The 56,878-nt window shown below is 72.7% G+C and carries 48 protein-coding genes and 2 pseudogenes (1 of these 50 cut by a window edge); 21 read left to right on the forward strand and 29 right to left on the reverse strand.

The annotated features are described in order from the left end of the window. Positions 1–138: 138 nt before the first annotated feature. The gene (locus ACZ61E_RS00005; RefSeq protein WP_469696143.1) at positions 139–558 is read right to left on the reverse strand and encodes a DUF4190 domain-containing protein; all 420 of its coding nucleotides are present in this window, start codon (positions 556–558) and stop codon (positions 139–141) included. A gap of 330 nt (positions 559–888) precedes the next feature. Between ACZ61E_RS00005 and ACZ61E_RS00010 the strand changes: the two genes are divergently transcribed. Further along, positions 889–1,140 carry a DUF6400 family protein gene (locus ACZ61E_RS00010; RefSeq protein WP_469696145.1) on the forward strand — a complete coding sequence of 84 codons (252 nt, stop codon included), beginning with the start codon at positions 889–891 and terminating at the stop codon, positions 1,138–1,140. After that, positions 1,124–1,369, forward strand: coding sequence for a hypothetical protein (locus ACZ61E_RS00015; protein WP_469696147.1), 246 nt, complete (start codon positions 1,124–1,126; stop codon positions 1,367–1,369). Before ACZ61E_RS00010 ends, ACZ61E_RS00015 begins: the two co-directional genes overlap by 17 nt. 24 nt (positions 1,370–1,393) lie before the next feature. Here the strand turns inward: ACZ61E_RS00015 and ACZ61E_RS00020 are convergent, their stop codons facing one another. Beyond that, positions 1,394–2,719 (reverse strand): aspartate aminotransferase family protein, encoded by a 1,326-nt coding sequence (locus ACZ61E_RS00020; RefSeq protein ID WP_469696148.1) that lies wholly within the window; start codon positions 2,717–2,719, stop codon positions 1,394–1,396. Between the two features lie 90 nt (positions 2,720–2,809). Here ACZ61E_RS00020 and ACZ61E_RS00025 point away from each other — a divergent pair, with 90 nt between their 5' ends. Then, positions 2,810–3,715, forward strand: a complete 906-nt coding sequence (locus ACZ61E_RS00025) for a LysR family transcriptional regulator (RefSeq protein ID WP_469696626.1) — start codon at positions 2,810–2,812, stop codon at positions 3,713–3,715. A gap of 59 nt (positions 3,716–3,774) precedes the next feature. Here the strand turns inward: ACZ61E_RS00025 and manD are convergent, their stop codons facing one another. From manD to ACZ61E_RS00040, 3 genes and pseudogenes are all read right to left on the reverse strand, one after another. Then, positions 3,775–4,998, reverse strand: coding sequence for a D-mannonate dehydratase ManD (gene manD, locus ACZ61E_RS00030; protein ID WP_469696150.1), 1,224 nt, complete (start codon positions 4,996–4,998; stop codon positions 3,775–3,777). A gap of 93 nt (positions 4,999–5,091) precedes the next feature. Beyond that, positions 5,092–5,220, reverse strand: a pseudogene (locus ACZ61E_RS00035) (carbohydrate ABC transporter permease); the annotation flags it as partial. A gap of 162 nt (positions 5,221–5,382) precedes the next feature. After that, positions 5,383–5,514, reverse strand: a pseudogene (locus tag ACZ61E_RS00040) (GntR family transcriptional regulator); the annotation flags it as partial. A gap of 274 nt (positions 5,515–5,788) precedes the next feature. On the opposite strand from ACZ61E_RS00040, the gene ACZ61E_RS00045 reads away from it, so the two are divergent. Together ACZ61E_RS00045 and ACZ61E_RS00050 are read left to right on the forward strand one after the other, a co-directional pair. Then, positions 5,789–5,944: a hypothetical protein gene (locus tag ACZ61E_RS00045; protein ID WP_469696151.1), complete on the forward strand. Its 156-nt coding sequence runs from the start codon at positions 5,789–5,791 to the stop codon at positions 5,942–5,944. Positions 5,945–6,238: 294 nt separating this feature from the next. Continuing rightward, complete coding sequence (locus tag ACZ61E_RS00050) at positions 6,239–6,379, forward strand: hypothetical protein (RefSeq protein ID WP_469696152.1); 141 nt, start codon at positions 6,239–6,241, stop codon at positions 6,377–6,379. 13 nt (positions 6,380–6,392) lie between these two features. Here the strand turns inward: ACZ61E_RS00050 and ACZ61E_RS00055 are convergent, their stop codons facing one another. From ACZ61E_RS00055 to ACZ61E_RS00095, 9 genes are all read right to left on the reverse strand, one after another. After that, positions 6,393–7,196 (reverse strand): LysR substrate-binding domain-containing protein, encoded by an 804-nt coding sequence (locus tag ACZ61E_RS00055; protein WP_469696154.1) that lies wholly within the window; start codon positions 7,194–7,196, stop codon positions 6,393–6,395. Positions 7,197–7,409: 213 nt separating this feature from the next. Continuing rightward, positions 7,410–8,585, reverse strand: a complete 1,176-nt coding sequence (locus ACZ61E_RS00060; RefSeq protein WP_469696156.1) for a glycerate kinase family protein — start codon at positions 8,583–8,585, stop codon at positions 7,410–7,412. Continuing rightward, the gene (locus tag ACZ61E_RS00065) at positions 8,582–10,015 is read right to left on the reverse strand and encodes an SLC13 family permease (RefSeq protein ID WP_469696158.1); all 1,434 of its coding nucleotides are present in this window, start codon (positions 10,013–10,015) and stop codon (positions 8,582–8,584) included. Before ACZ61E_RS00065 ends, ACZ61E_RS00060 begins: the two co-directional genes overlap by 4 nt. A gap of 109 nt (positions 10,016–10,124) precedes the next feature. Beyond that, positions 10,125–10,784, reverse strand: a complete 660-nt coding sequence (locus ACZ61E_RS00070) for a response regulator transcription factor (RefSeq protein WP_469696159.1) — start codon at positions 10,782–10,784, stop codon at positions 10,125–10,127. Further along, on the reverse strand, positions 10,781–12,205 hold the full coding sequence (locus tag ACZ61E_RS00075) for a sensor histidine kinase (RefSeq protein WP_469696160.1): 1,425 nt from the start codon (positions 12,203–12,205) through the stop codon (positions 10,781–10,783). The genes ACZ61E_RS00070 and ACZ61E_RS00075 overlap by 4 nt, the downstream gene beginning before the upstream one ends. Beyond that, a complete protein-coding gene (locus ACZ61E_RS00080) occupies positions 12,195–12,518 on the reverse strand; it encodes a small hydrophilic protein (RefSeq protein ID WP_469696161.1) in 324 nt (107 codons plus the stop codon). Before ACZ61E_RS00080 ends, ACZ61E_RS00075 begins: the two co-directional genes overlap by 11 nt. A 350-nt stretch (positions 12,519–12,868) precedes the next feature. Further along, on the reverse strand, positions 12,869–13,984 hold the full coding sequence (locus ACZ61E_RS00085; protein ID WP_469696163.1) for an LLM class flavin-dependent oxidoreductase: 1,116 nt from the start codon (positions 13,982–13,984) through the stop codon (positions 12,869–12,871). Positions 13,985–14,092: 108 nt separating this feature from the next. After that, positions 14,093–15,118: an aldo/keto reductase gene (locus tag ACZ61E_RS00090; protein WP_469696165.1), complete on the reverse strand. Its 1,026-nt coding sequence runs from the start codon at positions 15,116–15,118 to the stop codon at positions 14,093–14,095. A 242-nt stretch (positions 15,119–15,360) separates the two neighbouring features. Beyond that, entirely contained in the window at positions 15,361–15,435 is a 75-nt protein-coding gene (locus tag ACZ61E_RS00095; protein ID WP_374361958.1) for a putative leader peptide, read from the reverse strand. Positions 15,436–15,626: 191 nt separating this feature from the next. Between ACZ61E_RS00095 and ACZ61E_RS00100 the strand changes: the two genes are divergently transcribed. Both ACZ61E_RS00100 and ACZ61E_RS00105 read left to right on the forward strand, forming a co-directional pair. After that, on the forward strand, positions 15,627–17,483 hold the full coding sequence (locus tag ACZ61E_RS00100) for a serine/threonine protein kinase (protein WP_469696166.1): 1,857 nt from the start codon (positions 15,627–15,629) through the stop codon (positions 17,481–17,483). Between the two features lie 138 nt (positions 17,484–17,621). Continuing rightward, positions 17,622–18,347, forward strand: coding sequence for a YoaK family protein (locus ACZ61E_RS00105; protein WP_469696168.1), 726 nt, complete (start codon positions 17,622–17,624; stop codon positions 18,345–18,347). A gap of 82 nt (positions 18,348–18,429) precedes the next feature. Here the strand turns inward: ACZ61E_RS00105 and ACZ61E_RS00110 are convergent, their stop codons facing one another. Continuing rightward, the gene (locus ACZ61E_RS00110; RefSeq protein ID WP_469696169.1) at positions 18,430–18,663 is read right to left on the reverse strand and encodes a hypothetical protein; all 234 of its coding nucleotides are present in this window, start codon (positions 18,661–18,663) and stop codon (positions 18,430–18,432) included. A 193-nt stretch (positions 18,664–18,856) separates the two neighbouring features. Continuing rightward, positions 18,857–20,314 carry an MFS transporter gene (locus ACZ61E_RS00115; protein ID WP_469696171.1) on the reverse strand — a complete coding sequence of 486 codons (1,458 nt, stop codon included), beginning with the start codon at positions 20,312–20,314 and terminating at the stop codon, positions 18,857–18,859. Between the two features lie 169 nt (positions 20,315–20,483). Here ACZ61E_RS00115 and ACZ61E_RS00120 point away from each other — a divergent pair, with 169 nt between their 5' ends. The 3 genes from ACZ61E_RS00120 (at position 20,484) to ACZ61E_RS00130 (ending at position 22,351) form a co-directional block, all read left to right on the forward strand. Further along, complete coding sequence (locus ACZ61E_RS00120) at positions 20,484–20,939, forward strand: MarR family winged helix-turn-helix transcriptional regulator (RefSeq protein WP_469696173.1); 456 nt, start codon at positions 20,484–20,486, stop codon at positions 20,937–20,939. A gap of 244 nt (positions 20,940–21,183) precedes the next feature. Further along, on the forward strand, positions 21,184–21,561 hold the full coding sequence (locus ACZ61E_RS00125; RefSeq protein ID WP_469696175.1) for a DUF2255 family protein: 378 nt from the start codon (positions 21,184–21,186) through the stop codon (positions 21,559–21,561). 124 nt (positions 21,562–21,685) lie between these two features. Beyond that, positions 21,686–22,351: an SDR family NAD(P)-dependent oxidoreductase gene (locus tag ACZ61E_RS00130; protein ID WP_469696177.1), complete on the forward strand. Its 666-nt coding sequence runs from the start codon at positions 21,686–21,688 to the stop codon at positions 22,349–22,351. A gap of 31 nt (positions 22,352–22,382) precedes the next feature. Here ACZ61E_RS00130 and ACZ61E_RS00135 read toward each other — a convergent pair whose 3' ends face one another. The 4 genes from ACZ61E_RS00135 to ACZ61E_RS00150 all read right to left on the reverse strand — a co-directional run bounded on the left by ACZ61E_RS00135 (position 22,383) and on the right by ACZ61E_RS00150 (position 27,442). Then, positions 22,383–23,333, reverse strand: coding sequence for a dihydrodipicolinate synthase family protein (locus ACZ61E_RS00135; protein WP_469696179.1), 951 nt, complete (start codon positions 23,331–23,333; stop codon positions 22,383–22,385). 628 nt (positions 23,334–23,961) lie between these two features. Beyond that, on the reverse strand, positions 23,962–24,372 hold the full coding sequence (locus ACZ61E_RS00140) for an RNHCP domain-containing protein (protein ID WP_469696181.1): 411 nt from the start codon (positions 24,370–24,372) through the stop codon (positions 23,962–23,964). Between the two features lie 235 nt (positions 24,373–24,607). Beyond that, positions 24,608–26,941, reverse strand: a complete 2,334-nt coding sequence (locus tag ACZ61E_RS00145; RefSeq protein ID WP_469696183.1) for an APC family permease — start codon at positions 26,939–26,941, stop codon at positions 24,608–24,610. Positions 26,942–27,031: 90 nt separating this feature from the next. Next, positions 27,032–27,442, reverse strand: coding sequence for a hypothetical protein (locus tag ACZ61E_RS00150; protein ID WP_469696185.1), 411 nt, complete (start codon positions 27,440–27,442; stop codon positions 27,032–27,034). Positions 27,443–27,885: 443 nt separating this feature from the next. On the opposite strand from ACZ61E_RS00150, the gene ACZ61E_RS00155 reads away from it, so the two are divergent. The 4 genes from ACZ61E_RS00155 (at position 27,886) to ACZ61E_RS00170 (ending at position 32,557) form a co-directional block, all read left to right on the forward strand. Further along, positions 27,886–28,950, forward strand: coding sequence for a hypothetical protein (locus tag ACZ61E_RS00155; protein WP_469696187.1), 1,065 nt, complete (start codon positions 27,886–27,888; stop codon positions 28,948–28,950). Positions 28,951–29,046: 96 nt separating this feature from the next. Next, positions 29,047–30,249, forward strand: a complete 1,203-nt coding sequence (locus ACZ61E_RS00160; protein WP_469696188.1) for a lycopene cyclase family protein — start codon at positions 29,047–29,049, stop codon at positions 30,247–30,249. Further along, a complete protein-coding gene (locus ACZ61E_RS00165; RefSeq protein ID WP_469696189.1) occupies positions 30,246–30,974 on the forward strand; it encodes a methyltransferase domain-containing protein in 729 nt (242 codons plus the stop codon). The genes ACZ61E_RS00160 and ACZ61E_RS00165 overlap by 4 nt, the downstream gene beginning before the upstream one ends. Continuing rightward, positions 30,971–32,557 (forward strand): FAD-dependent oxidoreductase, encoded by a 1,587-nt coding sequence (locus ACZ61E_RS00170; RefSeq protein ID WP_469696190.1) that lies wholly within the window; start codon positions 30,971–30,973, stop codon positions 32,555–32,557. Before ACZ61E_RS00165 ends, ACZ61E_RS00170 begins: the two co-directional genes overlap by 4 nt. Positions 32,558–32,561: 4 nt before the next feature. Here the strand turns inward: ACZ61E_RS00170 and ACZ61E_RS00175 are convergent, their stop codons facing one another. From ACZ61E_RS00175 to crtI, 4 genes are all read right to left on the reverse strand, one after another. Beyond that, positions 32,562–33,020 carry a DUF6234 family protein gene (locus tag ACZ61E_RS00175; protein WP_469696192.1) on the reverse strand — a complete coding sequence of 153 codons (459 nt, stop codon included), beginning with the start codon at positions 33,018–33,020 and terminating at the stop codon, positions 32,562–32,564. 545 nt (positions 33,021–33,565) lie between these two features. Further along, on the reverse strand, positions 33,566–34,627 hold the full coding sequence (locus tag ACZ61E_RS00180) for a DUF5914 domain-containing protein (protein WP_469696193.1): 1,062 nt from the start codon (positions 34,625–34,627) through the stop codon (positions 33,566–33,568). Beyond that, positions 34,624–35,577 carry a phytoene/squalene synthase family protein gene (locus ACZ61E_RS00185; RefSeq protein WP_469696195.1) on the reverse strand — a complete coding sequence of 318 codons (954 nt, stop codon included), beginning with the start codon at positions 35,575–35,577 and terminating at the stop codon, positions 34,624–34,626. Before ACZ61E_RS00185 ends, ACZ61E_RS00180 begins: the two co-directional genes overlap by 4 nt. Further along, complete coding sequence (crtI, locus tag ACZ61E_RS00190; RefSeq protein ID WP_469696197.1) at positions 35,574–37,148, reverse strand: phytoene desaturase family protein; 1,575 nt, start codon at positions 37,146–37,148, stop codon at positions 35,574–35,576. The genes ACZ61E_RS00185 and crtI overlap by 4 nt, the downstream gene beginning before the upstream one ends. Before the next feature lie 357 nt (positions 37,149–37,505). On the opposite strand from crtI, the gene ACZ61E_RS00195 reads away from it, so the two are divergent. Next, positions 37,506–38,879, forward strand: a complete 1,374-nt coding sequence (locus ACZ61E_RS00195) for a cryptochrome/photolyase family protein (RefSeq protein ID WP_469696198.1) — start codon at positions 37,506–37,508, stop codon at positions 38,877–38,879. A gap of 60 nt (positions 38,880–38,939) precedes the next feature. On the opposite strand, the gene ACZ61E_RS00200 is transcribed toward ACZ61E_RS00195, so the two are convergent. Next, positions 38,940–40,451: a hypothetical protein gene (locus ACZ61E_RS00200; protein WP_469696200.1), complete on the reverse strand. Its 1,512-nt coding sequence runs from the start codon at positions 40,449–40,451 to the stop codon at positions 38,940–38,942. 258 nt (positions 40,452–40,709) lie between these two features. Between ACZ61E_RS00200 and ACZ61E_RS00205 the strand changes: the two genes are divergently transcribed. After that, positions 40,710–41,927, forward strand: coding sequence for an MFS transporter (locus ACZ61E_RS00205; RefSeq protein WP_469696202.1), 1,218 nt, complete (start codon positions 40,710–40,712; stop codon positions 41,925–41,927). 74 nt (positions 41,928–42,001) lie between these two features. On the opposite strand, the gene ACZ61E_RS00210 is transcribed toward ACZ61E_RS00205, so the two are convergent. Further along, positions 42,002–42,790 carry an SAM-dependent methyltransferase gene (locus ACZ61E_RS00210; protein WP_469696204.1) on the reverse strand — a complete coding sequence of 263 codons (789 nt, stop codon included), beginning with the start codon at positions 42,788–42,790 and terminating at the stop codon, positions 42,002–42,004. A gap of 202 nt (positions 42,791–42,992) precedes the next feature. Between ACZ61E_RS00210 and ACZ61E_RS00215 the strand changes: the two genes are divergently transcribed. From ACZ61E_RS00215 to ACZ61E_RS00225, 3 genes are all read left to right on the forward strand, one after another. Continuing rightward, positions 42,993–43,613 (forward strand): putative glycolipid-binding domain-containing protein, encoded by a 621-nt coding sequence (locus ACZ61E_RS00215; protein WP_469696206.1) that lies wholly within the window; start codon positions 42,993–42,995, stop codon positions 43,611–43,613. Between the two features lie 111 nt (positions 43,614–43,724). Further along, complete coding sequence (locus tag ACZ61E_RS00220; protein ID WP_469696208.1) at positions 43,725–44,621, forward strand: LysR substrate-binding domain-containing protein; 897 nt, start codon at positions 43,725–43,727, stop codon at positions 44,619–44,621. A gap of 211 nt (positions 44,622–44,832) precedes the next feature. Then, entirely contained in the window at positions 44,833–46,125 is a 1,293-nt protein-coding gene (locus ACZ61E_RS00225) for an enolase C-terminal domain-like protein (protein WP_469696628.1), read from the forward strand. An 85-nt stretch (positions 46,126–46,210) separates the two neighbouring features. Here ACZ61E_RS00225 and ACZ61E_RS00230 read toward each other — a convergent pair whose 3' ends face one another. From ACZ61E_RS00230 to ACZ61E_RS00240, 3 genes are all read right to left on the reverse strand, one after another. Further along, positions 46,211–46,957 carry a S1 family peptidase gene (locus tag ACZ61E_RS00230; RefSeq protein WP_469696209.1) on the reverse strand — a complete coding sequence of 249 codons (747 nt, stop codon included), beginning with the start codon at positions 46,955–46,957 and terminating at the stop codon, positions 46,211–46,213. A gap of 189 nt (positions 46,958–47,146) precedes the next feature. Continuing rightward, positions 47,147–47,782 (reverse strand): methylated-DNA--[protein]-cysteine S-methyltransferase, encoded by a 636-nt coding sequence (locus ACZ61E_RS00235; RefSeq protein ID WP_469696211.1) that lies wholly within the window; start codon positions 47,780–47,782, stop codon positions 47,147–47,149. After that, positions 47,763–48,428 carry an RNA polymerase sigma factor gene (locus ACZ61E_RS00240; protein WP_469696212.1) on the reverse strand — a complete coding sequence of 222 codons (666 nt, stop codon included), beginning with the start codon at positions 48,426–48,428 and terminating at the stop codon, positions 47,763–47,765. Before ACZ61E_RS00240 ends, ACZ61E_RS00235 begins: the two co-directional genes overlap by 20 nt. 626 nt (positions 48,429–49,054) lie before the next feature. On the opposite strand from ACZ61E_RS00240, the gene ACZ61E_RS00245 reads away from it, so the two are divergent. Then, positions 49,055–56,002 (forward strand): SDR family NAD(P)-dependent oxidoreductase, encoded by a 6,948-nt coding sequence (locus ACZ61E_RS00245; protein WP_469696214.1) that lies wholly within the window; start codon positions 49,055–49,057, stop codon positions 56,000–56,002. Between the two features lie 5 nt (positions 56,003–56,007). Further along, positions 56,008–56,878: the 5' end (the start) of a beta-ketoacyl synthase N-terminal-like domain-containing protein gene (locus ACZ61E_RS00250; protein ID WP_469696215.1), read on the forward strand. The gene runs 3,674 nt beyond the window's last position; 871 of the gene's 4,545 nt are visible here — the first part of the coding sequence; the start codon lies at positions 56,008–56,010; its stop codon lies off the right edge, out of view.

Here is a 56,878-nt window from a genome sequence, read left to right on the forward strand (position 1 = left end):
CCCCCCCCCCCCCCCCCCCCCCCCCCCCCCCCCCCCCCCCCCCCCCCCCCCCCCCCCCCCCCCCCCCCCCCCCCCCCCCCCCCCCCCCCCCGCTCCCGTAGTTCAATCACCCGTCACAGGCTCATGTCTGACGGTTCGTCAGCCCTCGACGTCCTTGGAGAAGTCCTCCGCGCACTGGTCCTTCTCGCTCTGGCTGTCGGCGCTGCGCATGCAGTCGTCGAAGTTCTCGAACTCCTCGGAGTTCAGCAGCGAGACGCCGACGATGACGAGCACCGTCGAGACGACGAGCCCCAGCGCGCCCAGCACCGCGCCGACGATCGCCATCGTCCGGTGCGGCGCGCGTCCGCCGCGGGCCCGGCGGACACCCATGATGCCGAGCACCACGGCCAGCAGGCCCAGCACGATTCCGCCGACTATCGTCCAGAAGAGGAGGCAGGCGATGATGCCCAGCACCAGCGCGGCCACCGCCATGCCATTGCTCCGTGCGGGCGCCGGCTCGGGCGCCGTGTACGGCGTCGCGCCGTCGGCGCCCTGGTCGGGGTAGTGAGGCATGGACATCGAGATCACCCTCCGTTTTCGAGCCCGTCCATCGGGTTCACCCTCCGGTTGCCCCCAAACAGCGCGCGGACACAGCACCGACACATCGGGTGACGGGTAGCGGGCTCCACCGGCCGGTCCGCCATGAAGTCCGTCACAGGACGGGTGGCGGACGTGACCGCCGTGAGCGGGCCGTCGCGGTCAACGGCCCACCCCCGGAAGCCGATCCGGCTACGGCCCCCGCCGGGTCCGGTACGCGTGGACTCCGGGGCAACTTAGGTGACCCTTCCCTGACACCGTGGTCGCCTGGTAGAGCTGGAGGTGTTCCGTCAACGCATCGGAAGTCACGCTATGAACCACGACAGCACCGGCGATCTGACCCCCTTCTCGATCGACCTCACCTTCGACGAGGCCCGGCGGCGGGCCGAGGTCGTGACCGCCCTCGGCCCCCACTGGGACCCCCGGGCCGCGCTCCAGGGCGAGGACGAGGCGTACGCGCTCCTGTACTCCGGACTGGACGACGAGCAGCGGCGCGTCTACGACATGCTGGTGGAGGCCGGCGTGCTGCCGGGTGAGGAGCCGGGCCGTGCGGCAGCCCATTGATCCGCAGGCGGACCCCTCCCGCCGCGCCTGGCTGCCGTGCCCCGTCTGCGACAACGCCCGCTCCTGCGGCACCTGCGCCGACCGCCGCAACTGCGATCGGCACTGGCGTTATCTGATCTCCAACAACGGCCCGGTGGTCCACCTCCAGTGCCCGCTGTGCACCCACATGTGGTCCCTGGACACCCGTCCCGGTGTGACGCACCGGGACGACACCACCTCGCACATCTGACCCGCCGCCCCGCCGGGCCACGACCTAGTGGGCGGCGGTCTCGCCGATCGCCCGGTCCAGGATCTCCAGGCCGAGCGAGAGCTCGTCCTCGGTGGCGGTCAGCGGCGGTGCGATCCGGAAGACCCCGCCCATGCCGGGGAGCTGGACGATGTTCATGTGCAGGCCGAGTTCGAGGCAGCGGCGGGTGACGCGTGCGCCGAGTTCGTCCGGGCTGCGCCCCGTCCCGTCGTCGGCGACGAGTTCGAGCCCGGCCAGCAGGCCCCGGCCCCGGATGTCGCCGACGACGGCATGGCGGCCGGCGATGTCCGTCAGGCCCTTGCGGAGGAACTCGCCGAGCGACCGAGCGCGTTCGTCGAGTCCGTCCTCGGTCAGGACGTCCAGGACGGTGTTGCCCACCGCGGCGACCAGCGGGTCGGCGGCATGCGTGGTGAAGAACAGGAACCCGCGTTCGTACGCCTCCTGCTCGATCTCGGCGCTGGTGATCACGGCGGCGAGGGGAAGCCCGGCGCCGAGCGTCTTGGAGAGCGTGAGGATGTCGGGGACGATGCCGTCGCGCTCGAACGCGTACCACGTCCCGGTACGGCACAGGCCGGTCTGCGCCTCGTCGAGGATCAGCAGCATGCCGCGTTCCCGGCACTTGTCCCGCAGCGCCGCGAAGTAGCCGGCCGGCGGTTCGATGACCCCGCCCGAGCTGAGGATCGGTTCGACCAGGCACGCGGCCAGGCTGCCGGTGGACTGGGCGTCGATCAGGTCGAACGCGAAGTCCAGCTGGCGTCGCCAGTCGAGCGATCCGTCGGCCGTGGTGAAGTCGGGCCGGTACGGGTTCGGCACGGGGATGGCGAAGTTGCCGGGGGCGGCCGGACCGTAGCCCTTGCGCCCCGCGCTGTAGGTGGCGGACGCGGCGGCCTGCGTCATGCCGTGCCAGGACCGGGCGAACGAGACGATCTCGTGTCCGCCCGTGACCAGCTTGGCGAGCCGGATCGCGGCCTCGTTCGACTCGGCGCCGGTCGTCAGCAGCAGCGCCTTGTCCAGCGGCGCGGGCAGGGTGCCGGACAGCCGGCGGGCGAGATCGACCACCGGGCGGCTGAGCATGCCGCTGTAGAGGTGGTCGAGGGTCGCGACCTGCCGCTGGACGGTGGCGACGATCGCGGGATGCGAGTGGCCGAGTATCGCGCTCATCTGGCCGGAGGTGAAGTCGAGTATCTTCCGGCCGCCGGCCGTGTGGAGGAAGCTCCCGGCGGCACGGTCGATGATCTCGCGCGTGAACTCGGCCCCGTAGCGGACGAGGTGCCTGTCGGCGTCGGACCAGAAGCTGTCGTCGGACGGCGGGGTGGTGATCGGATCAGCCATGCCTTCGACGGTAGGGGGCGGCCGAGCGTCACGTCCATCTCACGATTCCGGCTTTCCTGTTCGGCAGAACCGCACAACAATGGCGGCGTGATGAATCCCTGGAGGCTGCGCCTGCTGAGCCAGCTCGACACGCTGGGCACCGTCCGCGCGGTCGCGCAGGCCGCGAACCTCAGCCCGTCGAGCGTCTCCCAGCAGCTCTCCGTACTGGAGGCCGAGACGCGCACACGGCTCCTGGAGCGGACCGGGCGCCGGGTGCGGTTGACCCCGGCCGGGCTGATCCTCGCGCGGCGGGCGCGGGCGATCCTCGACCACATGGACACCGTCGAGACGGAGCTTCGCGGGTTCGGCGAGGAACCGGTCGGGCTGGTGCGGCTGGGGGCGTTCCAGAGCGCGATCCACACCATGGCCGTACCGGCGGTGACCCGGCTGGCGGGAGAACACCCGCATCTGGACGTCGAGTTGCTCCAGCTGGAACCGCACGAGAGCCTGCCCGCGCTGCGCGGCGGCGACGCGGACGTCATCATCACGACCACCAACTTCGACGATCTGCCGCTGGGCCCCGACCTCGATCTCGTACCGCTGGCCACGGACCCGGTCCTGCTGGTCGTGCCGCCCGATCACCCCGCCGCCGGGCGCGGCGCGGTGGATCTCGCGGCCTGCGCGGACGAGCCGTGGGCGTTCGACGTACCCCAGTCGTACATGGCGAATCTCGCGCTGCGGCTGTGCCGTCAGTCGCGGTTCGAGCCGCGGGTGGTGTGCCGCTTCAGCAACTACCTGATGACTCTGCAACACGTGGAGGCCGGGCTGTCGATCGCGCTGCTGCCGGGGCTCGCCGTCGACCACCGGTATCAGGTCACCACCAGGGAACTCGCGAGTCCCGTGACGCGCACGATCACGGCGGCGGTCCGCCGCGGTTCACCGCCCCGCGCGGCGGTGCGCGTCGTGCTGGAGGCGCTGCGGCACACTCCGGGCCTGCCGGTACCGGGCCCGGACTGACCCCCGGACCGGTACCGCTTGCCCGTGCGGGGGGGGCGGCCGCCCCGCACGAGCCCGTCTCACCAGTCGTGGACGGTCCCGTCCTGGAGACGGTTGACGGGCAGATAGGCCGCTTCGTACGGATGGGCGGCGGCCAGTTCCTCGTCGAGTTCGACGCCGATGCCGGGGGCCTCGCCCGGGTGCAGATGGCCGTCCGTGAAGGTGTAGGCGTGGCGGAACACCCGGTCGGTGAGCGGGGTGTGGCCCGAGTACTCCTGGATGCCGAAGTTGTGCACCGCGAGGTCGAGGTGGACGGCGGCGGCCATCCCGACCGGGGAGATGTCCTCGGGACCGTGGATGGCGCTCTTGATCTGGTACTGCGCGGCGAAGTCGAAGAGTTTCCGCAGCGGCGAGACCCCGCCGAAGTGGGTGACCGCGGAGCGTACGTAGTCGATCAACTGCTCGGTGACCAGGGTCTGGTAGTCGTACACCGTGTTGAAGACCTCGCCGACCGCGAGCGGGGTCGTGGTGTGCCGGCGTACCAGGCGCAGCGCCTCCTGGTTCTCGGCGGGCGTGCAGTCCTCCAGCCAGAACAGCCGGTACGGCTCCAGGTCCCTGCCGAGCCGGGCCGCCTGGATCGGGGTGAGCCGGTGGTGCGCGTCGTGCAGCAGGGGCAGTTCGGCGCCGAACTCCGACCGTACGGCGTCGAGGACGGTGGGCAGATGGCGCAGGTACGCGGCGGTGTCCCAGTCCTCGACGACCGGACGCGGATGCGCGGGAGCGGCGTCCGCGCCGGCTCCGGCTCCGGCGGCGGAACCGCCCACGCCGTAGACGGTCCTGAGGCCCGGTACGCCGGTCTGGACGCGGATGGCGGGGTAGCCCCGGTCCAGCTTCTCGCGTATCGAGTCGAACAGCTCCGGCAGATCCCGTCCGCTCGCGTGCCCGTAGGTGGCCACCCGCTCCCTGCTCGCGCCGCCGAGGAGCTGGTAGAGGGGCAGCCCGGCGGCCTTCGCCTTGATGTCCCACAGGGCGACGTCGACCGCGGCGATCGCGGCCATGGTGACCGGGCCGCGCCGCCAGTAGGCGCCGCGGTACAGCGACTGCCAGATGTCCTCGATCCTGTGCGGGTCGAGTCCCGTGAGGAGGGGGACGACGTGGTCGCGGAGGTAGCTCACGACCGGGAGCTCCCGGCCGTTGAGCGTCGCGTCGCCGAGTCCGGTGAGCCCGTCGTCCGTCGTGATCTTCAGGGTGACGAAATTCCGGCCGGGGCTGGTGACGACGACCTTCGCGTCGACGATCTTCATGGTGTCCGCTCTTTCCGAGCCGCCCGGGAGACGGCTGTACGAGGACGGGATGGACTGATCGGGGGTCGGAGGGCCTGATCCGAACGACGGGCCTCAGCCCTTCGTGGCGCCGGACGTCAATCCGGCGACCAGGTATTTCTGCCCCAGGACGGCGGCCAGTACGACCGGCACCGTGATGAGGGTCGCCGCCGCCATCAGTCCGCCCCAGTCCGTGCCGGCGTGCTCCTCGCCCGCGTTCACCGCTCCGAAAGCGTCGGTGAAGCTCAGGTTGAGGGTGAAGAACAGCGGAAAGGTGAACATGGCGCCGACGAAGAGCTGCGCGGGCGCGAGCATCGTCCATTTCAGGCAACGGTTGGCCTGTTGGAAGGCGCGGGGCGGGCGGCTTGCGGCCAGCTCCCGCTCGGAGGGCAGCTTCGTACCGACGGCGATGTCCCCGGACCGGATGTCGTGCTCCAGCTGGCGGGCGATGCGCTCGGTGAGGAGGCCACGACGGACCGAAGGGTCAGGTGTCGGCATGGACCGGAGGATATCGCCCTCTCGATATCGGATGAGCAGAGCATGCATTGGTCGCCGATCGCAGGGCACACGATGGTCGAACGACACCGAACCAACACCGAACGAACAGGAACCCACGGCGGCGATCACACAGCCGCCACAGATCTCACCCGGCCCGGACTGACGAGTTCACGGGCCACCCGGCCGGAGCTGACGAGCCCGCGGGCCAGGGGGCGGCGCCGCCGCGCAGGCGAGGTCCGCACGCCATCAAACATCCACCAGTTAAGGAACAGCCATGATTCTCCTCGGTCTCATTCTGCTCGTCATCGGCATGCTCGTCGGCATCTCGCTGCTGACCACGGTCGGCGGGGTACTCATCGTGGCCGGCGCGGTCCTGTGGATCCTCGGCGCGACCGGCCGCGCGGTCGGCGGGCGCAAGCATTACTTCTAGTAACTTCTGGTACGGCGACAGGCGAGGCCGGGGCCGCGGAGAGAAACCTCTCCGCGGCCCCGCCGCTGTGCCCGTCCGGACCTTGCTCGACATTCTGTGACGAACCGTCATTCATCAGTGCGCAAAGGCCGGTTGGAGCGTTAAAAGCATCGATTGGAACGTTCAAAGCCTTGACGGAACTGACGCCGGGAAGCCACGATCTCCTGAACCGCCAAGACGTCGGCGGCCGGAAGATCCGATCCTCCTGTCCGTTCCCACGTCCACGAAGGGCGGTCTGTCCGTGTCCGGTGGGGCATGAACAGCAACGTCATCGTCTTCACCCCGGCCGGTTGCACGGCCACCCCGGGCCACGGCTGCGCCGCCGTGGCCGCCGACCAGACGAAGTGCACGGCCACCACCGGCCCGTCATGGTCAGTTGAGAGCCGGGGCGTCTGACGGACTCCGCCCGTCAGGCGCCCTGCCACACGGCCCTGCCGCCATGATCGCCGTGATCGCCGTGGACGGCCGGTTCGGAGAGTGGCGCGCGGCCCAGATGTCCGGCGAGCGCGGACGTGGCCGCACCCGTCGGTGAGGTGCCCGCCTTCACGCCCCGGGCCAGCAGATGGAGCCGGCGCGACCAGGGCTCCAGCGGCTCACAGACATCGAGTGCCGGGCCGGGCGGGCCGGGGTCGACGGCACGGCGCGGTACGACGGCGAGCCCCACTCCGGGGGCGGCGAGGGCGATGACGGTGTCGAGACCGGCGACCGTGGTCCGGTAGCGCACCACCGGGGCGTGCGGGCCGAGGTTCTTCTCGATCCAGCGCCGCAGTGAGGAGTCGGGGTCGAGCCCGACGAGCGGGTGCTCGGCGACCTCGCTGTACGTCAGCCCGGTGCGTCCGGCGAGGATCCCGCCGGCCCGGCCGATCACGACGAGGGAGTCGTAGCCGAGGGGGCTCATGGTCAGCCCGCTGTCGCGGGCCTCCTCGTCGTCGATGACGATCCCCAGGTCCGCCTCGCCGTCGGCGAGCATCCGCACGGTGCGCGGGGTGCGGCTTTCGAAGTCGCTGACGTCGGCGTCCGGATGCGCACGGAGGAACGAGACGAGCGCCTGCGGCACGAATCCCTGGATGGCGGAGCCACCGCAGTACAGGGTCAGCGGCGCGGCCGGGGGCCGGGTGTAGCTCGCGACCGCGCCTTCGAGCCGCGCCGTCCGGGCGAGCACATCACGCGCGTGGCGAGCCAGGACATGGCCTCTCCGGTCGCGTACTGGCACGCCCCGGACATGAGGCGGAACCCGCCGGGGTGACCGCCGCGGGTGCCACGGCGGCGGAGCCCACGCACGACGTCGGTGGCGACAGCCTGGTGACGACCTTCACCGACCCGGACGGCGATGTCCTCGGGGTGCTTCAGGAAAGCTGACCGCCGGCGCCCGCCGCCGGCACGGTCGGCCGGGGGCCATCCGCACGGGCGGTCGTCCCGGGGCCGCTCACGCCGCCCGGACGGCCAGCCGGGTCCCCAGCGCCACGATCCGCAGGGAGCGTTCCGTGGCGTCGGCGAGGATCTCCCTGCTCCCCTCGATGGCCTCGGGCAGCGACATCGGAGCCGGCAGGATCGCGCTGTACGCGTCGACGCCGATCGCCCGCACCAGGTGCGCGCCCGGTCCGATCGTGCCCGCCAGGACGAACACCGGGACTCCCGCCGCGTGGGCCCTGCCCGCGACTTCGGCGGGGATCTTGCCGCGTACGGTCTGGTGGTCCAGTGCGCCCTCCGCCGTGATGACCAGATCGGCTCGCGCCAGCCGGGCGTCCAGGTCGAGGCGGTCGAGCAGGACCTCGAAGCGGGGCAGGAGCCGCGCCCCCACCGCGGCCAGTCCGGCTCCCAGTCCGCCGGAGGCGCCGGTGCCGGGGGCCGTCCGCAGATCGAGCCGGGGCGACAGATCGCGGGTGAGGACGGCCGCCCAGCGCTCCAGGGCCGCCGAGAGCACCTCGACGTCGGCCGGGCCCGCGCCCTTCTGCGGTCCGAAGACGCGTGCCACGCCCTGCGCGCCGCACAGCACGTTGAAGGGGTTGCAGGCGACGAGGAGTTCCGTGGCGGCGAGGCGCCGGTCGAGCGCCGAGGTGTCGACGCGGACCAGCTCGCCGAGCGCCGCGCCGCCCGGCGCGAGTTCGCGACCGTGGTGGTCCGTCAGCCGGGCACCCAGTGCCTGGAGTGCCCCGGCGCCGCCGTCCGACGTGCCGGAGTCCCCGCAGCCCACGAGCACGCGCCGGGCACCCCGGTCCAGGGCCGCGCGGATCAGCTCGCCCACGCCGTAGGTGGTGGTGCTGCCCGGATCCCGCAGATCGGCGGGTACGAGGGAGAGACCGGCGACCGCGGCCATCTCCACGACGGCGGTGACGGGGCCGGGGCCGTTCTCGCCGAGCAGCGCGAAGTGGGTGGGGACGGGCCGCCCGACCGGTCCTGTCGCGGTGCACGGCACCAGCCGGCCGCCACCGGCGAGGGCGAGGGCCTCCGCCGTGCCCTCCCCACCGTCCACCAGCGGGATCAGGTCGATGTCGGCGTCGGGGATCACCCGCAGGACGCCTTCGGCGATGGACTCGGCCACCTGAGCCGCGGAGAGCGATTCCTTGAACCCACTGGGGGCGATGACGATGCGGTAGCTCATGGCTGGGTCTCCAGGTGGACGGGCACGCCGAGCAGTGGCCAGACGGCGAGGGCGAAGAGCAGCACGAGGGCCGCGGTGAGGGGCGCGAGCAGGGCCGAGAGCCGCAGCAGATCGCGCGGGGTGTACGTGGGTGTGCCCGGCACGTCCGCGAAGAGCGCCACGGGCTTCGCGGAGGCGGGCAGTGTGTGGCAGAAACCGGCGGCCGCGGTGGAGGCGAACGCGGCGGCGACCGGGTTGACGCCGGCGGCGACGGCCGCGGCGACCACCAGCGGGACCAGTACGGAGGACCTGGCGGAGCGGGACTGGAGCGCCAGATGGGCCGCCGTACTGATCACGACCACTCCGGTGAGGAACATCCACGGCGGCACCGCCTCACCGCCGGGCACCCAGCCAACGAGCCAGTCGGCCGCGCCCGATTCGGAGAGCGCAATGCCCATCGCCATGGTGGCGGCCATGAACAGGAGCAGTGGCCAGGGCACCGTCCGCAGGCCGTCCTTGAGGCCGACGGTGCCCAGCGCCGGCGACGCGGCGACCACGGCGCCGATGAGTGCGACCAGCGCGGGCGACACGCCGTGCAGCGGTTCGCTGCACCAGAGCAGGACGACGGTGCCGAGCAGCAGGACACACCGTGCCTCCGGCGGGCTGAGGGGCCCTTCCACCGGGGACCGCGAGTGCTCCTGGATCTGCCCGGCGGTGATCCGGACGGGCCCCTTCCGGTCGGCCCGGCGGGTCGTCGTCAGGAGGACCAGTTCGGCGGCCAGATGGGAGGAGACCACGGCGAGTGGCAGCCCGAGGATCAGCCAGCCGACGAAGCTGATCTCCTCCCCCGTCTGCTCCCACAGCACCCCGACGGTGATCAGATGGGCGCCCGCGCCGATCAGCGTGGCGACGGCGGAGAGCAGGATCACCGTCGGGAAGAGGAGGGCCAGCATCACCACGAGGCGGCTCCGGCCGGCGAGCGCCTTGGCGAGGGCCAGGAAGACCGGCAGGGCGAGTGCGGCGCGCCCGGAGGTCGCGGGCACGGCGAAGGCGGTGACGACCAGCCCGGCGGTGGTCAGATGCACCAACTGCCGTACGGGGCCGGCCCCGCCGACCAGGAACGCGGCGGCGCGGCCGGCGAGTCCGGTCTTGGTGACGGCGGCGGCCAGGACGAACGCGCAGATCAGCAGCCACACCGTCTCGTCACCGAGGGTGGCGAAGAGCGTCTCGCTGCTGATCACCCCGGTGGCCGTCAGCGCGAGCCCGGCGCCCAGCGCGACATAGGTGTCGTCGACGGGGGTGGCGATCCAGGTGTACGTGGCGAGGACGAACACGACGAGCGTGAGCCGCGCGTCGCCGCCGAGATCGAGGAGCCCGCCGGGCAGGACGAGCAGGACGCAGAGACCGAGAACGGCACCGAGGCCGGCGGACTGTCGGAGAGTGAGGGGCACGACGATCAGCCTGCGGCCGGGCCGTGAGGTCCGAATGAGCCGCGCGTGAAGGCCACTTCATCTGCGCCCCACCCCACCCGACCGGCGAACACCGCGAGCCGCGAACCGTTCAGGGCATGCGGTAGCCCATGCCGCGGATCGTTTCCAGCCGCTCGGCGCCCAGTTTCCGGCGCAGGGCGCGGACGTAGACGTCCACGATGTTGGAGCCGGGGTCGAAGTCGTAGCCCCAGACGTGGGAGAGGATCTGTTCGCGTGACAGCACCTGGCCGGGGTGGCGCAGGAACATCTCCAGCAGGACGAACTCACGGGCCGTCAGGTCCACCGTCCGCTCGCCGGCGCGGGCCCGTCGCGTCCGCAGGTCGAGGCTGAGGCTGCCGCTGCGCAGCATGGTGACCTCCGGCGCGCGCGCCGCGGTGCGCAGCCTCAGCCGGACCCTGGCGAGCAGTTCCTCGAAGCGGAAGGGTTTCGTCATCCAGTCGTCGGCGCCGCCTTCGAGTCCGGCGACGGTGTCGCGTACGGAGTCCCTGGCCGTCAGCACGATGACGGGCAGCGTGACGCGTGCCTCGCGCATCTCCCGCAGGACGGTGAATCCGTCGCGGCCCGGCAGCCCGATGTCGAGCAGCACCAGGTCGAATCCGCCGGAGACGGCGTGGTGCAGTGCGCGGTCGCCGTCGTCGGCGATGACGGTGGTGAAGCCGTTGGCCCGGAGTCCCTTCTCCACGAAGGAGGCGATGCGCGCCTCGTCCTCGGCGATCAGAATGCGATTCATGTGCCCGTCTCCAGGATGAGTACGAAGGTGGCGCCGCCGCCGTCGGTGCGGCGCAGTTCGACCCGGCCGTGGTGGCCTTCCGCGATCGCCTTGACGATGGCGAGTCCGAGTCCGGCGCCACTGGTGCGGGCGCCCCGGCGGGCCGTGCCGCGCCGGAATCTCTCGAAGATCACCTCGGCGTCCCGCGGCGGGATTCCGGGCCCGCTGTCGGCGACGTACAGTTCGATCCGGTCTCCGTGCGCCTGTGAGCCGACGCGTATGCGCTGGCCGGGCACGGTGTGCTGGACGGCGTTCTGCGCGAGCTGGACCATCGCCTGGGTGATCCGCTGCGGGTCCAGTGGTGCCTCGCGGTCGGCGACGGTGTCGAGCAGCCACTCCCGCTCCCCCAGCGTCCGCACCTTGACGAAGACGTCCGCGGTCAGCTCCGCGAGCTGGACCGGTTCCGGCCGTACGAAGTCGGGCCGCTCGGCCTTCGCGAGCAGGAGCAGGTCCTCGACGATACGGCTCATCCGGTCGAGTTCGTCCGTGACCAGCCGTATCGTCTCCTCGCGGTCGGCCGGATCGTCACCCATCAGTTCCAGATGGCCGCGCACGATCGTGATGGGGGTGCGCAGTTCGTGTCCGGCGTCGTCCACGAACACGCGCTGCGCGGCGAACGCCTGCTCCAGCCGGTCGAGCATGCCGTTGAACGTCTCGGCGAGCGCCGCGATGTCGTCCCGGCCCGCCACGGGGATCCGGCGGGTGAGATCCCGCTCGGTCAGCTCCGCGGCCGTTTTCCGTACGACGCGCACGGGCGCCAGGATGTGGCCGGCGACGGCCCAGCCGATGCCGCTCACCAGCACCAGCGCCATGCCGGACAGGACGATCAGTGTCCAGAACGTCTGGTCGGCGACGGCCCGTTCACGGTCGGAGTGGAAGGCGACGACGAAGGCGCCGGGGGGAGCGTCACCCAGCGGCCGGATGGTGACCTTGGCCCAGCGCAGTTCTCCCTGGGAGCGGTGCAGTGTGCCCGAGGAGTCCTTGGAGTCGATGATGCGGGACAGTGCCCGGTCGTCGCGCCACAGGGCGATGTGGTCGGGGAAGTCACGGCGCTGCCGGATGACGTCGCGGGCGCTGGTGGAGGAGCGGGGCAGGCCGAGCAGTTCCTCGTCGGGGTCGGCGTACTGCCGTTGCAGGAAGGTCTGGAGCAGTCTGCGCGGGTCGCCGAAGCTCTTGCCGGTGTCCGGGTCGACGCCCTGTTCCACGAAGTTGGCGAACTCGCCGGTCTCCTGTGACAGCAACTGGCTTATGCGGTGTTCCACGTCCCGGTGGAGGATCGAGCGGACGGTGACCGCCACGGCCCCCAGGGCGATGGTCATCACCACGAGCAGCCAGAGCAGGATCCGCACCCGGGCGGAGATCCTCGGAACGTCAACCGTCATCACCGAAGTCGTCGTCATCGTCGTCGTCACCGTCGGCGGCCGACGGACCCGGTACGACGGCGTCGCCGGCTGTCTCGCCGGGCGAGGCGGTGGGCGGGCCCGTCGGAGTGCCGGTGGGCGACGCCGGGGGACCCGTACTCCCTCGGCCGTCCGGGCTGCCGCTCGGGGTGTCGCTCGGTGAGCTGTCGAGCTGTACTCCGGGGGGCACCTTGGGCGCCTCGGGACTGTCGGTCATAGCGTAGCTGGTGGCGGCGATGCCGAGCGGGACGGCGACGACGGCCGCCAGGGCTGCCAGACGGGGTGAGAAGGCCATGGCCCCATCCTGGCGACCGGGCCGGTCACCGGGATGAAGCCGGGATGAGGATTCCTTCATGATCCGCCCCGTGCCACATGACCCTGGCGACGCCGCCCTGCCGACGATCGCGGCGACGGGACCGCGCCGCTCACGCCGTACGAACCCGCTCGCCGCGACGCCGTCCGCTCAGGCTGGGTCGTGTCCTCGAAGTCCCGCCCGGCCCGCGACGCCCGGCGCGGCACCTCGCCGCGTGGTCGGAGTCGGCCGAGTACGCCCGGTACGAGACCGGTCCTCCGCCCTGCGAGGCACCGCACCGGCCGCCGCGGGCCCCGCCCTGCGGGCGGACGGCGCCACTCCGAGGAGACGACCTAGCCCGGCGTGCTCACGGTGTCGCCGGCCCCGGCCGGTACGGCGGGGGCCGGTTCCCGCAGCCGGCTGAGGAGTTGGTCCCCGATCCGGGCGACCTCGGGTCCGTAGGGGGTGTCGGAGAGGACGAAGTGCGTGATGCCGAGTTCGCCGTAAGCGCGCAGCGCGGCGGCCACGTCGTCCGGGGAGCCGACCAGCCAGGTCGTCCCCGCTCCCCCGCCGCCGGCCCGGCCGGGGGCGGTGTAGAGGCAGGAGTCCAGCACCTCGCCGCGCTCGGCGAGGTCGTGGAGCCGTTGCTGGCCGACGGCCAGGCGGCGCTGCTGGGTGAACGTCGAGTCGGCGCGCGAGCCCGCCAGTTCGGCCACCTTCGCCTCGGCGTCGCGCCAGGCTTCCTCGGTCGTGTCACGGACCAGGGTCGTGATGCGCAGGCCGAACTCCAGCGGCGCGTGTGTACGGCCGAGGGACTCGCTGAGGTTCTTCAGGCGGTCGATCCGCTCGGCCACGCCGTCGAGCGGCTCTCCCCAGAAGAGCTGGACGTCGGCCTCGGTCGCCGAGACGGCCTCGGCGGCCGACGACGCACCGCCGAAGTAGAGCCTCGGGGTCCGGCCGTTCTCGGCACCGTACGGTCGCGGGCTCACCGTGGAGTCCTCGACACCGAAGAACTCGCCCCGGAAGTCGACGTTCTCCTCGGTCCAGAGCCGGCGCACGAGCCGGAGGAACTCCCGCGTGCGGTCGTAGCGGCGGGCCGGGTCGCTCTCCCCGTCGCCGTACGCCCCCGCGTTGTCGAGGCCGCTGACGATGTTGACCAGCAGGCGTCCGCCGCTGAGCCGGTCGAGTGTGGCGGCGGCACTGGCGAAGTGCGCGGGCTGCCAGTAGCCGGGCCGTATCGCCACCAGGGGCTGGAAGGTGGTGGTGCGGGCGGCCAGTGCCGTGGCCACGGTGAAGGTGTCCGGCCGGCCCCAGCCGGTGCCGATGAGTGCTCCGCCCCACCCGTGCGCCTCGGCGGCAAGGGCGATCTCGGTGGAGAAGTCGAGTGTGCCCCAGCCGTCGGCCGTGTGGTCGCCGCGGTGGCCGGGCTCGACCGTGTTGGGGATGTACCAGAGGAATTCCTGGCTCATGTGAGGGCTCCGATTCGCTGCCGGACAGGGCGGCCCTGCCCGGTGGGGTGGTCCATGGCTGCCGCGCCCGCCGCGTCGGATGCGACCGGGGGCGTGGCGGGCGGGAGTTCAGGCGCTGCGCGGGGGACGGAGGCCGGTCCCGTGGATGCCGTACTCGTCGATCAGCGCCAACTCCTCGTCCGTCAGCGGCGGGAACTCCGTCGCCCGGACGTTGTGGTCGAGCTGCCAGGTCGAACTCGCCCCGATGAGCGCGCTGGTGACCTCCGGCCGGCGGAGGACCCACTGCAACGCCAGCTGGGCCAGTGACTGGCCGCGCTTGGCGGCGAGGCCGTTCAGGGCGGTGGCCCTTTCGCGGTAGACCTCGCTGATGTCGTCGGGCGAGAGGAAGGCGCTGGTCGCGGCGCGGGCGTCGGCGGGCACGGTGCCGTCCAGGTACTTGTCGGTGAGCAGGCCCTGCGCCAGCGGGGAGTACACGATCAGGCCGGTGCCGTCCTCGGCGGCGATGTCGAGCAGGCCCTCGGTCTCGGGCCGCCGGTCGAAGATGGAGTAGCGCGGCTGGTGCGTCAGCAGCGGGACGTTCGCGCGGCGCAGCAGCTCGGCCGCCTCGTGGGCCTGGTCGCGCGAGTGGTTGGAGATACCGACGTAGAGTGCCTTGCCCTGCTCGACCGCGCTGACCAGGGCTCCCACGGTCTCCTCCAGCGGAGTCGTGGGGTCCGGGCGGTGCGAGTAGAACACGTCGACGTACTCGACGCCGAGGTCGCGCAGGCTGTGGTCGAGCGACGCCAGGAGCGACTTGCGCGAGCCGCCCCGGAGGTAGGGGCTGCCGCCGACGGGGTTGCCGGCCTTGGTGGAGATCAGGATCTCGTCGCGGTACGGCGCCAGGTCGCTCCTGACGAGCCGTCCGAAGAACTTCTCGGCGGCGCGGAAGGGCGGACCGTACCGGTTGGCGATGTCGAAGTGGGTGATCCCCAGATCGAACGCGTGCAGCACGATGTCGCGTTGGGTGCCGAACGGGTGGTCGTCACCGAACTTCTGCCAGAGGCCGAGGGAGAGGGCGGGCAGGTCGAGACCGCTGTTCCCGGCCCGGCGGTACGGCAGTTTCTGGTATCGGTCGTCGGCGGCTCGGTAGCCCATGGCAGAAGACGTGCCTTTCTGGAGTGGTGGGCCCGGGGGCGCCGCCCACCCCGCGCTGCGCGACGGGGCAGGGCAGGCGTCGGCCCATGCCGTACCGGCCCGCGCCGTACTCGCCCGTGCTGTTCGGCGCACGGAGTTCGGCACACGGCGGAGCCCGGTGGGACTTGGGTGGATGGTCAAGAAGAAGGAAGTGCCGGCATCGGCGTGAGCGCGGAGAGCGCGCGTCTACGCCTCGGGGGGTGTCAGAGACACAGCGCGCTGGCCGACCGCAGAAGGTCGACGTGAATGCGCGTCACCAGCCTTACATCCAGATGCACGCCGCAACGGTAGGCGACACGCGGGCTCCTGGCAATGCGCCCGGGGGCGCCGGCCCGCCCGCCCCGGCCCGGGGTTGTTGCAGGGTTGTTGCGCCTGGCGGATGAGGGCGCCGGAGGAAAGTCGGTACGCTCCCCCTTGACTTCGGGGCTTCGGCAGAGAGCGAACTGCCGTAAACAGGGGATGACTCACCATGACCAGCACACCTTCCGCCAACCTCTTCAAACCGCTCGGGGAGGGCGACCCGGCTGTCGTCGGCGGTTACCGTCTGGCCGCCGTGCTCGGTACGGGCGGCATGGGCAAGGTGTATCTCTCCTACACGCCGGGCGGCCGGCCCATCGCGCTCAAGGTGATCCGGCCCGAGTTCAGTGAGGACCCCGAGTTCCGGCGGCGGTTCAAGCAGGAGGTGCACTCCGCGCAGCGGGTGCAGGGCCTCTACACCGCGCCGGTCATCGACTCGGACACGGACGGCCCGCAGCCCTGGCTCGCCACCGCCTACGTGCCGGGGCCCTCACTCTCGCACGCGGTCGCCCAGCACGGTGGACTCCCGCTGCGCAGCGTGCTGCTGCTGACCGTCGGCGTCGCCGAGGCGCTGCATGTGATCCACGGCGCGGGCATCGTCCACCGCGATCTGAAGCCCGCCAACGTGCTCCTCGCCTCCGACGGCCCTCGCGTGATCGACTTCGGCATCGCGCGGGCGGCCGACACCACGGCGCTGACCGGCACCGGTGTGAGCGTGGGCACGCCGACGTTCATGGCGCCCGAGCAGGCGGCGGCCGGTACGGTCAGCCCCGCCACCGACATCTTCGCGCTCGGGCAGATCGCGGCCTTCGCGGCGATCGGTTCGCCCGCGTACGGCGAGGGGTCCTCGCACGCGGTGCTCTACCGGATCGTGCACGAGGATCCCGATCTCAGCCGGGTGCCGGCGGAGTTGCTGCCCCTGGTGAAGCGCTGTCTGACGCGCGCCCCGGAGGACCGGCCGAGCCTGACGGAGATCATCGAGCTGTGCCACGAGTTGTCGCCCGACGCGCTGCGCCAGGGCGAGGACTGGCTGCCGCAGGCGGTCGCCGGATCGATCACCGAGCGGCTGCGGCTGCCCGAACCGGCGAAGACCCCGCCGCCGCGGCCCGCCGTGGCTCCGACGCCGACGCAGTTCTCGCCGCACAATCCGGCGCCCGGTCAGCCCCCGGCGCCGGGCACGGTGAACCCGTACGCGCCGACGGGGTTCGCGACACCCGCGGCGCCGGGCCAGGGCCCGGGCGTCCCCGGCCCTCCGCCGCAACTGCCCGGCCACCACTCGTACCCCACGCAGGGTCACCACACCCCGCCGCCCGGATATCCGACGCACGGGACGCCGCCGCCCGGCCACCAGACGCACCACACCCCCGCGCCCGGCTACCACACGCCGCCGCCGGTCATCCACGCTCCGTACGTGCCTCCCGCGCAGCCCAAGCCGAAGCGCACGGGGCTGATCGTCGCCGGGGCGATCGTGGGCACGCTGGTGGTCCTGGGGGTCATCGGCTCCCTCCTGCCGGACGGCGAGAAGGACAACAAGGCCGGCTCCCAGGGCAGCAGCGGTTCGGACGGCAGTGGTTCGGGCGACGGCGGGAGCTCGGGCGGGGAGAAGCGGCCGGACCCGAAGCCAATGACGTACAAGGGCATCGACCTGGCGAGCGGGTACGAGCTCATGCTCGCCGACAAGCCGCCCCGCCCGGTCGAGGGTGACGACTCGGCGTACGGCGACGCGGATCTCTACTACGTCAACTACGAGGCCCTCGGGGAGACCCGGATCGGCACCGCCAACGGGAAGCTCGTCCTGCTGAACAACTCGGAGAAGGGCTCGCTGGAGACCTGCCGCAAGGTGACGCGCTACGCGGAGAGGATCGAACTCGACCAGATCAGCAACGGCTCGCAGATGTGCCTGCGCAGCGACGCGGGCCATGTCGCGGTGGTGACCTACCGCGGCAAGTCGGGCGCGGACGAGGCGAGTACGTACGTCACCCTCGACCTCACGATCTGGCGCGGCGCCGAGGACGTCAAGAACGGCTGAGGGGTGCCCGGAGAGTAGCTGCGTCCGCCCGCCGTACGGGTGAGCCCGGCGGTGGTGTCGGCTCGGCGGGGTGCGGTACGGGGCCCGGCGCCGTATTGGTGACCTCCTCAGACAGCGGCCACAGGGGACGCGGAGGGGGTGACCGGGTTGTCGCCGACCGACGCGGTGCGTCCAGGGCGTGCCCAGTGGGCGGCGCTGATTCTGTTCGCCGGTGCCTCGGGTGCGGTGGACGTACTGGCGTTCATCGCGCTGGGCCGGGTCTTCGCGGGGGTGATGACGGGCAATCTCGTGCTGCTGGGACTCTCCTTCACGGGCACCGGCGACGAGGGCGGACCGGCCGCGCCACTGCTGGCGCTGGCGGGTTACGTGGCGGGGGTCGCGGTCGTGGCGCCGTTCACCCGGCGGCGGCCGGAGGAGCCGGAGACCCGTTGGCCCCGTGCGGTGGTGGGCTGGCTCGCGGCCGAGGTGCTGCTCCTGGCGGGCGTCGCCGCCGGCTGGGGGGCGGCCGGCGGGGCGCCCGCACAGCCCTGGCGCGACGTGGTGCTCGTCGCGGTCGCGGTGGCCATGGGGGTGCAGTCCGCCGCGCTGGCCGGCGCGGGCGCGGCCGGCGGACCGGGCACGTACTTCACCGGCATCCTGACCCGCCTGGTCGCCCGCGCCACGGGTCCCGGGAACATCGGCCTCGCGGACCTGGGCTCGCTGGCCCGCCTCGTCGCACTCGCCGCGGGCGCCGCCTCCGCCGCACTGGTGTACGCGGCCTCGGCCCGCTGGGCGATGGCCGTCCCGCTGCTCTGGGCGTCGGCGGCGTCGGCGTGCGTCACGATGCCCCCACGCCGACGGCGAAAGCCACTCGCCGTGGGGTGAGGGACCCCGTCGCCCCACGCCCCTCCCCCGGCCCTTCGCCCGTCCCGCGTACCCCCTGCGCGGGCTTCCAGGGGGTACGCGGTCACTCGCCGAGGATCTCGCCCACGGTGTTGGTGAGACCGTCGGCGATCGTGCTGTCGACGTCCGAGCCGACGATCGCGGCGATGATCAGCGCCACCAGGACGATGACACCGACGTACTCGACCGCGCCCTGCCCCTTGTCACCACGCCGCCTCACCGCCGCGACCGGTGTGTTGGTCCACGTGACGGCGTGGCGCCTGGTGTTGGCGGCGGCCGTCACCGTGACGTTCGGCATGGCGGATCCCCTTGTTGGTGTCGCCGGCCATGGCGACAGGCCGGGCCGTAGCGGCTCTTGGTGCCAGGCGCGCTTCCGGTCCCATACCGGCCGCAGTCGCTGGCACACAAGAGAACCACAACTCCGCCCCATCCCGGTCATCGGCCCCGGAATCCGGCCGACGGATCCAACTCGGCAGCCGGAGCAGGCGCGTTCACGCCTTGACCGCGGACTTCTCCGACTCGGGGACGAGGGGGGTCCGGTCCGTGAGGCCCGCGGTGTTCCGTACCGCCGGGATGACGGCCGCGATCGCGGCGGAGACCAGCGCGACGGCGCAGCCGATGACCAGACCGGTGCGGAATCCGCTCTCGGAGGTGATGGTGAAGCCGCCGATGTCGGTCGTCATCTGGGACAGGACCACACCGATGACCGCGGCACCGACGGAGGTTCCGAGCGAGCGCATGAGGGCGTTGAAGCTGTTCGCGGCGGCGGTCTCGGAGAGCGGTACGGAACTCATGATGAGCGCGGGCATCGAGCCGTAGGCGAGGCCCACACCGCTGTTGATCACCATGATGGCCAGCATGATCCCCCAGGCGGACCCCATCAGCGCGAGCGACAGCCCGTAGCCCGCGGCGATGACGAGGACGCCGCCGAGGAGCGTGAGTTTCGGGCCGTGGGCGTTGGTGAGCTTGCCGCCGAGCGGGGAGACGATCATCATCATCACGCCACCGGGCGCCATCCACAGACCGGACGCGAGGATCGACTGTCCGAGGCCGTAGCCGGTGGCCTCGGGGAACTGGAGCAGTTGCGGCATCACCAGCATGCTCGCGTACATCGCGAAGCCGACGAAGATCGACGCGATGTTGGTGAGCAGGACCCGGGGGCGGGCCGTGGTGCGCAGGTCGACCAGCGGGTCGGTCGTACGGAGTTCCCAGGCGCCCCAGCCGACCAGAAGCACGACGGCGGCCACGAACAGACCGAGCGTGGTGCCCGAACTCCAGCCCCAGTCGCCGCCCTTGGAGATCGCGAGCAGCAGACCGACCAGACCGGCGCCGAGGGTGGCCGCACCGACCGCGTCGAACCGCTGGCCCTTCGCGCCGGCCGGCACGGTCGGGATCAGGAACCAGATCAGCAGGGCGATGACCGTGGCGAGCACGGCGGAACCCCAGAAGAGGACGCGCCAGTTCGCGTACTGGGCGACCGCCGCCGCGATCGGCAGGCCGAGTCCGCCGCCGATGCCCATGGAGGCGCTGACCAGGGCGATGGACGAGCTGAGCTTCTCCGTCGGGACGACGTCACGCAGCAGGGCGATTCCGAGCGGCACCATGCCCATCCCCATGCCCTGGAGGCCGCGTCCGATGATCATCGGGAGGACGGAGGACGACAGGGCGCACACCACGGAGCCCGCGATCAGCGGCACGGAGCAGACGAGAAGCATGCGGCGTTTGCCGAGCAGGTCGCCCAGCCGGCCCACGACCGGCACGCAGACGGCCGCCACCAGGAGCGTCGTCGTGATCACCCAAGTGGCGTTCGAGGCGGAGGTGTTGAGGATCGTGGGCAGATCGGCGAGGAGCGGGGTGACCAGTGTCTGCATGATCGCGGCCGTCGTGCCGGCGAGCGCCAGCGTGGCGACCACGCCGCCCGAGCGGGACGTGGGCTTGGGGGCGTCCATGAAGCGGGACTCCTAGGGGCTGTCTGATTCGGAACAAGCGTGTGCATCATACATATCGCATGCATCGAGCACTTTACATGCATGCTGCATACTCATGAACGACGACGTCCGGGCCGTTCGGACGCGGTGCGACAATGGCCCGGCACGAGAGGCAGGAGGCGACACAGGCATGGTCGGGGCCACGCACGAGGTCGAGTACGAGCAGATGCTCCTCAGCCGCCACACGTTCTTGAATCAGAGGGGCGGTCGCGGCAGGGACGCCGTACTGGAGCGCAGCGCCTACATCCTGCTCAGCCGTATCCGGCTCCAGGGGCCGATGTCGATCGGCGAACTGAGCGACGCGTTCGGGCTCGACGCCTCCACCCTGAACCGGCAGACGGCCGCGGCGATGCGCGCGGGGCTGGTGGAGCGCATCGCGGACCCCGACGGTGGCATGGCGCGGAAGTTCCGCATCACGGACGAGGGCGCGCGCGTACTCGACAAGGAGCGGGCGGGGATCGTGCGCTCGCTGGACCGGGTGATGTCCGACTGGCCGGAGGAGGACATCGCCGCGTTCGCCGCCTATCTGAAGCGCTTCAACACCGACATCGAACGGCTGGCCGGCAGGCCGTGGCCACGCCTGTGACGGCACGGCCACGGCCTGCGCAGGAACGCGCGGGCGCCCCCTCCGTCATACGGATGGAGTAGTCACGGCGGGACGGCGAGCTCCGGGTGCGACGCCTGGCCACGGCCCTGCCCGGGGGCTCCGCGCGGCCCTGCGTGGCTCGCGGGACTCCCCCGGCTCGTTGCGGCGCGCGAGGGGAGTCATGGTGGCCAGTGTGGCGCCGAGTCGGTCGTCACACCGGAACCGTCGCGAAGGAGACCGTGCCATGGCCACCTGGACGCAGGACGAACTGAGCAGGATCGAGAACGCCGACGAACTTGAGCTCTCGCCCCTGCGTGGCGACAACACACCGGGCGAACCGACGACCGTCTGGGTGGTCCGCGACGGCGACGACCTGCTGGTGCGCGCCTTCCACGGGCGCGGCGGGACCTGGTACCGGGCCGCCACCGCACAGCACGCGGGACACATCAGCTCCGGCGGCGTGGACAAGGACGTCACCTTCGTCGAGGAGACCGACCCGGCTCTCAACGACCGGCTGGACGCCGCTTACCACGGCAAGTACGGCCGCTACAGCGACACCTACGTCCGCCCCATCGTGGCCGACACCGCCCGTGCCGCGACCCTCCGGCTCGTTCCCCGGTGACGACGCCGGGTCACGTCACCGGGTCAAATCACCCCGTTACGGCACCGCGTCACGGCACCGCGGCGATTCCCACGCCCCGGCGACCCCTCGCGTCCCCGCCCACCCCACGACAAGGAAACCCCCTATGACCACCATCGCCATCGTCGGAGCCGGCACGGGCCTGGGCGGCGCCGTGGCGCGGCGCTTCGGGCGCGAAGGCTTCGGCGTCGCGCTGCTGTCCCGCACCCAGGAGCACGTGGACGCCCTCGCCACCGAGCTGGGCGGTGACGGCGTCGACGCGCGCGGTTTCGCCGCCGACGTCACCGACCCGGCCTCGCTCCGCGCCGCGCTGGAGTCCGCCGCCTCCGCCCTCGGCCCCGTCGAGGTCCTCCAGTACAGCCCCATCCCGCACCGGAGCTACATGAAACCGGTCCTGGAGACGTCACCGGCCGACATCGCGGGCCCGCTCGCGTTCTCCGTCGTGGGGCCGATGACGGCCGTCGGCCAGGTGCTTCCCGGTATGCGTTCCCTGGGCCGGGGCACTCTGCTGTTCGTCAACGGCGGCAGCGCCGTCCGTCCGCACCCGGACCGCGCCGGCACCTCGATCGCGTTCGCGGCCGAGAGCGCCTACGCCCGTATGCTGCACGACGCCCTGGCCGGCGAGGGTGTCCACGCGGCCCAGCTCGTCATTCCCGGCGCGATCACCGCCGGCGATCACCGCAAGGATCCGTCCGTGCTCGCCGAGACGCTCTGGGGCATGCACAGGGACCGTACGGAGTTCCGGCACTACGCCGAGCCCATGGACGGCTGAGTGCGCCCTCGGTCAGGGGCGGACTTACCGCTCAGGCGTGCAGGAGATGCGCGTCGAGCGGCGCCAGCAGGGCGAACAGCGCGTGGCGCTCCGCCTCGGAGCAGGGTGTGAAGGGCGCGGCGACATGGGGCGGGCACAGCCCGTGCCCGGCCAGCACGGCCTTCACCGCCGGCACGCCCGGCCGCACCGTGTGCAGCACCAGGATCTCCTCGATGAGGAGCTGGGCGCGCCGGGCGTCGTCGTACCGGCCCTCGCGGTGGGCCCGGAACAGCTCGACGGCCGGTGCAGGCGCCAGATTCGCCACTCCGGGTACCACGCCGTCGGCGCCGAGCCGCAGCCCGTCGAGTGCCTGTCCTTCGTCGCCCTGGCCGACGGCGAAGTCGTCGCGGCGGCGGGCGGCGGCGACGGCGTGACCGAGCAGGTCGAGGTCGCCCGAGCTGTCCTTGAGGCCCACCAGGTGTGCCAGGTCCACCAGTTCGTCGACCAGGGCGGGTGTCAGGGGATTGCTGTAGCGGGGTGCGTTGTAGGCCACGACGGGGATGCCGAGTCCGGCCGTGGCCGCGTAGTGGGCGACGATCTCGTCGTGCCGGTGGTGGTAGTAGAGGGGCGGGCTGAGCACCAGGGCGTCGGGTGCGGCGGGCAGGACCGCCTCCGCCCGCGCCAGCGCCTCGGCGGTGCCGGGTGCCGTGATGTTGACCAACACCGTGCCGCTGTCGGTCAGTTCACGCCATCGCGCGGTCACGTCGCTCGCGAAGCCGGCCAGCCGCGCGGTGGGCAGGAGCGGGCCCTCGCCGGTGCTGCCGAAGAGCATGAGGCCGTGCACCCCGGCCTCCGCCAGGGCGACGAGCAGGGCGTCGGCGGCCGGGGCCGACGGTTGTCCGGGCCGGTCCATGGGCGTGACCAGGGGGACCGTGACACCGCCCAGCAGCGCGCGGCCGTCCCTCGGCCGCTCCCCCTCGGTGAAGCACTTCTGACGGCTCATCAGTGACCTTGACCTCCGGCCGGTCCACTGCGGTTCCGGCGCCGTTGAGTTCGTCCGTACGCGAGGAGCCCGCCCCGTGCCATCGGCCCGTCCGGGCGCCTCCGCGAGGCCGTCAGATTCTCCCCGCCGGTGGCCGGGCGGCTCTCCCTGACATGGCCGTGCCCGCGTTTTCCGACGAGAAACAGCCTCAACGGCGCACTCACCCCGGATCCGGTCGCTCCCGGTGACACGGGTGAGACGGAACAGCATCGGAGCGCCCGAGATCCGAGTCGGTGGCGGAGACATGGATGCTGGGCCGCTGCACCACGGCCCGGCCGGAGCCGGGCCGCCGGGATTCGAACCCGGGTCCCTTCTTTTTGGATAAGAAGTATCCGTCACCTGCGCACCGGGCGCACCGATGCTGAAGTCCCCCGAGAAAAGACGGCGTGCGGCGTGGTTTCTGTCGGAGAAGTAGCCGCGGCCTGCGCACCGGGAGATGCCGTACATGAAGTTCCGCTGTCCGGACCCGAACCCCCGATGAGGCCAATTCGCCTCTCACGGACCGGACTTCAAACGACAGTAGCCGACAGCCGCCGGCCACGTCGTCCGGGTTTTTCTCGTGTCCCTTTCGTCTGTGAGCGCTTTGTCGCTACAGCCCGCTCAACCGTTCGAAGGGGAACGGTGGTTGGGCCAGTGGGCGCACGGCCAGCCGGGTCAGTGGCAGGACGTTGTCGTCGCCCGCCGTACGGTTGGCGTGGATCACTCCGCAGTGCGCGCAGCGGTGGACGAGGACCCACTCGCCGTCGCCGCGTACGGAGATGGCGAGCGGTTCCATCCGGGCACCGCAGTCCGCCTGCCGGTCGCCGGGGGTGTCGTCGAGATGACGGCTCCACAGGCAGTGCGGACAGTGGTTGCGGTGATCGGTACCGGGCGCGCTCATCGGGACGTCGAGCCCGCACTGGAGACACCGGAAGGACTCGGCGCGCGCTTCCGTACGCGCCCGCCGTGAGGTGTTGCGGGATCCGGATCTCCTGGTGCGGGACATGTTGTCGCGGGGCATGCTGTGAGGACTCCTCGGGTGACGCGGGGAAGGACAACCGGGTCTCGTGTCCGACTCGCGCCGAGGGAGTTCGCCTCGCCGATTCGCTGTTCGAAGATCAGCGCCGAGATGAACCAACCTCGATCACGAGATCGGTTCCTGCCGGGTCGTTCCCATCCGGTGCACACCGCCTTTGTCGTCTGCCGCCGTGTTCCCGGCCATGAAAACCGGCCGCGCCGCGTGGGGCAACCGAATATCAGACGTGGAACGGGACCGTGGTGACGACGACCTTCCGCAGGGGGCGCAGCGCCCTGCGCAGCCGGGGGGCGGTGCGGCTGTGCAGCGCGCTGTAGCGGCGCTGGCTCACCACGATCTCCGGGAGGATCACGGTGAGGGTGAGGTCGGGCCGCTGATGGTGCAGGGCCTGGATGTAGTTGACGAGGGGCGCGATGACGGCGCGGTAGGGGGAGACGAGTTCCTGGAGCGGCAGGTGGTCCCCCCACAACAGCCACTGGTCGCGGAAGCGTTCGGCCTCCGCGACGCCGGTGCTGACGTGGACGACGAGGACGGGCTGCTGGAGCGAGGCGGCGTACGCGAGGGCGCGCATCCCGGCCCGGTCGAGCGTCTGGATCGGTACGAGGGAGAGGTGCCGGATCTCCTCGGGCACCTCCTCCGCCTCTTCCGCCCCCTCAGCCCGCTCCATCTCGTCGAAGGCCCGTGGGTCCCGGGGCTCCCGCGAGGCCGGCGGACCGTCGACGTCCTCGATGCGCCGGGGCGGGACGACGGCGTGCGGCGTGATGGTGTGGTGCGGGAGTTCGATCGCGTGCCGTTGCAGGCGCAGCGCCGCGGCGACGGTGTCGTAGTGGCGCCGGATGCGTGTCGTGACGACGAGGAACAGCGCGACCGCGACGAGCGCGACCCAGGCGCCTTCGGTGAACTTGGTGATACCGGCCGTGATGAGGACGAGCGCGGAGAGCAGACTGCCGGTGGCGTTGAACAGCAGGCTCTTGCGCCAGTGACGGTCCCTCAGACGCCACCAGTGGACCACCATTCCGGCCTGCGACAGCGTGAAGGCGAGGAAGACGCCGACCGCGTACAGCGGGATGAGCGCCGCGGTGCGGCCGTCGAACGCCACGTACACCAGCCCCGCCGCGGCCGACAGCAGGATGATGCCGTTGCTGAAGGCGAGCCGGTCGCCCATCCGCGCGAAGAGGCGGGGCGCGTGGTCGTCCCGGGCCAGCAGGGAGAGCACGCGGGGGAAGTCGTTGAAGGCGGTGTTGGCCGCGAGGAGCAGAACGGCGGCGGTGGCAGCCTGTGTGTAGACGTACATCGGGCCCGAGCCGAAGCTGAGATGCGCGAGCTGGGACAGCACCGTCTCCTGGGACCGCGGCAGGACCCCGCTGAAGTGGACGAGGGCGATGATGCCCGCGAAGAGGACGACGAGGAGGCCGACCATCCAGCTCAGTGTGGTGCGGGCGTTGCGCCACTCGACGGGCTTGAACGCCGGTACCGCGTTCGAGATGGCCTCGATGCCGGTCATGGCCGTCGCGCCGGAGGCGAAGGCCCGCATCACGAGGAGGATGCCGAGCCCTTCGGTGGCGTTGACCGGCGGGTGGGGCACCGGGTGGAAGCCGCGGCCGGCCGCGTCGGCGAGTCCGGCGACGACGAGTGCGAACATCGCGATGACGAAGGCGTACGTCGGCGCGGCGAAGATCGCGCCGGCCTGGCGGATCCCGCGCAGGTTGCAGGCGAGGAGGACGAGGATGGCCAGGACGCCGATCAGCACATTGGAGGAGGCGAGTGACGGTACGGCGGAGGTGATGGCGGCGACGCCGGCGCTGATGGACACCGCGACGGTGAGGATGTAGTCGGTCATGAGTCCGGCGGCGGCCGTGAGCCCCGGGAAGGTCCCCAGGTTGTCGCTGGCGACGATGTAGGAGCCGCCGCCGCGGGGGTAGGCGCGGATGGTCTGCCGGTACGAGACGCCGATGGCCAGCATCAGGAAGACGATGGTGGCCGCGATGGGGATCGAGTAGCCGAGTCCGGCGGTGCCCGCGAGGACCAGGACGGCGAGCATCGCCTCCGGCCCGTACGCGACGGAGGAGAGCGCGTCGGCGGACAGGACGGGCAGGGCGACCAGTTTGCGCATGCGTTCGCGGGCGAGGGCGGTGCTGGCCAGCGCCGGTCCGATGAGCAGGCGTCGCAGCCGGTAGACGGCCCGGGGCCGGTCGACGGGAGGGGGTTCGGCGACGGGAGGCGGTGGCGCCTCGTCCGCCGTGCCGACTCCCGCGGGAGGGGGCGGGGACGGCGCGGTGCCGGCCTCCGTGGGGCCGAAGGGGGAGACCGGGACGACCCGCCCGAAGCGGGCCGGCGTGATCTGGGCCGGTGTGGGGAGGCTGCCGAGATCGGGATCGACCGGCAGGGCCCGGCGCCATACGCCGGGCTCCGCCGACACCCGCCGCCATTCGCGTCCCACACTGCGCAGCACCCGCAGTTGCTGGGCGTCGAGTTCGCGAAGGGGCTTGCTGCCCGGTACCGCCGCGCTCCGCGTGCTCGTGGTGGCCGACTTCTTACCGTGGGTGCCCGACATGCGGCAAGTCTGGCGGAACGTCCCCTTCGGGGGTGGGAGTGACGCCGGGAGGTTACGGCCCCGTCGTCGTCCGCTCCCCCGCCGTCGCCGTCAGCGACCGCCCCGCCTGATCCAGTGGGCGCGCCGCTGGCGCCGCAGGGCCGGCGGCGTCGCCCGCGGGGTCCTGTCCGGTGGGCGGACGGGCTCGGTCCGCCCCTCCGCACGGTCGGCGGGTCGCTGGAGGGTGTCGAGTGCGTAGTCCGTGGTGGCGATGCAGTTCACGAGCTGCTCCTCGGTGAACTCCTCCGAGCCGGGCACATGCGGGACGAACCCGATCAGGGCCCCCTCGTTGACGATCTCCGCGTCGAGCCCCGCCGCCCCGTCCATGTCCCAGAGCGCCTCGATCCTGTCGTCCAGGACGACCCGGATACCGAACTCGTAGACACCCGCGTGCACCATGTGCGCCATGACGCCACGTGAGCGCAGTGCCGCCGTCATACGCTCAGCACGATCCGAGTCCATACGGAGCACCTCTTCACCTGCGACGTTCCCGGGGCCCGGCACTTCCCCGGGGGGACGTCCGGCGGCCCTCGTGTACTCCACGGTACTGCGCGCCGACGTGGTACGCGGCCCACGCCGCCCGCCGCCTCGTGCCCACACCCGCGGCACCCGAATCGCCGCCTGGCGCCGCCCGGACGGGGCCCTTCCGTCCTCTGGGCCCGCGAGTGGGCCCAGAGGCCCTGCGACTGGGCCCGGACCCTTCTCTACTGTTTGTGGGATCAGGCGCCGCCGACCGCCTGATCCGACAGGACCGCCGAACCAGTCGCGGGCGCCGGGACCCCCCACACCCACCGGCCCGGCGTCCGCGGCTCCTCCGGTGCCCCGGGGCCGGTGCGCCACCCCCCGGGGCACCGGCCCCGGCACACCCGGCGCACAGGGAGAGACAGCGGAGATAAGGTCGGCGGGTGAAGGTGATACGCCGTTGGGCCCCCTACGTGGCGCTCTCGCTGGTGCTCGTGTTCGCCGCCGGATACGGGTGGTACCGCGTGAGCGACACGGGCAAGGGCTGGCGTTACGAGGAGAGCCTGAAGTCGTTCTGCGAAGGACTGATCCCGTACGACGAGTCCGCCGGGTTCACCGGGAAGGACGCGGCGCGGCTGACGCTGGACCACCGCGCGGAGGGCTCCGGGGGTGGCTTCGACTCGTGCACGGTCGCGGGCTACGCCCTCACCATCGCCCGGGTCCCCGACCCGGCGTCCGACTCCTCCGGCAGGACGCGCGCCCTCGACAGGCTCGACGAGGTGGCGGGTGACGCACCGCCGGTCCCGCTCGGCGGTGGCTGGCGCGGCTACACCGATCTCGTCAACACGGCGGTCGTTCTCACCTGCGGCAACAAGGCCGGCGCGGTCTTCGTGACGGCGTACGACGGAGACGCGAGGGGCCTGGACGACACCCACGACGCGAGCGACTCCGAGCGTGCCCACGCGGTCGCCGGGCTCGTGGCGGCGACCGCCGTCAACGCGGCCGACGACTGGGACTGCGAGACGAGTCCCGGCGGTCGCATACCGCGGCTGCCCGCCCCGGCGGAGCGAACGTCCCCGTTCGCCGCGAAGGGGACCTGCGCGGGAATCCCGCTGCGCGACCAGGAGTACGTCCACTGGATCCAGGACGCCCCGGAGAGCCGGACCGCGCCTCTGGAAAAGTGCGTACTGGGCGAGACGAAGGCCGAGGCCAAGCAACTGTTCGCGTTCGAGGCGGCGTTCGGGCCCTTCGCGCGGGGCCTGCGCCCGGAGGACCCCGACGCCGGCACGTTCAAGCGCGACGCGGGCGGTGCCAAGGGCTCCTACTGGGCGTCCGCCCGGTGTCCCGGTGACGGTCCACGAGCCCTGTTCCGCGTCTACCCCACGGAGTACGCGTACGTCGACAACTCGGTGGACACGTTCGCCAGGGCCGGTCTCGCCGCGTTCGCCGAGCGCAGGGCGGAACAACACGGCTGCACCGACCTGACGTTGCCGCCCGCCTCCTCGTGACACCGCACGCCGCCCCGCGCCGCCTGCGCCGGAGTCGGCCGCCGATACGGAATGCTGACGCGGGAACGTCAGGAGGCGGCGGTGCGAGGAGCGGTGGTGCGCGAGACGGATGTGATCGTCGTCGGGGCGGGCGCGGCGGGGCTCTCGCTCGTGCACCGGCTCCGCACCCCTCCCCCCGGCCGGCCGGCGCCCGAGGTGACGCTGATCGACGCGCCCGCCGGTCCGCTGAGGCCGCCGGAGCGCACCTGGTGTTTCTGGGAGGCGTCTCGGGGCGACCTCGACAGCGCGCTGACCGCCTCGTGGGAGTCGCTGCGCGTACGGGGACGGGACGGGACCGTCAGCCTGGGGCGGCCCGCTCCGTTCCGCTACAAGATGCTGCGGTCCCGCTCCTTCGAGGCGCTGGTGGGCGACCGGCTCGACGGGCCACGGGCGCCGCGCCGGGTGACGGCCCGCATCGACAGGATCGACGATGTGGCGTCGGGCGCCGAGGTGACGGGCGTCGCCGCCGACGGAGGTGAACTGAGGCTGCGGGCCCGCTGGGTGTTCGACTCGCGTCCGCCCCGTGTCCTGCCGCCCGCGCGGACGACGCTGCTCCAGCACTTCCGGGGCTGGTTCGTCCGGACCGAGCGGCCGGTGTTCGATCCGGGGGTCGCGGATCTGATGGATTTCCGGACCCCGCAGCCCCCGCGAGGGCTGTCGTTCGGGTACGTCCTGCCGACGACCGCCCACGAGGCGCTGGTCGAGTACACCGAGTTCTCCCGCACGGTGCTGGACGACGCGGGCTACGGGCGGGCACTCACGCACTACACCGAACAGGTGCTCGGGCTGGGCCCCTTCGAGGTGACCGCGACCGAGCGGGGGGTCATCCCGATGACCGACGGCCGTTTCCCGCGCCGCGCGGGCCGTTCGGTCTTCCGCATCGGGACCGCGGGCGGCGCCACCCGCCCGTCGACCGGCTACACCTTCGCGGCCGTTCAGCGGCAGGCCCGCGCCGTCGCCGACGCGTACTTCGGCGGACGGGTGCCCGAGCCGCCGCCCGCCTACCCGGCGCGGGCCGGGGCGATGGACGCGGTGCTGCTGCGGGGGCTGGACAGCGGCCGGGTCGAGGGCGCCGCGTTCTTCGAGGGGCTGTTCCGGCGCGTCCCGATGGAGCGGCTGCTCCGTTTCCTCGACGGCGACACCCGCCCGTACGAGGACTTCACCATCGGCCTGCGCACCCCGGTGGGGCCGATGCTGCGCACGGTCGCCGAACTGCCCCGGCTGCGCCGCCGGGCACCGAGAGAAAGGGACGTCGGATGACGCTCCCGCACGACGCCGAACCGTCCGCCGCGTTCGACCGCGCCGCGTCCGTCCACGACCGGTCGGCCACGGTCAGCCCCGGATACCACGCGCGCCTCGGACGCTCCGCCCGGCGGCTGCGGCCACCCCGTGGTGGCGCCGGACCGCGCCTGCTCGACCTGGGATGCGGCACGGGCGCGTCGACGGGCGCGCCGCCGGCCGCGGCCCCGCACGCCGAGATCGCCGCCGTGGACGCCCCGGCCGGGATGCCGGAGCGGGCGGCCGGCGAACCGTGGCCGGGGAACGTCTCGTTCGTCCACGCGCCCGTGGAGCGACTGGGCGAGGCGGGGGGCACCGGCCCGTTCGACGGGGCCTTCGCCGCCTGCCCCTTCCGCAACCCCACCGACCCGGACCGGGCACTGACGCTCGTACCGTCGCTGCCGGCGCCTGACGGCCGGATCGGGGGGCACGAGTACGCGCTCGGCGGGCGCGCCGCGGACCGCGCGGTCCGCACGGCGGTCCGCAAGGGCGTCGTGCTGCCCGGGAGACGGCTCGCCGGTGGCGCGGACCTCTGCCGCCGTCTGAGGCGCAGCGGGGTCGAGTTCGACACCGCGCCGGCCTTCGGTGACCGGCTGCGGCGGGCCGGGTCCGGGTCCGTCCGGGTGCTGCCGATGCCGGGCCGGCAGACGGGTGGCGCGCACACCTTCGTGGGCCGCCGCGTGGCGGGGAGCGGGGACGCGCGGTGAGCGCCGGGGTACTCACGGACGGCACGGGCCGGGCCGCGCCGCGCCGGGGCCGGGACCGCCGCGCCCGGGTGGTCTGGCCGGCGCCGGGGCGCGAGCGGTTCGGCGGTGGCGACGCGCCGCGCGTGGCGGTGGTCGGGGGCGGTATCGCGGGGCTCGCCGCGGCCACCGGGCTCGCGGAGCGCGGGGCGGGCGTCACGCTGTACGAGCGTGAACCGGGTCTCGGCGGGCGCCTGGCGGGCTGGCCCGTCACGCTGGCCGACGGTTCGACGGCCACCATGAGCCGGGGGTTCCACGCCTTCTTCCGCCAGTACTACAACCTCCGGGGGCTGCTCCGGCGTGCCGATCCGGGCCTGGGCATGCTCGCCGGGCTGCCGGACTATCCGCTGCGCCACGGCGGCGGCAGGGAGCTGTACGACAGCTTCGCGCGGGTCCCCCGCACACCGCCGTGGAGCGCCCTGGGTTTCGTCGCGCTCAGCCCCACCTTCGGCTGGCGCGATCTGGCCCGGATGGATCCGCGGGCGGCGCTGCCGCTGCTCGATGTGCGGGTGCCGCGGGTGTACGAGGAACTGGACGGGATCAGCGCCGAGGACTTCCTGTCCAGGATCCGCTTCCCCGAGGCGGCGCGGCATCTGGCGTTCGAGGTGTTCTCCCGCAGTTTCTTCTCCGACCCGGGTGAACTGTCCGCCGCCGAACTGGTGTTGATGTTCCACATCTACTTCCTCGGGTCGAGCGAGGGTCTGCTGTTCGATGTGCCGGACGAGCCGTTCCCGGCCGCCCTGTGGGAGCCGCTGGGCTCCTGTCTCACCGGGCTCGGGGTCGGGTTGCGCACCGGCAGCGCGGTCGAGGAGGTGGCTCCGGCGCCGGGCGGTGGTCTCACGGTGACAGCCGACGGGCGGCCCCGGCGGTACGACGCGGTGGTGCTCGCGCTGGACAGCGGCGGGCTGCGCCGACTGGTCGCCGGATCGGGCCGGTTGTGCGACGAGCGGTGGCGGGCCCGGATCGGCCGGCTGCGCGGCGCACCGCCGTTCCTGGTGTCGCGGCTGTGGCTGGACCGGCCGGTGGCCGCCGACCGTCCCGGCTTCCTCGGGACCAGCGGATTCGGCGGGCTCGACAATGTGAGCGTGCTCGACCGGTGGGAGGGCGAGGCGGCGCGGTGGGCGGCCGGGACCGGTGGTTCGGTGGTCGAGCTGCACGCGTACGCCGTCGCCCCCGGCGCCGACCGGCCCGCCCAACAGCGGCTGCTGATCGAGCAGTTGCACCGGGTGTATCCGGAGACGCGGTCTGCGGGGATCGTGGACGCGCACCACGAGTGGCGGTCGGACTGCCCGCTGTTCCCGGTGGGTGGCTACGGCGACCGCCCCACCGTACGCACACCCGACCCGGCCGTCGTGATGGCGGGCGATCTGGTGCGCACCGATCTTCCGGTGGCGCTGATGGAACGGGCCGCGACCACGGGCTTCCTGGCCGCCAACGCGCTGCTGGAGCGGTGGGGCGTACGCGGTCAGACGTTGTGGACCGTGCCGGACCGGGGCCGCTCGGCGGGGCTGCGGGCGCTCGTACGGACGGCCCGGCGCGACCCCTGACGGGTCAACCGCCGTAGCGCGCGCACTCGCCGCTGTCCCCGCCACTGCGGCAGCCCACGGGACCGCTCGGGGCGGGGACGGGCTGTTTCTTCTCGTCCTCGTGGGATTGCAGCGCGCCCCCGGCGAAGATGCCGAGGACGACGAGGACGGCCATCGCGCCCTGGCTCACGGCCGTGACCGTGGCCCGGGCACGGGAGGCGATCACCGCGGCGGCGAAGGCCAGTACGCCGACCGCGCCGAGGGCGGGCAGATAGCGCCAGAGGGACGGCGATTCGCTGTCCGTGGCGGGATCCAGGTCGAAATGATCGAAGAACGGCCACACGACGACGATCACGGCCACGGCGATCAGCTCAAGGAGGACGAGCCCGCACGAGGCCCCCACGTCGGCGCCCCGCCCCGCGTGCGGCTTCACTGACGGGTCGGAGGAGTCGAAGGCCGGAGCCGCGGTGGGCAGGTCGCTCATAAGGAGCACCCTGCCGTACCGGTCGGCACGGGAACATGAGTACGGATACCTAAGGGCAGTCCGGCTGACGGTACGGCGCTGCCCATGGCCGAGGGGGTGGCCTGTCGATCCGGCCGGATCAGGGAGCGGGGGTCCGGTGCGTGCGATCGCAAGGCGGGCCGTGCCGGCCCACGACAACACGGGCGAGCGAGCGTGCCCACCCGACCCCGGCAAGACCAGCAGGACACCCCCCGGTGCCCGCACGGCACCACTCCCCCAGAGCCCCGAGAGGCGAGAGGTGTCCACCGCGTTGTCGTAAACCGACCGAGTACGCCCGGTACGAGGCCGGTCCTCCTCCTCGCGACGCACCACAAGGGGCCCCGCGCCTCGGAACGACGGCGCCGAGGGCTGTCCCGTAATCCCCCGGTGGATCGGCGCGCGGCGTCGGATGCGGTGCAGCGCAGGGCGGAGGGTCGTCCTCGTACTGGGCGTATTCCGGCGATCCGACAACGCGGCGAGGCGCCGTGGATGTCGTCGCGCGCCCGCCGGGGATTACGGGACGGCCCTCAGCTTCCGGGCATGCCCTGGCCGGGAAACCGTCCCGTGCTCCGCAGGTGCCAGCGGCGTTCGGCGTAGGCGAGGTCGTCGCGCCACAGGCGGCCCGCGACGGCGCGCATCAGGGGGCGCAGCGCGGGGGCCGCGGCCCGTGCCACCGCGAACCCCGCGCGGTCGGAGGCCGCGACGACCGCCTCGACCACGGCGGTCCGCGGTCGGCCGCGGTCGTCGTGGCCGACCGGGGTGGCATGGGTCTCCACGACGGACCCCCGTCCCTCGCCGTCGGTGATGCGCATGACGACCGTGCGCGGTCCGGGCGCCGTGAACACCGCGCGGACGGGCACCACGGCCCGCCCGGCGACCTTGAAGGACACGTCCACCGCGAAGCCGTCGCCCGCGCCGGAGTCATCCTCGCCCGGCGTCGACAGGACCGTGAGATCCACGAACGAGTACGGGTGCAGCCAGGCGCCGTGCCAGGGGTCGAGCCGGTTGGCCACCACGTCCTCGGGCTCGCACACCCCGAAGCCGGTGTAGACGGCGGCCACCGCCCCGGCCGCCTCGGGCCGGGGCGGCACGGCCGGCCGGTCCGACGGGCTCTCGCCACCCACCCGGTCGAGCCGGACCCAGGCCAACACCCCGTCGTCGTGGGCCGGTACGGGCTCCCAGCCGGCGAACGGCCCGCCGTCGAGGGCGAGTCCGTGCCAGTGGCAGATGAGCGTGCCGCAGCGCACCCGGCCGTCCTTGAGCGGCGCGCCGAGGTGGGGACAGGCGCCGGGGCCGGCGACCAGGCGCCCCGACTCGTCCCGCCACAGGACCAGTTCGACACCGGCGACGGTTCGTCCGAGCGGGCGGCCAGGTCGTACGTCGCGGGCGGCGCCGACCACGTACCAGTTGCCCGACGGTCCGGCGAGCGCCCGTTCCAGCGCCCCCGCGATGAGCGCCGGACGGGCCTCGCGCCAACTCGGCCGCTGATCCGCCCAGTCGACGGCTCCCCGGCGCAGCCGCAACGGGTACCGTCCGCGCCGTCCGGCGCCGGGCGGACGGCCCCGCGTGCCGTCGTCGCGGGCGCTCATGCCACCGCCTCGCGCGCGGCGGCTCTGGTCCGGGCCGCCGCCACCCGCACCAGCCCGTCGACCGCGACGGCCGCCCGCCGCCGGCGCCGTACGACGGCGCGGCGGTGCAGGACCGCGTACCCCTCGTCGGCGACGGCGTCGAGGATCCCGCCGTACAGCACGAAAGCCGCGCGGATACAGGGGCGGGAGACCGGGTCGAGCATCCGGATGCCGGGCGCCGCACGCCGGTAGACGCCTCGCGTCAGCGCGACGGCGGACTTCAGCGCGGCGGTGATCCGCGGGTCCCGCGCGCCGGTGGCGCGGCTCCACTCCAGCAGTCCGCGGTCGACCCCGTGCGCCGCGAGGAGATCGGCGGGGAGGTAGACCCGGCCGCGGTCGAGGTCTTCGCCGACGTCCCTGACGAAGTTGGTCAGCTGGAAGGCGACACCGAGCGCGGCGGCGTGCGGGGCGGCCACCTCGCGCGGGACGACCGTGCCGAGGACCGGCAGTATCTGGAGGCCGATCACGGCGGCCGAGCCGTGCATGTAACCGCGCAGATCGTCGTAGGTGGCGTAGTCCGTGACCGTGAGGTCGCTGCGCATGGAGGTCAGGAAGTCGCGGAACAGCGGGTGGCCGATCCGGTACGTCCGCGCCGTGTCGGCGAGCGCCCTGATCACCGGTTCACGGCTGTGGCCCGAGAGCAGCCCGTCCGCCAGCCGCGCCTGGAGCGCGTCCAGTTGACCGGCGCGTTCGGCGGGGGTGGCGGGTCTGTCGAGGTCGTCGACGATGTCGTCGGCCCAGCGGGCGAAGCCGTAGAGCGCGTGGACGGCGGGGCGCCGTTCGACGGGCAGCAGGCGGGTGGCGAGGAAGTACGTCTTGCCGTGCAGGGCGTTGAGCCGGCGGCAGCGGGCGTAGGCGAGGCGCAGCTCGGGGTCGCCGATACCGGCGGCGTCGAGTTCACGGTCGGTCACGCGCGCCCTCCTTTCGGTACGTGAAGGGCGGACCTGGAACCGGTCCCCGGACCGGTGACGCGGGCGGCGGCGAGCTTTCCGGAGATCAGCACGGTGGGGACGCCGACGCCGGGGGTGGTGCCGCATCCGGCGAGCACCGCGTTCGTGGTGCCGCGCACCAGGTTGCGCGGCCGGAAGGGGCCGGTCTGGGCGAACGTGTGGGCGGCGGAGAACGGGGTCCCCGCCGCGTGTCCTTCGGCGGCCCAGTCGGCGGGGGTGACGAGGCACTCCTCCTCGATGGCGGCGCCGAGTCCGTCCAGTCCGCGGCGTTCGAGTTCGGTGAGGAGGCTGTCGCGGTAGCGGGGGCCGAGATCCGCCCACTCCCGGACGCCGGGCCCGACAACGGTGTTGGGGCAGGGCGCCAGGATGTAGTGCAGATGGCGGCCGGGCGGGGCGAGGCCGGGGTCGGTGGCGGTGGGACGGGTGATGAGCAGCGACGGGTCGCTCATGAGGCTCCCGGTGTGCGTCAGTTCCCGGAACGTGCGCTTCCAGGCGTGCCCGAACGAGATGGTGTGGTGGCCGAGCCCCGGCCAGGTGCGGTCGGTGCCGATGTGCAGGATCACGGCGGACGGCGAGAACCGCAGCGGCACCGGGCGGCGCGGCGGCCGGCCCAGCAGCCGGTAGGTGACGGGCAGGTCGGGTGTGAGGACGACGGCGTCGCAGGGGATGCGTACCTCGTCGTCGCCGTGGCCGGTGATGACGGCGGTGATCCGGTCGCCGGATCCGCCACGCGGTCCCCCGCCCGCTCCCCCGCCGGACCGCTCCAGGCGCGTGACGTCGTGGCCGTACCGGAAGTCGGCGCCCGCGTCCGCCGCCGCCTCGGCCATGGCGCGCGGCAGCGCGTGCATGCCGCCGCGCGGGAAGCAGACCCCGGCGACGGTGTCCATGTAGGCGATGACGGCGTACGCGGCCAGGGCCTTGGCGGGCGGGACTCCGGCGTACAGGGCCTGGAAGGAGAAGATCCGGCGCAGGCGTTCGTCCGAGATGAACGAACCGATGCGGGCGTCGAGCCGGCCGAAGCCGCCGAGTGCGGCGAGGCGGACGAGGTCAGGGTGGAGGAGGGAGAGGGGCGAGTCGAAGTTGGCGTCGATGAAGCGGCGTGCCTGGACCGCGTACAGCCTCTCCAGCCAGTGGCGCAGCCTCCGGTAGCCGTGTGCTTCTCGGGGGCCGGCGAAGCGTTCGACCTCGGCGGCCATCGCGCCGGCGCCGGTGTGGACGTCGAGCGCGCTGCCGTCGGCGAAACGCGCCCGGTAGGCGGGGTGCAGGGGGATGAGGTCGAGCCGGTCGGCGAGTGTGTCGCCGACGGCGGCGAAGGCGTCCTCGACGAGGCCGGGCATGGTCAGGACGGTGGGGCCGGTGTCGAGGTGGTAGCCGCCGCGTTCGACACGTCCGGCCCGGCCGCCGGGCCGGGTACCGCGATCGACCACGGTGACCGCTCGTCCGGCGCCGAGGAGGTGCAGGGCGGCGGAGAGCCCGGCGAGTCCGGCGCCGACGACGACGACGTGGTCGGTGGGGCCGTCGAGTGTCCTCATCGGCCGCTCCCGGGCGACCGCGGGGCCCGCGGTCGTCCTCCCGGGAGGTGTGGCCCCGTCTCACTGCCGCACATCGCGTCTCCTCTCCTCGTGCCGGACGGCCGGGTGCACCGTCCTGTCCGGATTGAGGTGGCGGAATCGAGGTCGCGGACCGGACGCGCGATCCCCGGCGCGGCTCTGATGACGCCTCAGTGGACCATGATCATGGGCCATATGCCGGACAACCCGTCAGCGATGCGTCTCTTCGGGTGAACCGGCCGACCCGATGGCCGGGCGGACGGTGCCCGCACCGCATGCTGACGCCTTGACCGGAGAGAGATACGGGCACGCGTGGCCCGTACGAGGGGAAGTGGCTCCATGACCGTCTCGGTCGTCCTGTTCACCAGCGACCTGCGTCTGCACGACAATCCGACGCTGCGAGCCGCCGTCACCGGCGCCGACGAGGTGGTGCCGCTGTTCGTCCTCGACCGGGCCATCGTGTCGGCCGGGTTCGCCACGCCCAACCGGCGCGCCTTCCTCGCCGACTGTCTGACCGATCTGGACGCCGGGCTCCGGGAGCGCGGCGGGCGGCTCGTCGTACGTACCGGCGATGTGGTGGAGACGGTGCGGAAGGTGGCCGCCGAGGCGGGCGCCGGGGAGGTGCGCGCGGCCGGCGGGGTCAGCCGCTACGCCCAGCGCCGCGAGGAGCGGCTGCGGACCGCCCTGGAGTCCGACGGCCGCCGGCTGCACGTGCACGACGCCACGCTCACGGCGCTCCCGCCGGGCGCCGTCACACCGGCGGGCTCGGACCACTTCGCGGTCTTCACCCCCTACTTCCGCCGCTGGTCGCAGGAGCGGCTGCGCGATGTGCTCGCCGCGCCCCGGACGGTACGGGTACCGGCGGGGATCGGCTCCGACCCCGTACCGGCGCGCGCGGACACCTCCGGTGTCTCGGAGGGGCTCGCCGCGGGAGGCGAGAGCGCCGGCCGCAGACGCTTCGCGGCCTGGAAGCGCGCCGGGCTCGCGACGTACGACAGCGGCCACGACGACCTGGCCGGCGACGTCACCTCGCGGCTCTCGCCGCATCTGCACTTCGGCACCCTCTCCCCCGTCGAGCTCGTCCAGCGGGCACGGTCGGCGGGCGGTACGGGCGCCGAGGCGTTCGTGCGGCAGCTGTGCTGGCGGGACTTCCACCACCAGGTGCTGGCCGCCCGGCCCGACGCGTCGTCGGCCGACTACCGCACCAAGCACGACCACTGGCGGTCCGCGGAGACCGCCGGTGAGGAGATCGAGGCGTGGAAGGCGGGCCGTACCGGCTATCCGGTGGTGGACGCCGCCATGCGCCAACTGCTCCACGAGGGGTGGATGCACAACCGGGGCAGGCTGCTGACCGCGAGCTTCCTCACCAAGACGCTGTACGTGGACTGGCGGATCGGCGCGCGCCACTTCCTGGAGCTGCTGGTGGACGGCGATGTCGCGAACAACCAGCTCAACTGGCAGTGGATGGCCGGTACCGGCACGGACTCGCGTCCCAACCGGGTGCTCAACCCGGTGATCCAGGGCAGGCGTTACGACCCGGACGGCCGTTACGTGCGCCGGTGGGTGCCCGAGCTGAGCGGGCTGGCGGGCGGGGCCGTCCACGAGCCGTGGAAGCTCCCGGTGCGCGAACGGGCCCGGTACGACTATCCGGACCCGCTGGTGGAACTGGCCGAGGGCCGGGACCGCTTCCAGCGGGCCCGCGGGAAGGGCTGAGCCGTCGGGTCGCCCGGTCGGCCGTGGCGTGTGCTCGCCACGGCCGACCGGGGCGGCCGGTCAGGCGCCGGGTGCCGACCGTACGGACGGTGACAGATACACCCGGCAGTCGCGCAGGCCCGGCAGGTCGGGAATCCGCTCGACCCGCCAGTCGCGCGCGTACGCCGGGGGCCCCGCCCGCCCCGCGACCACGAAGGCCACCGGCTTCTCCCGTCCCAGGGCGACGAGTTCGGCGGGAGTGATGCTCCCGTCGTGGCCACCGGTCTGCCGGGACGCGCAGCCGATCCGGAAAGCGACCCTGATCGCCTCCGTACCGCTGACCACGCACGGCGGAGTGACACCCTGCCGTGCGAACTCCGCGGCGATCCGGTCGAACTTGACCCGGTCCGCCCGGCTGCGCTCGGCGCGGTCGGCGACGACGGACCCCTGGACCCACAGATGCGCGACGGCCGCCGCCACCAGCAGGACCACGACCGGACCCCGGGGGCGCGCGGTCCTGACGAGCCAGATCAGGAAGAGCGCGGTGGGCAGCGCGAGGAGCGCGTACACGGGCAGCAGGAAGCGCGGCGCGGCGTATCCGATCAGGAGCAGGTACTGCGCGGCCATCGACAGACCGACCAGCGTCGGCACCAGTACGAGGGGCAGGCGCCGCAGGCGCGCGGCGACCAGGACTCCGCCGAGGGTGAGCAGCGGCAGGGCGAACCACCAGATCGCGGTGGCGGGCCGGCGCCACCGCACGTCGCAGGGACGGCAGAGCAGGCGTCCGTCGAGCGAGCGCATATGGTCGCCGAAGACGAGGTTCCAGCCCAGATGGCCCTGGATCTCGCTGGCCCGCGCGAGCCGGGTGAACAGTCCGCCGTAGCTGACGTACGCCTCGATGATCCACTCCGCGCAGCCGACGGCCCCGCCCGCGACGAGCGCCGCCAGGAGCGCCCAACGGCGCCATCGCCGGACGGCGAGCGCGATGAGCGCGAGGGGCGCGGTGAGCCAGAAGGCGTCGGTGGGGCGCATGAGCGCGACGAAGGCGATGGCGACGCCGAGCCCGATGAGGGCCGTGCGGTCGGTCCGGTCGCGTGCGGCCCGGAGGAAGAGTCCGACGGCGCACAGGCAGCCGAGGGCCACCCAGAGGTTCGGCATGACCTGCGGCCCGTAGTACACGGTGATCCACAGTCCGGCGAACAGGGCGCCGGCGAGGGCGAGTACGGACGCGGGGAGCAGGCGCCGCCACACCCGGAGGGCGAGGAAGAGTCCGGCGCCGGAGAGCAGGGCGAGATAGACGCGGAGTACGTCGACGGACGAGGTGAGCGAGGTCACCGGCGCGATGAGGAAGGTGATACCGCGCGCGCGGGGCGCGCTGAAGAACGCGGTGTCGGAGGCGGCGCGGCTGACTTGGCTGGTGTAGACGGTCTCGTCCCAGCCGAGCCCGGATCCCGGTACGACGAAGACGAGTTGGACGATCGTGTAGACGCCCGCGACGACCGCTGTCCACAGGAGGCCGCTGTCGGCCGGCCAGTCCCTGGCCGGGCGCCTCGTCTCTCGCAGGCCGGTCGCGACGGCCTTGGTCTGTGTCATGGCCCAACGCTGCCTGCCGGTTGCCTGCCGGGCCGAGGGGACACGCCACGGGGCGAATATTAAGAAATCGCATCTAAAACATACGATTCACCCGTTGGGTGTGCTACCCGGCACAAGCGCCCGGGCCCGGAACGAACCCGTGGGGGCCACGACGTCTCGTCGGCGTGCACGGGCGCACGGCCTTCGTTGGACACGTCGTGCCACCGCACCGAGGATATGGAGAGGAAAGCCCGTTTCATCAGTGAGGACTCAGCGCCCATGCCGCAGCGCACCACCCGGGGGTTCTCAGTCGGCTATCTCGGCGCCGCGGCCGTCTTCGCGATCGGCATGCTGGGTACGACGCTGCCCACCCCGTTGTACGGGCTCTACCGCGAGGAGATCGGCTTCTCCGAGTTCATGGTGACGGTGGTCTTCGCCGTCTACGCCTTCGGGGTCATCGCGGTACTGCTGCTGGCGGGCGACTTCTCGGACCAGATCGGCCGTCGGCCCGTCCTGCTCATCGGGCTCGGGCTCTCCGTCGCCAGCGCGGTCTGCTTCCTGTCGGAGGGCGGACTTCCCCTGCTGTTCGCGGGGCGCCTCCTGTCGGGCTTCGCGGCCGGGCTGTTCAGCGGCGCGGCCACGGCCACCGTGATGGACCTGGCGCCCCCGGGCCGCGAGGCGCGCGCGGGGCTGGCCGCCACGGCGGCGAACATGGGCGGCCTGGGATGCGGTCCGCTGCTCGCGGGGCTGCTCGCACAGTACGCGCCGCTGCCGCTGCGGCTTCCGTTCGCCGTGGCCCTGGGGCTCGCGCTCGTGGGCATGGTCCTCACCTGGCTCCTGCCGGAGCCCGTCGGACACCGGACGCGGCGGCCGAGGTTCCATCCCCGGGGGCTGACGGTGCCCCCGGCGGTGCGCGGGGTCTTCGCACCGGCGGCGCTGGCCGCGTTCGCCGGCTTCGCGCTGCTGGGTCTGTGCACGGCGGTGTCGCCCACGTTCGTCGCGACGACCCTGGGCGAACCCAATCTGGCGGTGGCGGGCGCGGTCGTGTTCTCGGTCTTCCTGGCCTCCACCGTCGGACAGTCCCTGATGGGCCGGGTGGGCGCGGCCAGGGCGCTGCCGGGCGGCAGCCTGGTGCTGGTGGCGGGGGTCGTGCTGGTGGGCGCTTCGCTGCTCGTGGAGTCGCTGGCACTGCTGGTGACCGGCGTGATCTGCGCCGGACTGGGGCAGGGGCTGGCGTTCCGTGCCGCCATCACGGCCATCGGTGCGGCGGCCCCGCAGGAGTCGCGTGGCGGCACGATCTCGACGTTCTTCGTCGTGGCGTACGTCGGCATCTCACTGCCGGTGATCGGCATCGGCGCGCTGACGCTGCTGGTGAGTCTGCGGACCTCGGGGCTGATCTTCACCGGGTGCGTGGCGGTGCTGGCCGCGTCCGTCGGACTGTACGAACTCCGTGAGCTGCGGGTACGGCGGAACGCGGACGCGGCATCAGGCGGCTGAGGCGGCCCGCGCGTTGACACCGGGGCATGTCGTTCGGTCGGTGGTCGTGGCGGTGGCGATGGCGGTGCGGGGCCCTACCGGACGCGCGCGGCCCCGACGTAGAAGCCGCTCTCCTCGTTCACCGGCGCGGGTGTGTCCTTGTACCACTCGGGGGCGCGGACGAGACCCGGCTCCACCAGGTCCAGCCCGTCGAAGAACCGCTCGACCTCGGTCCGGGTGCGCGGCCGCAGGGTGATGCCGCCGGACTGGTAGGTGCCGGTGACCTTCTTCGCCTGGCCGGGATCCAGGAAGTCCGCGGTGCCGTGCGAGATCATCAGGAGGCTGCCGGGCGGCAGGGCGTCGACAAGGGTCCGGGTGACGCCGTACGGGTCGTCGTCGTCCCCGAGGAAGTGCAGCACCGCGACGAGGGACAGGGCGACGGGCCGGTCGAAGTCCAGGAAGCGGCGGGCGTGTTCGAGGACGTCGTGCGGTCGGCGTACGTCGGTCTCGACGTAGTCGGTCGCCCCTTCGGCCGTGCTGACGAGCAGGGCTTCGGCATGGCGGAGCACGACGGGGTCGTTGTCCGCGTAGACGATCCGCGCGGACGGGACGATCTCCTGGGCGATCTGGTGCAGGTTGGGCTCGGTGGGGATGCCGGTACCGATGTCGAGGAACTGATCGAACCCGCTCCTGGCCGCCCAGGCGACGGCACGGTGCATGAACTCCCGGTTGATCTGCGCCCCCCGCTGGGCCCCCTTGGCCAGCTTCTCCGCCAGCTCCCGGTCGACCGGGTAGTTGTCCTTGCCGCCCAGGAAGTAGTCGTAGAGCCGGGCGGGGTGCGGCTTGCTGGTGTCGATCTGCGGCTTGGGGGTGCCAGATGTCATGCGCCGGATTATGTCACCGCGGGCACCCGCCCGATGACTCCCCCCTCCGCCGGTGCGAGTGTCAACTGCGTTGCCTCGTGGCCCTGTTCGAACCACCCCCGGTGAATCTGACGATCGGTCGGCCGCCCTGCCGCGACCCCTGGCGTTCCCGGATGAGCGCGTCCGCGTCCCACGGGCGGGCGGGGCGTGAAACCGTACGGGCATGAGCACCTTCGTACCGCCTCCGGCCACCGCCGCATGGGCGCACGAGCACGCGCGGCAGGGCTTCGAGGTCGCCTACTTCCGGCGCTCGGGCGAGGTGCGGCGCGATCAGCTCGCACCGCACGGGGAGGACTGGCTGCATGTCGTCGGGTGCACGACCGCCGTCGAGGACGGCCGGACGTGGACGGTGGACTACGACATCACCCTGGACGCCGGCTGGGTGACGCGCCGGGCCGTCGTCGCCTGCCGGTCCGGGGCCGGCACCCGCTCGACCGTGCTCCAGTCCGACGGCTCGGGCCGCTGGCGGGTGGACGGGGCGCCGGCGCCGTATCTGGACGGGTGCCTCGACGTCGATCTGGAGTCGTCGGCCATGACCAACGCCTTTCCCGTGCACCGCTTCCGGCTGCCGGTCGGGACACCGACGGCGGCGCCGGCCGCGTACGTACGCGCCCTCGACCTGTCGGTCGAGCGGCTCGACCAGGAATACCGGCGCACCGCCGACGAGGGGTCGCGGCAGTGCTACGAGTACGCGGCCCCGGTCTTCGGCTTCCGCTGCCGGCTGGTCTATGACGAGGCGGGCCTGGTGCTCTCGTACCCGGGGATCGCCACCCGCGCGGCATAGGGCGGGGGCGCGGGCGGACGGCGGTGGGCGTGAGCCGGGTCCGGGGCTAGGATCGCCGAACGATTCCCGGCAAACCCCGCGAACGAATCCATCGATACCGGGAGAGCATCATTGTTCACCCTCGTCCAGCTCACCAATTTCGTCGCCGTCGCCGAGGAGCTGCACTTCGGGCGGGCCGCCGAGCGGCTCCGGATGACGCAGCCGCCGCTCAGCCGTCAGATCCAGCTCCTTGAGGCGACGCTGCGGGTGCGCCTCTTCGACCGCACCAACCGTTCCGTACGGCTGACGCCCGCGGGCCGCGCGTTCCTGCACGAGGCCCGCCGCATCCTGCGCCAGACGGAACAGGCCACGATCGCGGTACGCCAGGTGTCCACCGGTGAGGCGGGCACGATCGCCATCGGCTTCACCGCCGCGAGCGCGTACTCCTTCCTCGGCACGGTCCTCGACACCGCCCGCGCGGTGATGCCCGGTGTCGAGATCGTCCTGCGCGAGATGGTCACCGGGGACCAGCTCGACGCGCTGACCGAGTCCAGTCTCGATCTGGGGCTGGTACGGCCGCCGGTGAGCAGCCGGGAACTGAGCTCCAGGCCCGCGGCGCGGGAACGGCTCGTGGCCGCGCTGCCCGCCGGCCATCCGCTCGCCGAGGGGGAGGGCGCGCTCGACATCGCCGCGTTCGACCGGCAGGACGTGCTGATGTACTCGACCAAGGAGTCCCGCTACTTCCACGAGCTGCTGATCAGTGTCTTCCGGGCCGCGGGCATCGCCCCCGCCTTCAGCCAGTATCTGAGCCAGGTCCACAGCATCCTCGCCCTGGTGAACGGCGGCTGGGGCATCGCGCTGGTGCCGGAGGCCGCCACCCAACTGCGTTACGCGGGCGTGGTCTTCAGGGACGTGGACCTGGCGGCGCCGGCACCGGTCGAGCTGTCGCTCACGTGGCGCACCGGCAACGACAATCCGGCGCTGCACGCGCTGCTCCGGCATCTCGAAGTCCCCGGGCCGGACGTGTGAGTGTCCGGGCCGGACGTCCGATTCAATTTCGGTATCACAGCATACGAAACAAGTGTTTGACCCGTATGCGTGCGCGTCCTAGCTTCCTCGGTAGCGAGAGCCGTATCCCGCACCGATCCCGGAAGGACTCCCCTTGAGCGCCCCCGCACCCGGTGCCCGCCCGCCGCAGATCGTCTCCGTCCGCGTCGTACCCGTCGCCGGCCAGGACAGCATGCTGCTCAATCTCAGTGGCGCGCACGCTCCCCACTTCACCCGCAATCTGGTCGTCCTCACGGACTCCGAGGGACGTACCGGCGTCGGTGAGGTGCCGGGCGGTGAGGGCATCCGGACGACGCTGGAGGAGTCGCGCGACCTGGTCGTGGGGCAGTCGGTCGGCGACCACCACGCCGTACTGCGCGCGGTGCGCGAGCGCTTCGGCGACCGGGACACGGCGGGGCGCGGCACCCAGACCTTCGATCTGCGGGTCACGGTGCACGCGGTCACCGCCCTCGAATCCGCGCTGCTGGACCTGCTCGGCCAGCACCTCGGGCTGCCCCTGAGCGCGCTGCTGGGCGAGGGGCGGCAGCGCGCCGGGGTGCCGGTGCTCGGTTATCTCTTCTACGTCGGCGACCGGGGGCGTACCGACCTGGCGTACCGCGACGGGAGTGCCGAGCGGGACGACTGGCTGAGGCTGCGCGACGAGGAGGCGCTGACCCCGGAGGCGATCGTCCGGCTCGCCGAGGCGGCCCAACAGCGTTACGGCTTCCAGGACTTCAAGCTCAAGGGCGGTGTGCTGCCGGGGCGGGAGGAGGCGGCGGCCGTCCGGGCGCTGGCCGCGCGATTCCCGGAGGCGCGGATCACCCTGGACCCGAACGGTGCCTGGCCGCTCACCGAAGCCGTCGCGCTGGGCCGGGAGTTGCGGGACGTCCTGGCGTACGCGGAGGACCCGTGCGGCGCGGAGGGCGGCTACTCGGGCCGGGAGACCATGGCCGAATTCCGCCGCGCGACCGGACTGCGTACCGCGACGAACATGATCGCCACCGACTGGCGGCAGCTCGGTCACGCCGTACGCGCCGACGCGGTCGACATCCCGCTGGCGGACCCGCACTTCTGGACGATGAACGGTTCGGTGCGGGTCGCGCAGCTCTGCGAGTCGTGGGGGCTGACCTGGGGGTCGCACTCCAACAACCACTTCGATGTCTCACTGGCGATGTTCACGCATGTCGCGGCAGCCGCGCCGGGCGAGATCACGGCGATCGACACCCACTGGATCTGGCAGGACGGCCAGCGGCTCACCGTAGAGCCGTTCGAGATCAAGGACGGCGTGCTGGATGTGCCGCAGCGGCCGGGGCTGGGCGTCGAACTCGACATGGAACGGGTGGAGGCGGCGCACGAGCTGTACCGGAGCCTGGGGCTGGGGGCCCGCGACGACGCGGCGGCGATGCGGTATCTGGTGCCGGACTGGGAGTTCGACAACAAGCGCCCGGCGCTCGTACGCGACACCGGTCGCCGCCGCCCGCGGTAGCCCCACGGCCCGCCCGGAAGGAGGCGGCGCGGCCGAGGGACCTGGTGAGGCCGTGGGACCCAGTGCCTGTCCTTTTGGTCAGGCCCTAGTAGAGGGACAGGCCGTAGACCGACAGCCACTCGACGACCGGCTGGTAGTAGGTGACGCCGCCCGACGAGCAGTTTCCGGACGAGGCGACGATGATGCCGAGCGCCGTGGTTCCGGAGTACGCGGGCCCGCCCACGTCTCCGGGCTCGGAGCAGATGTTGGACCTGAAGAGTCCGCTCACCGAGCCCTGGGGGTAGTTGACCGTGAGGTTCACGCCGGTGACGGTGCCGCAGCGGACGCCGGTCGTCCGGCCGACGTGGCAGAGGGACTGACCGACCGTCGGGTTCGCGGCGCCGGTGATGTCCTGGTTGCTGCCGCCGCCGAGTGCGACCTCACCGGGGAAGGCCACCGTACTGCTGTTGACGTAGCGAATGAGGGCGTAGTCGTTGCCCGGGAAGCTCGATCCGGCGGTGGTGCCGACGAACACGGTCAGGGCAGCGTCCGCAAACCAGTTGGAGGTGCCCTGTGCGCAGCGCCCGGACACCAGTCCGAAATAGGTGGCGCTGCTGCGGGCGTTGAAGCCGACGGTGCAGCGGGTGCCACTGCTGCTGTAGATGACATTGCCGCCGCGTACTTCGACGGCCTTGGCGTTCGGAGCTGTTGAGGTGGCGGCGGCCGGCTCCTGCGCGTACGCCGTCGAACCGGTGGCGGCGGACCAGCCGAGCAGCAGGGTCAGCGTGGCGACGGCGGACACGGCTGTGCGGAGCGTTCTTCGGAACGGTCTCTCGATGCGGTACGGACTCATGTTCCCTCCCCGATTACCCAGGCATGACAAGTCATGGGCCTGCCATTCTGGAGGGGCGGGGCGGGATGCGTCAGTCCGAATGACGCCATTCGGCCGGACCCGGTCAAGCGGGTAACCGGACTCGGCCAGCGGGTAGTCGGACTCGGCCAATCTCATGGCCGAACGCGGCCACGGCTTCCGCCGCACCGCTCACCCTCCGGTGCCCCGGGCAGCGGCCTCCAGCTCCAGCAGGACGGACTTGGCCGCGGGACCGCCCGCGTACCCCCCGAGCGTTCCGTCGCTGCGCAGCACCCGGTGGCAGGGGACGACGACGGGGATCGGGTTGGTGGCGCAGGCCGTGCCGACCGCGCGGACCGCCTTCGGGTTCCCGACCAGACGCGCGACCTCCGCGTAGCTCTGCGTGCGTCCGTAGGCGATCTCCGGGAGGTGCCGCTGCACCAGCTGCCGGAAGCCGCGGGACAGCGACAGGTCGAGGGGGAGGCCGAACGTCCTGCGCGCGCCGGCGAAGTACTGGTCGAGTTCGCGGGCGACGTCGTCGAGGCGTTCGGGGGCGCGCAGCACGCGGGGGCTCAGTGTCGTGGCGAGGGCGTCGAGGACCTCGTCGTGGTCCTGGTTGTGGAAGGCCACACGGACGAGGCCCTTCTCGGTCGCGGCGAGCAGCAGGCGGCCGACGGGGCTGTCGACGACGGTGTACGCGACGTCGAGCAGACCGTCGCGGCCTGCCGCTTCCTCCAGCCTGGTGTGCAGCCGGGCCAGGGTTCCGGGGTCCGCGGCGGCGCGGGCGAGGAGGGGGGAGAGGTCCGGGTCACCGGTGGTGTCGTGCACGGTGTCGCTCCTTTCGGCTTCGCGTTCTGTCGGGCTCGGGCTGCCGGCGGGCGCCGCCGGTCCCGGCGTCGGCGCCCGTGCCCGAGGCCGTGTCGGTGTCGGCGCCCGTGCCCGAGGCCGTGTCGGTGTCGGTGCCGGTGTCCGGGTGGGGGGCCGCGTCCGTGGGCGTGGCCCGGTCCGGTTCGGCGAGGGTGGCTCTCAGGGCCCTGATGCCGTCGGAGGCGGCACGCCGTGCGGCCTCCGGGGTGCCGCCGACGATCTCCGCGACCTCCCGGTAGGGCACTCCGGCGAAGTGGTGGTAAGCCACCGCCTGCCGCTGTTTCGCGGGCAGTGCCCCGACGGCCCGCCACAGGTCGTGGTCGGTCCCGCCCGGCAATCCGACGGTCGACGGCCGCTCGGGCAGGTCCGCCAGCGGGACCGCGCGCCGCCGACCGGCGCGGGTCAGGTCGATGGCCTTGCGGTGGGCGATGGTCACGAGCCACGCCTCCACGTCGGCGCCCTCCGGCAGGTCCGGGTAGGCGCGCAGCGCCGCGAGGAACGTCTCCGACCACGCGTCGTCCGCGTCGTGGACTCCGACCACCGCCCGGCACACGCGGAGCACGGTGTCCGCGTGCTCCTCGACCACCCGCTCGAAAGGCTGCTTCATGTCCATCATTCTGTAGACGTCCGGGCCCTCCGGAACGTGAGGTCGCAGTCGGCGCGACGCCCGGCGTCCGGCGTGGGGGTGAGCCGCGCCCGCAAGAGCCTGGCCGCCTTCACGGGTGGAGCACCGGCCCCGGCGCGGTGTGCCGGGGTGGTTCTCGGCTGCGCTCCGTCGCCAAACTTTTGTCTCTCCGTGGACATTGAGTGTTGGAACGCTGCGAAAGATGGTTTCCAGAAGCGCTCCCACCACCCCTTTCACGGCGCTGAACTGGCGAAACCGAAACTCGGAGGTCATCGGGCCCTTGCACGGGGAATTTCTCACGCTGCGTAGCCATAAGGCCGGAACCGGACACCCATCGAGAAAGTTATTGTGATCTGGAGCACAGCATCGGACGGCGACACGGGTCGAACGTTCCAGGAGCGTGTCGGGTCGATATCAACGACATGATCCACGGATGACGCACATGAAAAACGCCTCCCAACCCTCCGCCTGCCGGAATCCGGCGGACGACAAAGTCGCACAGACATTCGAAAAATGGGGATGGTGACTCTCTGCGATCGGTTGACTCTGGGGAAGCGCGGCCACTTAACTGCCAATCCCCACAACTGCCCCCCGCAACTGGAGAGTTCATGCGGACTCCAGGACCTTCCTGGTCCAACGACTTTTCCCTGCCGCATTCGGTCATCGTGATCAACCCTCTTCAACGGCCGTCCCCACGACTGACAGCCACGGCCGCGGCGGCCGGCGCCATCGGCGTCCTCGAACTCCCTGTCGAGGACCCCCGCGAGACGGTCGACCTGCTCGACCGCACCTGTCGCTGGTCGTCCGCGCCGTTCGGCGTCCGCGTACGGGAGGGCTGTTCCGCGACCGCCGCCGAGCTGCCCGAACTCGTGGACACGGTGCTGCTCGCCGACCCCGCGCGGTCACCCGCCGAGTTCGCCGGCCGCCGCGTGCTGGCCGAGGTCACCTCTCTGGCGGAGGCGTTGAGTGCCGCCGAGTCCGGTGCGGCCGGGCTGATCGTGCGCGGCTCGGAGAGCGGCGGACGCGCGGGCGAGCTGAGCACCTTCGTCCTGCTCCAGCAGGTGCTCGCCGAACCGGCTCTGGATCTGCCCGTCTGGGCCTGCGGCGGCATCGGCCCGCACACCGCGGCGGCGACCGTCGCCGGCGGCGCGGCCGGTGTCGTACTCGACACCCAGCTCGCGCTGTTCGACGAGGCGGGGCTGCCGACCGAACTCGCCGGCGTGCTGGCCGGGCTCGACGGCTCGGAGACCGTGCTCCACCACGGGACGCGCGTACTGCGCCGCCGTGGCCCCGGCGTCCCCGAACTCCCCTCGGACAAGGCCGAGTTCGCCGCCCGGATCGGTACGGACGATCTCCGTACCCAGTTCGTCCCCCTCGGCCAGGACGCGTTCCTCGCGGCCTCCTTCGCCGGACGCTGGTCCACGGTGGCCGAGGCGGTTCGCGGTATCGCGTCCGCCATGGCGGACGCCTTCGCCGACGACGCGCCGGCCGCCGCGCTGGCCGCCGGTTCGGCCGGGGCGCGCGCACTCGGCACCCGGCTGCCCATCGCCCAGGGCCCGATGACGCGCGTCAGCGACGAGCCCGCCTTCGCGGCGGCGGTCGCGGCCGACGGCGCTCTGCCGTTCCTCGCGCTGGCCCTGGCCAACGCCGACCGGACCCGCTCGATGCTGCGGCGCACCCGCGACGCGCTCGGCGACGCCAAGTGGGGCGTGGGGATTCTCGGTTTCGCCGACGAGGAGATCAAGGCCGCGCAACTCGACGTCGTACGGGAGTTGCGGCCCACGCACGCGATCGTCGCGGGCGGCAGGCCGGCCCAGGCCGCCGCGCTGGAGGCGGAGGGCATCACCACCTTCCTGCATGTGCCTTCCCCCGGGCTGCTGCGGCAGTTCCTGGCGGCGGGCGCGCGCAGGTTCATCTTCGAGGGCGCCGAGTGCGGCGGCCATGTCGGTCCGCGCAACAGCTTCCCCCTGTGGGAGGCGCAGACCGAGGTCCTGCTCGAATTCCTCGCCGGGGCCGGGTCGGACGCCGGGCACGGTGAGGGGTCGGCAGCCGAGCTGACCGTGCTCTTCGCCGGCGGTATCCACGACGAGCGGTCGGCGGCGATGGCCGCCGCGCTCGCGGCCCCGCTGACGCGGGCCGGTGTCGCGTTCGGCGTACTGATGGGCACGGCCTATCTGTTCACCGAGGAGGCGGTGGGCGGCGGCGCCATCCAGCCGCTCTTCCAGCGGCGGATCCTGGACGCCGAGCGGACCGATCTGCTGGAGACGGCGCCGGGTCACGCCACCCGGTGCGCGCGCAGCGCCATCAGCGAGGACTTCACCGCCCTCAAGGACGAGCTGCGCGCACAGGGCGTGCCCGACCGGGAGATCTGGGAGCGGCTGGAGCGGTTCAACGTCGGCCGGCTGCGGCTCGCCAGCAAGGGCATCGAGCGCGTCGGCGACGAGCTGCTCGCCGTGGACGAGACCCGGCAGGCCGACGAGGGCATGTTCATGGCCGGGGAGGTCGTGGTCCTGCGGGACGCGGTCACCACCGTCGCCGCGCTGCACGACTCGGTGACCTCGGGCGCGGCGGCCCGGCTGCGGGTCAGGGCCGGTGAACTGCGCGGTCCGCTCGGCATCGGCGCGACCGACGAGCAGCCGGCCCCCGAGCCGCTGCGGGTCGCCGTGGTCGGCATGGCGGGCATGTTCCCCGGCGCGCCCGACCTGGCGGACTTCTGGGCCAACATCCTCGCGGGCAAGGACTGTGTCACCGAGGTACCGGCCCAGCGCTGGGACCAGGAGCGCTACTACGCGCCCGACGGCGACGGCGAGCGCACCCCCTCACGCTGGGGCGGCTTCCTGCCGGAGATCCCGTTCGACCCGCTGCGCTACGGCATTCCGCCGGCCTCTCTCGCCGCTGTCGAACCGGTTCAGCTCCTCGCGCTGGAGGCCGCGCGGCGCGCGCTCGCCGACGCGGGGTACGACGCGAAGGGCACCGACCACGCCCGTACGTCCGTGGTGTTCGGCGCCGAGGCGGGCAGTGACCTGTCCAACGCGACGACGCTGCGTACGGTGCTGCCCGGCTACATCGGTGAGATCCCGCCCGCGCTCGACGAGCAACTGCCGCGGCTCACCGAGGACTCCTTCCCCGGGATGCTCGCCAACGTCATCGCGGGACGCGTCGCCAACCGGCTCGACCTCGGCGGTGCCAACTACACCGTCGACGCCGCGTGCGCCTCCTCGCTCACGGCCGTGGACGTCGCCTGCAAGGAACTCGTCGCGGGCACCAGCGACATGGTGCTGTGCGGCGGCGCCGACCTGCACAACGGCATCAACGACTATCTGCTGTTCTCCTCCGTCCACGCGCTCTCCCCCACCGGTCGCTCGGCCACCTTCGACGCCGCCGCCGACGGGATCGCGCTCGGCGAGGGCGTCGCGTGCGTGGTGCTGAAGCGTCTCGCGGACGCGGAGCGCGACGGCGACCGCGTGTACGCGGTGATCGACGGGGTGGGCAGCGCCAGCGACGGCCGCGCGCTCGGTCTGACCGCGCCCCGCCCGGAGGGCCAGCACGCCGCCCTGACCCGCGCCTACCGCAACGCCGGTGTCTCGCCGGCCGATGTGGGGCTCGTCGAGGCGCACGGCACCGGCACCGTCGTCGGTGACCGTACCGAACTCGGCACGCTCACCGAGGTGTTCACCGAGGCGGGCGCGGAGGTGGCCGGCTGCGCGATCGGCTCGGTCAAGTCCCAGATCGGGCACACCAAGTGCGCCGCGGGTCTCGCCGGACTGATCAAGGTGACACTGGCGCTGTACCACGGCGTGAAGCCGCCGACCCTGCATCTGAAGGAGCCCAACGCCGCCTGGAAGTCGGAGAGCAGCCCGTTCGTCTTCCACACGAAGGCGACCCCGTGGGCGGCGGAGCCGGCGGACCGCGTCGCGGGAGTCAGCGCCTTCGGATTCGGCGGCACCAACTTCCACGCCGTTCTACGCGCGTACACCCAGGCGCCACCCGCGCACTCGCTGGACACCTGGCCGGCCGAACTCTTCACGTTCCGGGGCCAGGACGCCGAGGCCGCCCGGCGGTCCGTCCGGGCCCTTCAGGACCTCCTCGCCAAGGGTGGCAGGTGGCGGCTGCGCGACTACGCGCGTAGCGCCGCACAGCGGAGCGACCGGGCCGCGGTGCGTGGTGAGCGTGTATGGATCGCGGTGGTGGCGGACAGCCTCACCGAGCTGCCCGGACTGCTGCGCCGCGCCGCCGAGGGCGAGCACGCGCCCGAGGCGGGGATCCACGCGGCCGAGTCCGCCGAAACCGCCGGGACGGACCGGGCGGACGGCACCGGCGACGGGAAGCTGGCCTTCCTGTTCCCCGGTCAGGGCAGCCAGCGTCCGGGCATGCTCGCCGAACTCTTCGTCGCCTTCCCCGAGTTGCAGCGCCACCTTCAGCTCGGCGCGCGCTGGGCCGGCGTACTCCACCCGCCGACCGCGTTCGGCGAGGAGGGCAAGGCGGACCAGCTGGCCCGTATCACCGACACGGCCGTCGCCCAGCCCGCGCTGGGCGTGGTCGAACTCGCCGCCGCCGAGCTGCTCGCCTCCGTCGGCGTACGGCCGGCCATGGCGGCGGGGCACAGCTACGGCGAACTGGTCGCCCTCGGGGTGGCCGGTGCGCTCTCCCCGCGGGACGTCATCACGGCGAGCGCCGAGCGCGCCGAGGCGATCCTGTCCCGGACGGCGGGCGGTGACCCCGGCACGATGGCCGCCGTCACGGCGTCGCCCGAGCAGGTGGACGAGGTGCTGCGGCTGGCCGGGCTCGCCGGTGAGGTGGTGGCCGCGAACCGTAACTCGCCCACCCAGACCGTCATTTCGGGGCCGACCGAGCAGGTGGCCGCGGCGGTCGCACGCCTGCGGGACGCCGGACACTCCGTCAAACCGCTCCAGGTGGCGTGCGCCTTCCACAGTCCGCTGCTGGCCGGCGCGGGCGACGCCTTCGCCGAGCGGCTCGGCGAACTGACCGTCTATCCGCCCGCGTTCGACGTGTGGGCCAACCGCACGGCCGAGCCCTATCCGGCGGACCCCGCCGGGGTGCGGGCGGGACTCGCCGCCCAGATCGGCTCGCCGGTCAGGTTCGCCGAGCAGATCGAGGCCATGTACGAGGCCGGTGCCCGGGTCTTCGCCGAGGTCGGTCCCGGCCGGGTGCTCAGCAGGCTGGTCTCGGCCGTACTCGGTGACCGTCCCCACCGCACGGTTCCGCTCGACGGCGGGCGGGGCGGCGGACTGTCCGGCTTCCTCACCGCCCTGGCCCAACTCGCCGTGAGCGGGGCCGATGTCCGCACCGGCAGGCTCTTCCGGGGCCGGGACGCGGTCGATCCGGAGACGGCCGTCGCCGAGCGGGCTCCCGGCTGGACCGTGGACGGTCAGCTCGTCCGTCTCGCCGACGGCACCATTCCCCCCCACGCCCTGCACCCCGCCCGACCCGTTACGGAGCTGATCGTGCCGGAGAACCACTCCCCCCACGCCCCCCACAGCGCGCCGGACGCCCTCATCGCCGAGTTCCTGCGCACCAGCCGCGATCTGGTCGCCGCCCAGCGCGACGTCCTGATGACCTACCTCGGTGGTCCGGGCGCACCGGCCGCGGTCTCCGCCCCTCCCGCCGTCACCTGGCAGCCCGCGGCCGTCGCCGCACCGGCCGCACAGCCGGTCCTCACACTGCCCGCCGCCGTGTCCCCCACCGCGGCGGCGGGCCCCACCACGGCGAACGGCACCGGGCCGGCTCCCGAGACCGTCGCGGCGGCCGAGACCGCCTCGTCGCCGACGGACCCGGAGTCGGTGCTCGCCGCCGTACTGACCGTGGTGGCGGACCGCACCGGCTACCCGGTCGAGATGATCGAGCCCGAGCTCGATCTGGAGGCGGACCTGAGCGTCGACTCCATCAAGCGCGCCGAGATCGCGGGTGAACTGGCCGTACGCCTCGGCCTGCCCGTCGACGCGAGCGGCGAGCTGGACGGGCTCAGCACCGCGCGCACCGCGGCCGGCATCACCGGTCTGCTCGTCGAGCGGCTCACCGGTTCCGACGCGCCCGCCGGCGGGGACGCCCCGCCCGTGGTGGAGACGGCCCCGGCGCCGGACGAGGCGGCCGAGGCGGAGATCCTGGCGCCGCAGCGGCTGGAGTTCACCGAGACTCCGCTGGACGAGGTGACCGGCACGATCGCCGCCGGGGCCCGCGTACTGCTCCTCGGCGGCGGCGAGCCGGCGTCCGCGCTGGCCGAGCGGCTGCGCGCCGCCGGTGCCTCGCCGGTGCTCGTACCCGCCGGTGAACTGCCGACGGAGACCGCCGACGCCGTCGTCGTGCTGGACACGCTGGACGCGGCGGAGCCGCCGTTCCCGACGGCTCTCCCGCTGTTCCAGGCGGCGCTCGCGAGCGGGCCCGGCACACTCCTCGCGGTCGAGCGCAGGACCGAGGGCGCGGCCAGCGGTCTGCGCGGATTCTTCCGCAGTGTCGCCCGTGAGTACCCCGACATGAGGACGACCCTCGTCGAGGTGGCGGCGGACGCCACCGCCGACGCGGTGTCCGCCGCCGTCGCCACGGAGCTGGCCGCCACGGACCGGGAACCGGTCGTCCTCAGCGACGGCGCCGCGCGCCGCGCCCTGCGGCTGGCCCCGACCGACCTGGGCGCGCTGGCCGCCACCGGCGCGGGCCCGGCGGGCGAGGGCCGGGCGGAGGCGGAGGCCGCGGGCCTCGACCGGGAGTCGGTCGTCCTGCTGGTCGGCGGCGCACGCGGGATCACCGCGCGCTTCGCCCGCACGATCGCCTCGGCGAGCCGGTGCCGTATCGAACTCATGGGCAGGACCCCGGTGCCCGCTGCGGCCGAGGACCCGGCCACGGCCGGAGCCGCCGACCGTGACGGTCTGCGGGCGGCGTTCCTGGCCACCGGTCTGACCAATCCCGGTGAGGTGGAGCGCCTGGTCGGGGCGGTGCTCGCGGAACGCGAGGTGCGCGCCACCGTCGAGGCCCTGCGGGCGCTCGGGAGCGAGGTGCGCTACCACTGCGTGGACGTGCTGGACACGGAGGTCGTACGGACCACCGTCAAGGACATCTACGCCGAGCACGGCCGGCTCGACGGTCTCGTGTACGCGGCCGGGGTCATCGAGGACAAACTGCTGGCCGAGAAGTCGGCGGAGTCCTTCGGCCGGGTGTTCTCCACGAAGGTCGACGGGGCGCGCGCCGTGCTCGACGCGGTCGACGTACTGCCGCGCGGCCCGCGTTTCGCGGTGCTGTTCGGCAGCATCGCCGCGGCGCTCGGCAACCGCGGCCAGTCCGACTACGCGGCGGCCAACGACGCGCTGGAGGAGCTGGGCCGCCGCTGGTCGACGGACGAGCGGCGCGGTCTGACCGTGCACTGGGGCCCGTGGGCCGCCGCCGAGACCAACGGCGGCATGGTCACCCCGGCGCTGATGCGTAACTACGCCGCACGGGGGATCAAGCTCATCGACCCCGAGGAGGGGCCCCTGAGCCTGCTGCGTGAACTCGCCTGGGGCGCGCCCCAGGTGCACGCGGCCGTCTACACCGCGTCGGGCTGGTGACACCGGTGGACTCCCGCACACCGGTCGCCGTCGTCGGCATGGCCGTGTACTTCCCGGGCGCCAACAACCTGGAGAGTTACTGGCACAACATCGTCAACGGCGTCGACTCGATCACCGAGGTCCCCGAGGGCCGCTGGGACGAGGAGTTCTACGAGCCGGGCGGGCCTCCGCGCAGCGACCGGGTGTACTGCCGCCGGGGCGGATTCGTCGACCAGAGCGCCGAGTTCAACGTGACACGGTTCGGCATCATGCCGACGTCGGTCGCGGGGACGGAGCCGGACCAGCTCATCGCGCTGGACGTGGCCCATCAGTCGATCGCGGACGCGGGGGGCGAGCCGGTGCTGCCGGCGGACCGGCAGCGGGCGGGGATCGTGCTGGGCAGGGGCGGCTATCTGACGCCGGGTCTGGTGCGACTGGACCAGCGGGTGCGGACGACACACCAGTTGGTGCGCACCCTGCGCGAGCTGGCCCCCGAGCTGGACGACGACCGTCTGGAGGAGGTGCGTTCGGCGTTCGCCGGTCAACTGGGCCCGGAGCAGCCGGAGTCGGCGATCGGGCTGGTGCCGAACCTCGCCGCCTCCCGGGTGGCCAACCGGCTCGATCTGCGCGGCCCGGCGTACACGGTCGACGCCGCGTGCGCCTCGTCGCTGGTGGCCGTCGACCACGCCGTACGCGAACTGGCCAGTGGCCGCTGCGACGTGATGCTCGCGGGCGGGGTGCACCACTGCCACGACATCACGCTGTGGAGTGTGTTCAGCCAGCTCGGCGCGCTGTCGCCGAGTGAGCGCATCCGTCCGCTGCACCAGGGCGCGGACGGTGTGCTCATCGGCGAGGGCACGGGCATCGTGGTGCTCAAGCGGCTGGCGGACGCCGAAC

It is taken from the genome of Streptomyces sp. NPDC104581, assembly GCF_055583685.1.

Excerpts from the sequence above, each read along its gene's own strand:
- ACZ61E_RS00005 (WP_469696143.1), bottom strand. The coding sequence starts at position 558 with ATGTCCATGCCTCACTACCCCGACCAGGGCGCCGACGGCGCGACGCCG.
- ACZ61E_RS00010 (WP_469696145.1), top strand. The coding sequence starts at position 889 with ATGAACCACGACAGCACCGGCGATCTGACCCCCTTCTCGATCGACCTC.
- ACZ61E_RS00020 (WP_469696148.1), bottom strand. The coding sequence starts at position 2,719 with ATGGCTGATCCGATCACCACCCCGCCGTCCGACGACAGCTTCTGGTCC.
- ACZ61E_RS00025 (WP_469696626.1), top strand. The coding sequence starts at position 2,810 with ATGAATCCCTGGAGGCTGCGCCTGCTGAGCCAGCTCGACACGCTGGGC.
- manD (WP_469696150.1), bottom strand. The coding sequence starts at position 4,998 with ATGAAGATCGTCGACGCGAAGGTCGTCGTCACCAGCCCCGGCCGGAAT.
- ACZ61E_RS00045 (WP_469696151.1), top strand. The coding sequence starts at position 5,789 with ATGATTCTCCTCGGTCTCATTCTGCTCGTCATCGGCATGCTCGTCGGC.
- ACZ61E_RS00050 (WP_469696152.1), top strand. The coding sequence starts at position 6,239 with ATGAACAGCAACGTCATCGTCTTCACCCCGGCCGGTTGCACGGCCACC.
- ACZ61E_RS00060 (WP_469696156.1), bottom strand. The coding sequence starts at position 8,585 with ATGAGCTACCGCATCGTCATCGCCCCCAGTGGGTTCAAGGAATCGCTC.
- ACZ61E_RS00070 (WP_469696159.1), bottom strand. The coding sequence starts at position 10,784 with ATGAATCGCATTCTGATCGCCGAGGACGAGGCGCGCATCGCCTCCTTC.
- ACZ61E_RS00075 (WP_469696160.1), bottom strand. The coding sequence starts at position 12,205 with ATGACGGTTGACGTTCCGAGGATCTCCGCCCGGGTGCGGATCCTGCTC.
- ACZ61E_RS00080 (WP_469696161.1), bottom strand. The coding sequence starts at position 12,518 with ATGGCCTTCTCACCCCGTCTGGCAGCCCTGGCGGCCGTCGTCGCCGTC.
- ACZ61E_RS00085 (WP_469696163.1), bottom strand. The coding sequence starts at position 13,984 with ATGAGCCAGGAATTCCTCTGGTACATCCCCAACACGGTCGAGCCCGGC.
- ACZ61E_RS00090 (WP_469696165.1), bottom strand. The coding sequence starts at position 15,118 with ATGGGCTACCGAGCCGCCGACGACCGATACCAGAAACTGCCGTACCGC.
- ACZ61E_RS00100 (WP_469696166.1), top strand. The coding sequence starts at position 15,627 with ATGACCAGCACACCTTCCGCCAACCTCTTCAAACCGCTCGGGGAGGGC.
- ACZ61E_RS00110 (WP_469696169.1), bottom strand. The coding sequence starts at position 18,663 with ATGCCGAACGTCACGGTGACGGCCGCCGCCAACACCAGGCGCCACGCC.
- ACZ61E_RS00115 (WP_469696171.1), bottom strand. The coding sequence starts at position 20,314 with ATGGACGCCCCCAAGCCCACGTCCCGCTCGGGCGGCGTGGTCGCCACG.
- ACZ61E_RS00120 (WP_469696173.1), top strand. The coding sequence starts at position 20,484 with ATGGTCGGGGCCACGCACGAGGTCGAGTACGAGCAGATGCTCCTCAGC.
- ACZ61E_RS00125 (WP_469696175.1), top strand. The coding sequence starts at position 21,184 with ATGGCCACCTGGACGCAGGACGAACTGAGCAGGATCGAGAACGCCGAC.
- ACZ61E_RS00130 (WP_469696177.1), top strand. The coding sequence starts at position 21,686 with ATGACCACCATCGCCATCGTCGGAGCCGGCACGGGCCTGGGCGGCGCC.
- ACZ61E_RS00135 (WP_469696179.1), bottom strand. The coding sequence starts at position 23,333 with ATGAGCCGTCAGAAGTGCTTCACCGAGGGGGAGCGGCCGAGGGACGGC.
- ACZ61E_RS00140 (WP_469696181.1), bottom strand. The coding sequence starts at position 24,372 with ATGCCCCGCGACAACATGTCCCGCACCAGGAGATCCGGATCCCGCAAC.
- ACZ61E_RS00145 (WP_469696183.1), bottom strand. The coding sequence starts at position 26,941 with ATGTCGGGCACCCACGGTAAGAAGTCGGCCACCACGAGCACGCGGAGC.
- ACZ61E_RS00150 (WP_469696185.1), bottom strand. The coding sequence starts at position 27,442 with ATGGACTCGGATCGTGCTGAGCGTATGACGGCGGCACTGCGCTCACGT.
- ACZ61E_RS00165 (WP_469696189.1), top strand. The coding sequence starts at position 30,246 with ATGACGCTCCCGCACGACGCCGAACCGTCCGCCGCGTTCGACCGCGCC.
- ACZ61E_RS00175 (WP_469696192.1), bottom strand. The coding sequence starts at position 33,020 with ATGAGCGACCTGCCCACCGCGGCTCCGGCCTTCGACTCCTCCGACCCG.
- ACZ61E_RS00180 (WP_469696193.1), bottom strand. The coding sequence starts at position 34,627 with ATGAGCGCCCGCGACGACGGCACGCGGGGCCGTCCGCCCGGCGCCGGA.
- crtI (WP_469696197.1), bottom strand. The coding sequence starts at position 37,148 with ATGAGGACACTCGACGGCCCCACCGACCACGTCGTCGTCGTCGGCGCC.
- ACZ61E_RS00195 (WP_469696198.1), top strand. The coding sequence starts at position 37,506 with ATGACCGTCTCGGTCGTCCTGTTCACCAGCGACCTGCGTCTGCACGAC.
- ACZ61E_RS00200 (WP_469696200.1), bottom strand. The coding sequence starts at position 40,451 with ATGACACAGACCAAGGCCGTCGCGACCGGCCTGCGAGAGACGAGGCGC.
- ACZ61E_RS00205 (WP_469696202.1), top strand. The coding sequence starts at position 40,710 with ATGCCGCAGCGCACCACCCGGGGGTTCTCAGTCGGCTATCTCGGCGCC.
- ACZ61E_RS00210 (WP_469696204.1), bottom strand. The coding sequence starts at position 42,790 with ATGACATCTGGCACCCCCAAGCCGCAGATCGACACCAGCAAGCCGCAC.
- ACZ61E_RS00215 (WP_469696206.1), top strand. The coding sequence starts at position 42,993 with ATGAGCACCTTCGTACCGCCTCCGGCCACCGCCGCATGGGCGCACGAG.
- ACZ61E_RS00225 (WP_469696628.1), top strand. The coding sequence starts at position 44,833 with ATGCTGCTCAATCTCAGTGGCGCGCACGCTCCCCACTTCACCCGCAAT.
- ACZ61E_RS00230 (WP_469696209.1), bottom strand. The coding sequence starts at position 46,957 with ATGAGTCCGTACCGCATCGAGAGACCGTTCCGAAGAACGCTCCGCACA.
- ACZ61E_RS00240 (WP_469696212.1), bottom strand. The coding sequence starts at position 48,428 with ATGAAGCAGCCTTTCGAGCGGGTGGTCGAGGAGCACGCGGACACCGTG.
- ACZ61E_RS00245 (WP_469696214.1), top strand. The coding sequence starts at position 49,055 with ATGCGGACTCCAGGACCTTCCTGGTCCAACGACTTTTCCCTGCCGCAT.